General features: G+C 66.5%; 49 protein-coding genes and 2 pseudogenes (2 of these 51 running past the window's edge). 26 read left to right on the top strand and 25 right to left on the bottom strand.

What is annotated here, in order from left to right; all coding sequences use genetic code 11:
* The 4 genes from GORHZ_RS15395 to clpB form a co-directional block, all read right to left on the bottom strand.
* A protein-coding gene (locus GORHZ_RS15395; RefSeq protein WP_051998934.1) for an HNH endonuclease signature motif containing protein crosses the window boundary here: on the bottom strand, positions 1-1171 show its 5' portion. The gene continues 74 nt to the left of window position 1, outside the view; only the first 1171 of its 1245 coding nucleotides appear in the window; its start codon is at positions 1169-1171; the stop codon falls past the left edge of the window.
* A 253-nt stretch (positions 1172-1424) separates the two neighbouring features.
* Entirely contained in the window at positions 1425-1832 is a 408-nt protein-coding gene (locus GORHZ_RS15400) for a PPOX class F420-dependent oxidoreductase (protein WP_006334458.1), read from the bottom strand.
* Between the two features lie 95 nt (positions 1833-1927).
* Positions 1928-2521: a DNA-3-methyladenine glycosylase I gene (locus GORHZ_RS15405; RefSeq protein WP_006334459.1), complete on the bottom strand. Its 594-nt coding sequence runs from the start codon at positions 2519-2521 to the stop codon at positions 1928-1930.
* A 95-nt stretch (positions 2522-2616) separates the two neighbouring features.
* Entirely contained in the window at positions 2617-5169 is a 2553-nt protein-coding gene (gene clpB / locus GORHZ_RS15410; RefSeq protein WP_006334460.1) for an ATP-dependent chaperone ClpB, read from the bottom strand.
* A 477-nt stretch (positions 5170-5646) separates the two neighbouring features.
* On the opposite strand from clpB, the gene GORHZ_RS15415 reads away from it, so the two are divergent.
* The 3 genes from GORHZ_RS15415 to GORHZ_RS15425 all read left to right on the top strand — a co-directional run bounded on the left by GORHZ_RS15415 (position 5647) and on the right by GORHZ_RS15425 (position 8905).
* Positions 5647-6684, top strand: coding sequence for a tocopherol cyclase family protein (locus GORHZ_RS15415; RefSeq protein WP_006334461.1), 1038 nt, complete (start codon positions 5647-5649; stop codon positions 6682-6684).
* Between the two features lie 392 nt (positions 6685-7076).
* A complete protein-coding gene (locus tag GORHZ_RS15420) occupies positions 7077-8333 on the top strand; it encodes a fatty acid desaturase family protein (protein ID WP_006334462.1) in 1257 nt (418 codons plus the stop codon).
* Between the two features lie 221 nt (positions 8334-8554).
* Complete coding sequence (locus tag GORHZ_RS15425) at positions 8555-8905, top strand: nucleotidyltransferase family protein (RefSeq protein ID WP_051998937.1); 351 nt, start codon at positions 8555-8557, stop codon at positions 8903-8905.
* Between the two features lie 233 nt (positions 8906-9138).
* Here the strand turns inward: GORHZ_RS15425 and GORHZ_RS15435 are convergent.
* Positions 9139-9641 (bottom strand): annotated as a pseudogene (locus GORHZ_RS15435) (methylated-DNA--[protein]-cysteine S-methyltransferase).
* Positions 9642-9728: 87 nt separating this feature from the next.
* On the opposite strand from GORHZ_RS15435, the gene GORHZ_RS15440 reads away from it, so the two are divergent.
* Positions 9729-10976, top strand: coding sequence for an oxygenase MpaB family protein (locus GORHZ_RS15440; protein WP_006334465.1), 1248 nt, complete (start codon positions 9729-9731; stop codon positions 10974-10976).
* A gap of 40 nt (positions 10977-11016) precedes the next feature.
* Here the strand turns inward: GORHZ_RS15440 and GORHZ_RS30890 are convergent, their stop codons facing one another.
* From GORHZ_RS30890 to pruA, 5 genes are all read right to left on the bottom strand, one after another.
* Positions 11017-11256, bottom strand: coding sequence for a hypothetical protein (locus GORHZ_RS30890; protein WP_157205202.1), 240 nt, complete (start codon positions 11254-11256; stop codon positions 11017-11019).
* A gap of 153 nt (positions 11257-11409) precedes the next feature.
* Positions 11410-11532: a hypothetical protein gene (locus tag GORHZ_RS31975; protein ID WP_280986195.1), complete on the bottom strand. Its 123-nt coding sequence runs from the start codon at positions 11530-11532 to the stop codon at positions 11410-11412.
* Complete coding sequence (locus GORHZ_RS15445; protein WP_006334466.1) at positions 11532-11741, bottom strand: hypothetical protein; 210 nt, start codon at positions 11739-11741, stop codon at positions 11532-11534. The genes GORHZ_RS31975 and GORHZ_RS15445 overlap by 1 nt, the downstream gene beginning before the upstream one ends.
* 80 nt (positions 11742-11821) lie before the next feature.
* Complete coding sequence (locus tag GORHZ_RS15450) at positions 11822-12586, bottom strand: enoyl-CoA hydratase (RefSeq protein ID WP_006334467.1); 765 nt, start codon at positions 12584-12586, stop codon at positions 11822-11824.
* A gap of 224 nt (positions 12587-12810) precedes the next feature.
* The gene (gene pruA / locus GORHZ_RS15455) at positions 12811-14454 is read right to left on the bottom strand and encodes an L-glutamate gamma-semialdehyde dehydrogenase (protein WP_006334468.1); all 1644 of its coding nucleotides are present in this window, start codon (positions 14452-14454) and stop codon (positions 12811-12813) included.
* 85 nt (positions 14455-14539) lie between these two features.
* Here pruA and GORHZ_RS15460 point away from each other — a divergent pair, with 85 nt between their 5' ends.
* Positions 14540-15208 (top strand): GntR family transcriptional regulator, encoded by a 669-nt coding sequence (locus GORHZ_RS15460; protein ID WP_006334469.1) that lies wholly within the window; start codon positions 14540-14542, stop codon positions 15206-15208.
* Here GORHZ_RS15460 and GORHZ_RS15465 read toward each other — a convergent pair.
* Entirely contained in the window at positions 15198-16106 is a 909-nt protein-coding gene (locus tag GORHZ_RS15465) for a LysR substrate-binding domain-containing protein (protein WP_006334470.1), read from the bottom strand. The two genes, GORHZ_RS15460 and GORHZ_RS15465, sit on opposite strands and share 11 nt — an antisense overlap.
* 127 nt (positions 16107-16233) lie before the next feature.
* Here GORHZ_RS15465 and GORHZ_RS29535 point away from each other — a divergent pair, with 127 nt between their 5' ends.
* The 3 genes from GORHZ_RS29535 to GORHZ_RS15480 are packed head-to-tail and all read left to right on the top strand — an operon-like array spanning position 16234 to position 19337.
* Entirely contained in the window at positions 16234-16839 is a 606-nt protein-coding gene (locus GORHZ_RS29535) for a HutD/Ves family protein (RefSeq protein WP_006334471.1), read from the top strand.
* On the top strand, positions 16839-18098 hold the full coding sequence (locus GORHZ_RS15475) for an allantoate amidohydrolase (RefSeq protein ID WP_006334472.1): 1260 nt from the start codon (positions 16839-16841) through the stop codon (positions 18096-18098). Before GORHZ_RS29535 ends, GORHZ_RS15475 begins: the two co-directional genes overlap by 1 nt.
* 45 nt (positions 18099-18143) lie before the next feature.
* Positions 18144-19337, top strand: coding sequence for an NAD(P)/FAD-dependent oxidoreductase (locus GORHZ_RS15480; protein ID WP_006334473.1), 1194 nt, complete (start codon positions 18144-18146; stop codon positions 19335-19337).
* A 45-nt stretch (positions 19338-19382) separates the two neighbouring features.
* Here GORHZ_RS15480 and GORHZ_RS15485 read toward each other — a convergent pair whose 3' ends face one another.
* From GORHZ_RS15485 to GORHZ_RS15505, 5 genes are all read right to left on the bottom strand, one after another.
* On the bottom strand, positions 19383-20162 hold the full coding sequence (locus GORHZ_RS15485; RefSeq protein ID WP_006334474.1) for an IclR family transcriptional regulator: 780 nt from the start codon (positions 20160-20162) through the stop codon (positions 19383-19385).
* Positions 20163-20219: 57 nt separating this feature from the next.
* Entirely contained in the window at positions 20220-24884 is a 4665-nt protein-coding gene (locus GORHZ_RS15490; protein WP_051998939.1) for an NAD-glutamate dehydrogenase domain-containing protein, read from the bottom strand.
* A gap of 68 nt (positions 24885-24952) precedes the next feature.
* Positions 24953-25864, bottom strand: a complete 912-nt coding sequence (locus GORHZ_RS15495; RefSeq protein WP_006334476.1) for a proline dehydrogenase family protein — start codon at positions 25862-25864, stop codon at positions 24953-24955.
* A gap of 38 nt (positions 25865-25902) precedes the next feature.
* Positions 25903-27072 carry an FAD-binding oxidoreductase gene (locus tag GORHZ_RS15500; RefSeq protein WP_006334477.1) on the bottom strand — a complete coding sequence of 390 codons (1170 nt, stop codon included), beginning with the start codon at positions 27070-27072 and terminating at the stop codon, positions 25903-25905.
* A gap of 37 nt (positions 27073-27109) precedes the next feature.
* The gene (locus GORHZ_RS15505; RefSeq protein WP_006334478.1) at positions 27110-28375 is read right to left on the bottom strand and encodes an aromatic ring-hydroxylating oxygenase subunit alpha; all 1266 of its coding nucleotides are present in this window, start codon (positions 28373-28375) and stop codon (positions 27110-27112) included.
* 344 nt (positions 28376-28719) lie between these two features.
* Between GORHZ_RS15505 and GORHZ_RS15510 the strand changes: the two genes are divergently transcribed.
* Both GORHZ_RS15510 and GORHZ_RS15515 read left to right on the top strand, forming a co-directional pair.
* On the top strand, positions 28720-30471 hold the full coding sequence (locus GORHZ_RS15510; RefSeq protein WP_006334479.1) for a BCCT family transporter: 1752 nt from the start codon (positions 28720-28722) through the stop codon (positions 30469-30471).
* A gap of 94 nt (positions 30472-30565) precedes the next feature.
* Positions 30566-31672, top strand: a complete 1107-nt coding sequence (locus tag GORHZ_RS15515; protein WP_006334480.1) for a mandelate racemase/muconate lactonizing enzyme family protein — start codon at positions 30566-30568, stop codon at positions 31670-31672.
* A 166-nt stretch (positions 31673-31838) separates the two neighbouring features.
* Here GORHZ_RS15515 and budC read toward each other — a convergent pair whose 3' ends face one another.
* The 3 genes from budC to GORHZ_RS31680 are packed head-to-tail and all read right to left on the bottom strand — an operon-like array spanning position 31839 to position 33699.
* Positions 31839-32630: a meso-2,3-butanediol dehydrogenase gene (budC, locus tag GORHZ_RS15520; protein WP_006334481.1), complete on the bottom strand. Its 792-nt coding sequence runs from the start codon at positions 32628-32630 to the stop codon at positions 31839-31841.
* 50 nt (positions 32631-32680) lie between these two features.
* Positions 32681-33355 carry an MDR family NADP-dependent oxidoreductase gene (locus GORHZ_RS15525; RefSeq protein WP_006334482.1) on the bottom strand — a complete coding sequence of 225 codons (675 nt, stop codon included), beginning with the start codon at positions 33353-33355 and terminating at the stop codon, positions 32681-32683.
* Positions 33274-33699, bottom strand: coding sequence for a putative NADP-dependent oxidoreductase (locus GORHZ_RS31680; protein ID WP_006334483.1), 426 nt, complete (start codon positions 33697-33699; stop codon positions 33274-33276). The genes GORHZ_RS15525 and GORHZ_RS31680 overlap by 82 nt, the downstream gene beginning before the upstream one ends.
* 124 nt (positions 33700-33823) lie before the next feature.
* On the opposite strand from GORHZ_RS31680, the gene GORHZ_RS15530 reads away from it, so the two are divergent.
* Positions 33824-34912: an AraC family transcriptional regulator gene (locus tag GORHZ_RS15530; RefSeq protein ID WP_006334484.1), complete on the top strand. Its 1089-nt coding sequence runs from the start codon at positions 33824-33826 to the stop codon at positions 34910-34912.
* 16 nt (positions 34913-34928) lie between these two features.
* On the opposite strand, the gene GORHZ_RS15535 is transcribed toward GORHZ_RS15530, so the two are convergent.
* Positions 34929-36536, bottom strand: coding sequence for an IclR family transcriptional regulator (locus tag GORHZ_RS15535; protein ID WP_006334485.1), 1608 nt, complete (start codon positions 36534-36536; stop codon positions 34929-34931).
* Positions 36537-36695: 159 nt separating this feature from the next.
* Here GORHZ_RS15535 and GORHZ_RS15540 point away from each other — a divergent pair, with 159 nt between their 5' ends.
* The 3 genes from GORHZ_RS15540 to GORHZ_RS31685 all read left to right on the top strand — a co-directional run bounded on the left by GORHZ_RS15540 (position 36696) and on the right by GORHZ_RS31685 (position 41046).
* Positions 36696-37766 carry a maleylacetate reductase gene (locus GORHZ_RS15540; RefSeq protein ID WP_006334486.1) on the top strand — a complete coding sequence of 357 codons (1071 nt, stop codon included), beginning with the start codon at positions 36696-36698 and terminating at the stop codon, positions 37764-37766.
* Between the two features lie 37 nt (positions 37767-37803).
* Complete coding sequence (locus GORHZ_RS15545) at positions 37804-38703, top strand: hydroxyquinol 1,2-dioxygenase (RefSeq protein WP_006334487.1); 900 nt, start codon at positions 37804-37806, stop codon at positions 38701-38703.
* A 267-nt stretch (positions 38704-38970) separates the two neighbouring features.
* On the top strand, positions 38971-41046 hold the full coding sequence (locus tag GORHZ_RS31685; RefSeq protein WP_006334488.1) for an MFS transporter: 2076 nt from the start codon (positions 38971-38973) through the stop codon (positions 41044-41046).
* Here GORHZ_RS31685 and GORHZ_RS31390 read toward each other — a convergent pair.
* A pseudogene (locus GORHZ_RS31390) lies at positions 41041-41562 on the bottom strand (TetR/AcrR family transcriptional regulator); the annotation flags it as partial. The gene GORHZ_RS31685 and the pseudogene GORHZ_RS31390 overlap by 6 nt on opposite strands.
* Positions 41563-41605: 43 nt before the next feature.
* Here GORHZ_RS31390 and GORHZ_RS15555 point away from each other — a divergent pair.
* Both GORHZ_RS15555 and GORHZ_RS15560 read left to right on the top strand, forming a co-directional pair.
* Positions 41606-42625: an ABC-2 transporter permease gene (locus GORHZ_RS15555; RefSeq protein WP_006334489.1), complete on the top strand. Its 1020-nt coding sequence runs from the start codon at positions 41606-41608 to the stop codon at positions 42623-42625.
* Positions 42626-42730: 105 nt separating this feature from the next.
* Positions 42731-44440, top strand: coding sequence for an HAD family hydrolase (locus GORHZ_RS15560; RefSeq protein WP_006334490.1), 1710 nt, complete (start codon positions 42731-42733; stop codon positions 44438-44440).
* A 78-nt stretch (positions 44441-44518) separates the two neighbouring features.
* On the opposite strand, the gene GORHZ_RS15565 is transcribed toward GORHZ_RS15560, so the two are convergent.
* Together GORHZ_RS15565 and GORHZ_RS15570 are read right to left on the bottom strand one after the other, a co-directional pair.
* On the bottom strand, positions 44519-44971 hold the full coding sequence (locus GORHZ_RS15565; RefSeq protein WP_006334491.1) for a PaaI family thioesterase: 453 nt from the start codon (positions 44969-44971) through the stop codon (positions 44519-44521).
* A 137-nt stretch (positions 44972-45108) separates the two neighbouring features.
* On the bottom strand, positions 45109-45435 hold the full coding sequence (locus GORHZ_RS15570) for a metal-sensitive transcriptional regulator (protein ID WP_006334492.1): 327 nt from the start codon (positions 45433-45435) through the stop codon (positions 45109-45111).
* A gap of 122 nt (positions 45436-45557) precedes the next feature.
* On the opposite strand from GORHZ_RS15570, the gene GORHZ_RS15575 reads away from it, so the two are divergent.
* The 10 genes from GORHZ_RS15575 to GORHZ_RS15620 all read left to right on the top strand — a co-directional run bounded on the left by GORHZ_RS15575 (position 45558) and on the right by GORHZ_RS15620 (position 56432).
* A complete protein-coding gene (locus GORHZ_RS15575; RefSeq protein ID WP_006334493.1) occupies positions 45558-45770 on the top strand; it encodes a heavy-metal-associated domain-containing protein in 213 nt (70 codons plus the stop codon).
* Between the two features lie 81 nt (positions 45771-45851).
* On the top strand, positions 45852-48125 hold the full coding sequence (locus GORHZ_RS15580) for a heavy metal translocating P-type ATPase (RefSeq protein ID WP_040532185.1): 2274 nt from the start codon (positions 45852-45854) through the stop codon (positions 48123-48125).
* Between the two features lie 143 nt (positions 48126-48268).
* Positions 48269-48619, top strand: coding sequence for an NADH-quinone oxidoreductase subunit A (locus GORHZ_RS15585; protein WP_006334495.1), 351 nt, complete (start codon positions 48269-48271; stop codon positions 48617-48619).
* Entirely contained in the window at positions 48610-49884 is a 1275-nt protein-coding gene (locus GORHZ_RS15590; RefSeq protein WP_006334496.1) for a hypothetical protein, read from the top strand. Before GORHZ_RS15585 ends, GORHZ_RS15590 begins: the two co-directional genes overlap by 10 nt.
* Positions 49877-50809 (top strand): complex I subunit 1 family protein, encoded by a 933-nt coding sequence (locus tag GORHZ_RS15595; RefSeq protein ID WP_006334497.1) that lies wholly within the window; start codon positions 49877-49879, stop codon positions 50807-50809. The genes GORHZ_RS15590 and GORHZ_RS15595 overlap by 8 nt, the downstream gene beginning before the upstream one ends.
* A gap of 2 nt (positions 50810-50811) precedes the next feature.
* Positions 50812-51372 carry an NADH-quinone oxidoreductase subunit J gene (locus tag GORHZ_RS15600; RefSeq protein WP_040532234.1) on the top strand — a complete coding sequence of 187 codons (561 nt, stop codon included), beginning with the start codon at positions 50812-50814 and terminating at the stop codon, positions 51370-51372.
* Positions 51369-51674 (top strand): NADH-quinone oxidoreductase subunit NuoK, encoded by a 306-nt coding sequence (gene nuoK, locus GORHZ_RS15605; protein ID WP_006334499.1) that lies wholly within the window; start codon positions 51369-51371, stop codon positions 51672-51674. Before GORHZ_RS15600 ends, nuoK begins: the two co-directional genes overlap by 4 nt.
* The gene (locus tag GORHZ_RS15610; protein WP_006334500.1) at positions 51671-53500 is read left to right on the top strand and encodes an NADH-quinone oxidoreductase subunit 5 family protein; all 1830 of its coding nucleotides are present in this window, start codon (positions 51671-51673) and stop codon (positions 53498-53500) included. The genes nuoK and GORHZ_RS15610 overlap by 4 nt, the downstream gene beginning before the upstream one ends.
* Positions 53501-53503: 3 nt before the next feature.
* Positions 53504-54988 carry a complex I subunit 4 family protein gene (locus GORHZ_RS15615; RefSeq protein WP_006334501.1) on the top strand — a complete coding sequence of 495 codons (1485 nt, stop codon included), beginning with the start codon at positions 53504-53506 and terminating at the stop codon, positions 54986-54988.
* Positions 54989-54992: 4 nt separating this feature from the next.
* Positions 54993-56432 (top strand): NADH-quinone oxidoreductase subunit N, encoded by a 1440-nt coding sequence (locus GORHZ_RS15620; protein ID WP_245551437.1) that lies wholly within the window; start codon positions 54993-54995, stop codon positions 56430-56432.
* A 59-nt stretch (positions 56433-56491) separates the two neighbouring features.
* On the opposite strand, the gene GORHZ_RS15625 is transcribed toward GORHZ_RS15620, so the two are convergent.
* Positions 56492-57001, bottom strand: coding sequence for a VOC family protein (locus tag GORHZ_RS15625; protein ID WP_006334503.1), 510 nt, complete (start codon positions 56999-57001; stop codon positions 56492-56494).
* 66 nt (positions 57002-57067) lie between these two features.
* On the bottom strand, positions 57068-57671 hold the 3' portion of the coding sequence (locus GORHZ_RS15630; RefSeq protein ID WP_006334504.1) for a Glu/Leu/Phe/Val family dehydrogenase. Its footprint extends 464 nt past the window's final position; the window shows 604 of its 1068 coding nt (coding positions 465-1068); the start codon falls outside the window, past its right edge; its stop codon occupies positions 57068-57070.

A 57671-nucleotide genomic window follows, 5' to 3' on the forward strand; every position in this document is an offset into this window, starting at 1 on the left:
CGACGGGTGGGAGCAGCCAGGGATGCCGGTCGGAGCCCATGACGATGTCCCAGCCGGAGGCGTGGATCTGGGCGTGACACGAGGTGCACAGCAGGCAGCCGTTGTCCAGGTCGGTCGGACCCCCGTCAGCCCAATGGTGGATGTGGTGGCAGACGGTATAGCCAGCTGCCGCACCGCATTTCACGCAGCACTGGTCGCGGACGATCAACGCCTTACGTTGATGATGGGTGAACAGGCGCTGCGGGTGTCCCATGTCCAACGGCACCTTCTCGCCGTCGACGATGATCGCGGTCACCGTGGCATCACAGGACAGCGTTTTCGCCAGGGTCTGCGAGATCGGGCCCAGCCACTGCAACGCCGCCGCATCCGGGGTGTCGACCGGGACGGTCAGATTCAACTGCGTTTTCGGGGCCGCCACCAGATCGGTCACCCCGGACTCGGCGGCGCGGGCGGCGGCATCCAGGATCATCTCCAACGCATCCGCACGGCGCTGCCCCGCGGATCGGGCATCCTCGGACCCGTCGGGTTCGGGACGTTTACCGGCCAGGGATTCGATCGCCGACACCAGTTTCTCCCCGATCACGATGTCCAGGTTCGCGTGTACCTCCAACCGGCCGTCATCGGTGGGCGTGGTGGACCACTCGTTGATCGTCCGGTCCTCACCGGCCGGCACACCACCCTGCTCGTCGGCGATCTGGTTGCCGATGCTGCGGGCGGTGTCGAGCACCTCGCGTGGGGTGGCCCCGGCGAACGCTTGGGCGATCAGGGCGAGTTGGTGTTCGATGCGCGACACCTCGCTCAACGGTTCCGGCGACCTCTTCTCGATGTGCCCCATGCCGCGGACCAGGGCGTCGACGTGTTCACCAGAGAAAACCCCGTCCCCGCTGTAGGCGGCGACCCGTTCCAGGGTCGACAGCGCGGCCGCGATCCGTAGCCACCGGTCCGCCACCGTGGGTGCGGCACCCATCTCGATCAACAGCGCCCGGGTTTTGCCGCCGGTCTGCCGGGCCACCCCCAACCGATCCAGCGCGCCGGCGTGCACGGCGAGTTGGTGGTCGACCACGTTCCGCAGGTCCATCAGGATCTTGGTGGTGTCGAACACCTCACGACCGGAGGCGTCGGCGGTGATTGTCAGGTCACGGACGGCGGGGAGCAGATTATCGATCGGCATGCCCCCATGGTAGTCGAACACCTGTGCGAATTGTCGCGCTCTGGTGGGTTATCCACAGGCCAGGATGAAACCCGTAACGGCCTGCCTCTCATAGGATTTGGTTTGCGAAGAGTGGGCCCCGAGGAAGAAGGCGTTGCGTGTGGACGGGATACTGCAGACGGCCTGCGAATCAATCGTGGCCGGGTGGGCGACGCCGAGTTCAGCGCCGACGAAAGCCGGGTGAACCGCCGCTCCCACACCTGCGGGGCCCGATTCAGTCGCTTCCGGACGCGGGTCGGATAGCGAGGCCCACGGTCCCGCTCTTGCCTCGCCGCAGCTGACTTCCCTTGACCGTGAGCCAGCCCAGGATCCCGTACTTGTCGGTGATGAGGCCCCGAACCCGTTCCGTCCCTACCGAATCAAGAATCTCGGCGGTGCCGTTCACCGGGCTCCCGATGACCTTGTGCCCTCGGGCATCACACGCTTGGACGGCGACATGCGGATCACGCTGGATTCGCTTGACCTTCCACGAATCGGCGGTGGTCCACATGAACAGCACATCGCCATCCGACGCCGCCCACAACGGCGACGACACCGCGGTGCCGTCTTTGCGATAGCTGGTCAATTGCACGTATTTCGCGCGTGCAGCATCTCCGAAAGGTTCATTCGACGCACTGGCCATGCCCTCAGGCTACGCGCGCGAATGGGACTCCCCTCGTGGACGGTCACCGTGTCGTCACCAACACCGCCACGTGATCCTCCACTGCGCCAGCGTGCTCACCGCGATACAGCCCGTCGTGCCTGCGCGACCCGGTCCCGGACGACACAGTCGCGGGCGTGGTCGTTGACGATGCCGCTGGCCTGCATCAAGGCGAACATCGTCGTCGGTCCGACGAACTTCCAGCCGCGCTTCTTGAGGTCCTTGGACAGGCGGACCGACTCGGATGAGGTCGTCTGCGACTGGGGGTCCACCTCCACGTCCGGCTCATACATCCAGAAGAACGCATGCAGCGAACCTTCGCGGTCGATCAGTTCCTCCGCGCGGCGGGCGTTGTTGATGACGGCCTCGATCTTGCCGCGGTGGCGGATGATGCCCGCGTCGGAGAGCAATCGTTCGACGTCGACGTCGGTGAAACGGGCAACCTTCTCAATCTGGAATCCGGCAAAGGCCTCGCGGAAGTTCTCACGCTTGTTCAGGATAGTGCGCCAACTCAGGCCGGACTGGAATCCCTCGAGGCTGACACGTTCGAAGAACGCCGTGTCATCGGAGAGCGGGAATCCCCACTCCTCGTCGTGGTAGGTCGTCTCGGGTTCGGCGGCGGCCCACGCGCAGCGGGTCAGACCGTCGGCTCCAGTGATCACGGTGGCCATGAGCTGGAACCTACCCGTCCCCTCCGACAGTCGGTCAGAGTCCGTGCACGACGAGGCACCTCCCCAACCCGGGAAGGTGCCTCGTCGCCATCAGATCAGCCGACCACCAACGACTCTCCGTCGATGCCGACGTTCACCGGCACGACGTCACCGTCGTGGACATTGCCGGCCAACAGCGCCTTCGCGAGCTGATCGCCGATCGCCTGCTGCACCAGCCGCCGCAGCGGACGAGCGCCGTAGAGCGGATCGAAGCCACGCTCGGCGAGCCATTCCTTGGCCTTCGGCGACACCTCGAGGTCGAGGCGACGCTGCGCGAGCCGGTTGCCCAGCTGACTCAACTGGATGTCGACGATGGACACCAGTTCCTCCGGGCTCAGCGCATCGAAGACGATGACGTCGTCGAGTCGGTTGATGAACTCCGGCTTGAACCGACTGCGGACCGCCATCATCACCTGATCCTTGTCACCACCCGCGCCCAGGTTGGACGTGAGGATGAGGATGGTGTTGCGGAAGTCGACCGTGCGGCCCTGGCCATCGGTGAGACGTCCTTCGTCGAGCACCTGCAGCAGCACGTCGAACACGTCCGGGTGGGCCTTCTCTATCTCGTCGAACAGCACCACCGTGTACGGACGGCGCCGCACCGCCTCGGTCAGCTGACCGCCCGCCTCGTACCCGACGTAGCCGGGAGGCGCACCGACAAGTCGTGCGACGCTGTGCTTCTCGCCGTACTCACTCATGTCGATACGCACCATCGCGCGCTCGTCGTCGAACAAGAACTCCGCCAGCGCCTTGGCCAGCTCGGTCTTGCCGACACCGGTCGGGCCGAGGAACATGAACGAGCCCAGCGGACGGTTCGGGTCCGCGACACCGGCACGCGAACGACGCACCGCGTCGGACACCGCCTGCACCGCCGTCTTCTGGCCGATGACCCGGTGTCCGAGTTCATCTTCCATGCGCAGCAGCTTGGCGGTCTCACCCTCCAGCATGCGGCCGGCGGGAATGCCGGTCCACGCCGACACGACCTGTGCCACATCGTCGGGGCCGACCTCCTCCTGCAGCATCACGTCCTGACCGGGATCGGTGCCGGTTTTCTCGATCGCCGCCTCGAGTTCCTTCTCCAGGCCCGGGATCTTGCCGTACCGCAATTCGGCGGCACGCCCGAGATCGCCGCTCCGCTCGACCCGTTCCGCTTCTCCGCGAAGCTTTTCCAGCTCCTCCTTGAGGTCGCGGACCGCATCGATGGCGGTCTTCTCCGACTGCCACCGCGCCGACAGCTCGCTGAGCTTCTCCTTCTGGTCGGCCAGTTCGCTGCGCAGCTTGTCCAGCCGTTCCTTCGACGCCGCGTCGGTCTCCTTCTGCAGGGCGACCTCCTCGACCTCGAGACGACGGACGATGCGTTCGACCTCGTCGATCTCCTCGGGCCGCGAGTCGATCTCCATGCGCAATCGCGACGCCGCCTCGTCGACCAGGTCGATGGCCTTGTCCGGCAAGAACCGCGCGGTGATGTAGCGATCGGAAAGCGTTGCCGCCGAGACCAATGCCGAGTCGGTGATGCGGACGCCGTGGTGCACCTCGTAGCGTTCCTTGAGGCCACGCAGGATACCGATGGTGTCCTCGACCGACGGTTCACCGACGTACACCTGCTGGAAACGGCGCTCCAGCGCGGCGTCCTTCTCGATGTGCTGCCGGTACTCGTCGAGCGTGGTCGCGCCGACCAGCCGCAGCTCACCACGGGCGAGCATCGGCTTGATCATATTGCCGGCATCCATCGCGGAATCACCGGCCGCGCCGGCGCCGACGATGGTGTGCAGCTCGTCGATGAAGGTGATGATCTGTCCCGCCGAGCCTTTGATCTCGTCGAGGACGGCCTTGAGCCGCTCCTCGAACTCGCCGCGGTACTTGGCGCCGGCCACCATCGATCCCAGATCGAGGGAGATGACCGTCTTGTTCCGCAGCGACTCCGGTACGTCACCGGCGATGATGCGCTGGGCGAGGCCCTCGACGATCGCGGTCTTACCGACGCCGGGTTCGCCGATCAGCACCGGGTTGTTCTTGGTGCGCCGCGACAGCACCTGCACGACACGACGAATCTCGGCGTCACGGCCGATGACCGGGTCGAGCTTGCCCTCACGAGCGGCCGCCGTCAGGTCGGTCGAGTACTTCTCGAGCGCCTGATAGGTCTGTTCCGGGTCGGGCGTGGTGACGCGGGCGTTGCCGCGCACCGTCACGAACGCCTCTCGCAGCGCCTGCGGGGTCGCACCTGCGTTGGCCAGCAGCTTGGCGACATCGGAGTCACCGGTCGCCAGGCCGACGAGCACGTGCTCGGTCGACACGTATTCGTCGTCGAGCTCACCGGCGAGCTGCTGAGCAGCGGAAATAGCGCTGATCGACTCGCGGGACAGTTGGGGCTGCGCGCTGGCGCTGGACACCGTCGGTGCGCGATCCACGAGTGCCTGCGCCTGCGTCCGAACACTCGACGGGTCCACCCCGACCGCCTTGAGCAGCGGCGCGGCGATGCCGTCGGACTGATCGAGCAGAGCTACCAGGATGTGAGCCGGACGCACGTCGGGGTTCCCAGCACTGGCCGCCGCCTGCACAGCGGCGCTCAACGCCTGCTGCGTCTTGGTGGTCGGGTTGAAGCTGTCCACGGGCGTGTACCTTTCTCTCTTTAGTCCAACAGACTCAAGTATGAGTCATTCGAGAGGTCCAACACCAGCAAGGTTGAGTCTATTTCGCTCAAGTCTCTCACTGGTTGTGACACAGGCCACATTCTAGGGGGTGCTGCGCGCGGTCGGTTTCTGCAGTCGCGGTCAGATTCGCATGCCCCGGCGGGCACGTATCTCGTAACTGCCGAACTGCATCGCCACGCCTTCGGAGAAGCCGCGGAATCACCAGCGGGAGGGCATGACGTGCTGCGCCTTCGTCACCAGCTCGCGATAGCCTGGCTCGAGGAGCGCGGCGGTAGGAGTAGCCCATGAAGAACACTGGCCGGTACCCAATGCCTGCTGGCCGATCTCCTACTTCGGCCCGGGTGATTTCCTCGGCGGTGCGATCGGCCGACAAGGCCACGACGACGGCGTGGCCACACTTGACCACTCCAACGACGCCGGGTTGGGGCTAGAGATATGTCCCGTCTGAGCTCTCGCTATCGCGCCACCGGCGCCGACCGTCCATTCGGCAATCTCCTGCCGGCGCACGGCGTGGCCATGGAGGGCTACTTTTGGCGGTTCACCCAACCCGACCAGGGGCGCACGTTGATCGCGTTGTGCGGGGTGAACACCTCGCCGAACGGCGAGCGCTGGGCCACGCTGGGCCTGGCCGCCCACCCGAATCGAGTTCTACACACGTGCGCGCAGCCCGGTGCGCTGGACAATCCCCATGCCCTCGAGATCAGCGCGAATTCGGTCTTTCGCGCCGATGTGGACGAAGTCCACCTGGACCTGGGCCCGGATGCGCGACTCGACATCCGCGTCAACAATCCGGTGTCGTGGCCGCGACGCTATTACGGCGCCTCTGGTCTTTTCCACTTCGTGCCGGCGCTCAACCAGTACTGGCATCCGTGGCTGCTCGGCGGCCAAGCGAGCGGCACTGCGACCGTCGGCGATGAGACTTGGGACCTCGACGGCGCACAGGTATACGCCGAAAAGAATTGGGGTCGTGAAGGATTCCCGGAGAGCTGGTGGTGGGGGCAGGCTCAGGGATTCGCGGAACCCGGCGCCTGCGTGGCTTTCGCGGGTGGAATCGTCCGTGCCGGACTGCTGAAGACCGAGGTAACCGTCATCGTGGTCCTGCTGCCGGGTGGACGTCTGGTGAGGGTCGGCGACCCGCTGATCTCACCCGTCCGGGCACGGGTGACCGACGAATCGTGGTCGTTGCACTGCGCCGGACGCCGGTACAGCGTACGAGTCGAAGGATTCGGCCGACTGGGCGATGCACACGTCCTACCGGTGCCGATCCCCAGCCAACGGCGCAACGTCCCGGGCGCGATCGAGCATCTCGGCGCCCGCATGACTGTCGAGGTTCGGCGACGCGGCGGCGAGGTGATATGGACCGGCGAATCCGCTCTCGCAGCACTTGAACACGGTGGCATAGCGCGTGCCCGAGCAGAGGTACTGCGCCGCGGCGGCGGTCCGGACGATACCGACGCTCCCCCGCTCCCGTAATGTATTCGCAGGTCAGAGCCATATTGCGAGCGAATCCGGACTTTCCGCCAAATCCCGGTCCCGGAGCCGCGCGCAGTGAGACTACTGACTCGCGAGCACCGTTTCTGAACTGCCGGACTGGAACACCACATCAGTCACATTATCTGGACTATGGTGATCTAGATCACTCATCGTGACCCAGGGCTGATGTTCCATCGCTGTCGTTTTCGCCACGCTGCGAGCATGTTCGCGTATGCAAGTCCAGTTACGACGGAGGTCACTACGAGATCGACCCCGAGGCCGACGAACCGCGTTCCAAACAACGCGATCAACGGTTGACGACCTACTATTGCGTAACCTACGGTTGCGTAGGTTACGGCGAAGATCGACGCGTCACGAAGGGCGGCTCTCGCATGGCGATCACTGACATTCCGGTATACGCGCACCTCACAGAGGCAGACGTCGAAGCGCTGGGCGCTGAGCTCGACGCCATCCGGCGTGACATCGAATCCGCTCGCGGCGAGTCGGACGTGCGCTACCTGCGGCGGACGATCGCAGCCCAGCGGAGTCTGGAGGTTGCCGGTCGCGCGATGTTGCTCGGCGCACACAAGCGCGGATTCTGGTGGGGCTCGGCCGTGTGCCTGGGACTGGCCAAGATCATCGAGAACATGGAGCTCGGGCACAACATCATGCACGGGCAGTGGGATTGGATGAACGATCCCGAGGTGCACTCGACCACGTGGGAGTGGGACAACGCCGGCACGTCGCGACTGTGGAAGCACACGCACAACTTCGTGCACCACAAGTACACCAACGTCCTCGGGATGGACGACGACGTGGGTTTCAACCTGCTGCGCGTGACCCGGGATCAGCCGTGGACACCGTTCAACGCCGGCAACCTGGTCTACAACACGCTGCTGACACTGCTGTTCGAGTACGGCGTGGCCGTCCAGCATCTGGAGATCGGTCGCGCGGTGCTCAAGTGGAACCGGCCCTGGTTCGACCGGGAGACGTTCAAGGCCGACGCCTCCGACGTGGCCCGCAAGATCGGCCGTCAGGTAGCCAAGGACTACGTCGCCGCGCCGCTCGTCGGAATCCCGTTCGGCGGGAAGCAGGGCTGGCGTAAGGCACTGACGGCCACGGTGACGGCCAATCTGATCCGCAACGTCTGGACGAACGCGGTCATCTTCTGCGGCCACTTCCCCGACGGCGCCGAGAAGTTCACCAAGCAGGACGTGGACGGCGAGACACAGGGCGAGTGGTACCTGCGGCAAATGCTGGGCAGCGCGAATCTGTCCGGCGGTCCGGTGATCGACTTCCTGTCCGGCAACCTCAGCTACCAGATCGAACACCACATGTTTCCTGATCTGCCGTCGAATCGGTTGGCGGAGATCAGTATTCGAGTGCGCGAGTTGTGCGACAAATACGACCTGCCGTACACCATCGGCCCGCTGTACGTGCAATACGCCAAGTCGTGGCGGACGATCGCCAAACTGTCGCTGCCGAACAAATACCTGCATGACACCCCCGACGACGCACCGGAAACCGCGAGCGAGGCGATGTTCGCCGGCACCGAGTTCGCCGAACCACACATCGACGAACGTACCGGCCGCCGTATCGGCCTGAAGGCCGCCCGACGCGCGATACATGCTCGGCGGGGTCGCCGCTAGCCGCCGATCGAGGCAGGTTCCTGAAGACGAGGCAGCCCAACGCTTGTCGTGATCGAGCCGAAGACCGAGTGGCGGAGCGCCGACCCTGCCGAGTGACGCTTGCAGAATGCCGGCAGAGAGGGTCGGTCAAGGATGTAGGTGACTTGCGGATACTCGGCTCGCTCATCTGATACCCGCGTTTGACGCGGACCAACTTCTGTCCAGCCACTACGATTGACGGTGTGGACGAAGCCCAGATGACGGTCACCGCCGACACGACACGTCTACGAGGCGCGCTCGCGACTCACGCTGACGAGGTCGCGGAAGCACTGTCGGCGGCCGGAGTCGTGCATGCCCATCTATTCGGCTCGGTGGCACGCGGTGACGCATCCGCGGACAGCGACATAGACATCTACGTCGTATTCTCGGACACGACTCCCGGACGTATCCTCATGACAACCGGGGGGCTCACGGAGCGGCTCCGTCGAATCACCAATGTCCGCGTTGATGTTGTCGACGAGACTCTCGGCGATCCCCGTGTACTGGAGACCGCCCGAAAGGACCTGATTCCCCTTGAGTCGATCCTTACGTGATCGGTGCGCCGACATCCTCGTCGCGATCCACGACCTTCGACGATTTGCCGTTGTCCGCAACCGCGCTGATCCAGCGATGCTGGAGCGCGATACGTGACTGTTTCCTGGATGTCTGTGATCGCCGACTCGAGCGCAGGAAGATCCTGATCGACCGTCTCCAGCGCGACGTCAGAACTCCATCGGCGGTACTGATGAGCGGCAATGACTCTCTTTGGTAAGCGGAGCAGCCGAATTCAGAACAGCCTCGCCTCGTGGGCCTCTGCGGGCTCCTCGAGCTCCAGCAGGTGCCGTTTGCGTTCCGGCCCACCACCGAACCCGGTGAGCGAACCGTCGGCGCCGATGACGCGATGGCACGGGATGATCACGCCGATCGGATTCTGTCCGAGGCGCGACCCACTCGTCGTGCGAGACCGGGGTTGCCCAGCATTGTCGCGAGTTGCCCATAGCTGATGGTCTGCCCGAACGGGATCTCTCGAAGGGCTGCCCACACACGTTCCTGGAACCCGTCACCATCGGTTCGTAGCTGGAGATCGAAGGCCTCGCGCGTACCGTCGAGATACTCGCGCAGTTGGTTCGCCGCTCGGCCGAGCACGTGGTCGACCGCGGGATCAACGAGATCGCCCATCGTCGAGGTATCGGTGGGTGGGAAACGACAGCCGACCAGGTCATCGCCGTCGGTGACGAGTGTCAGATCTCCGAGAGCGGTGGTGATTATTGCGTGGCGTCGGGTGTGCATCGCGGACTCCTTGCAGGCTGGAGCCAGCGTACGTCGGCATACTGACAGCCCGTTGTCCGGCGTGAGACGAATCGATAAACTCGTCTCATGTCAACGTTGCCCGAGGCGCCCTATCCGCCGACGCTCGGACCACCGCGTCGTCATCGGGCCGCCGACAAACGCGGACGCCGGATCGGCCGGTTGCTGCGGATCTACTGGCGACTGTCGGAGCCGACGAAGGACGACTTCGCACTCCTCGGGCGCCGACTGATGATGCGCGACGAGCCCGCAGCGGCCCTGGTCCGGGCGATGCGCCTCCCCAAGGACGATCCGGAGCATGTCTCGATGGCTCAGTTCCATGTCGCGCTGGAGTCGGGAACAACCGACCAGAGTCCACCCGCGCTTCGCGCGTTCTTCGCGACCGTCGAGGAAACACCATCGTGGGTCGATCGCGAGTTGTGCGAGCACGGTGCCACGGTATTCCGGCGGTTCGGCCAGAACGCCAACGACGTCCTTTTGCAGCTGTCGCTCATCGGCGGCTACCGATTCGGCGGACCCGTCGACCTCCTCGCCGAGACCGGCGGACTGTCGGGCAACACCACCATGCGGCGACTCGGCGAGACCCAGACATGGGCGATCGCGGTCGGGCGGCCGGGCGGGATGCTACGGGACGGCGAGGGATGGAAGCTGACCGTCCATGTCCGTCTGATGCATGCGCTCGTCAACGAAGCTTTCGAACGCAACGGCCGGTGGGACAGCTCCGAATGGGGTCTGCCGATCAATCAGACCGATCTCGCTTCGACCCTCAATCTCTTCAGCGGCGCACTGATGATGGGGGTTCGGGCACTCGGTGTGCCGATATCCAAGGATGATTCGCGGGCCTTGATGCACCTCTGGAAATATGCCGGCTGGCTCATCGGCGTCGACGAGGACTGGTTGTTCGACGACGAACGCGACCAACATCAACTGAGCTACGCAATCCTGTTGTCGCAGAGCGACGTCACCGATGCGGGTGCGCAGCTGGCCGGAGCTCTCGTCGACGTGCAGAGCGACTTGCACTACAAGTTCGCACATGACGCGTCGGCACGCTACACACGCGAACGGCTGCTCAGCATGCTGGAGGGATTCCTCGGACCGCACGGCATGCGGGATCTGCTGTTGCCGCGACGTCTTCCATGGGCATTCGGGATCGCGTGGGCGCGGAACACGATCAGCTATCGGCTCATCGGACCGACGTGGGCCGGAGAACGCTACCTCGAATGGCGTGGCCGAGTCGCTCGCGACCGCGCGATCTTCCGACACTTCGGCAAGAGCGCCGCGGGAATCGGCGCGTTGCCGGTCGGAAGGCACGGATGAGGAGGGCTTCCAGGCGTCGCGGTGACGACAGTCCCTCCGGTCACCCGAACAGTTCACCCAACCGTCCCAGTCCTGCGTCGTAGAGGGCTTCAACCGCCGCCACCACATCGGGCGCCGCCCGTAAGGTCGCGTTCCACACGAGCAGTGCGCCGGGACCATCGAGTACCGGGCGACGATGCGTTCTCGTGCGTGTCCACCGTCGTCGAAGGTCGCCGTGCGGATGTCGCCGTCGAGCGTGGTCGCCGACAGTAATGGTGACGACGCAGGCGTTGCCGTCCATGCCGGCTCCCTGATCCGGCCCGGCGGCCGAAAAATGCCCCGAGAAGCACCCTCGCCCCGAACTGCATGTCGTCGCTGCGATTGGGGAGTCTCTGGGAGCTTTCGGGCGCAGGCCGGTGACGGCTCGCGGCCGGCCGATCCGAGGACGACGCGATCATCCACGAGCTATCCCGCTCTGCGCGTAGTCGATCGTCACCACCCGTGACGGGGGTGAGTCCGCGCTGTCCGGCGCGGTCACCGTGCCCCCGGTTCCGGAGAACGCGATCAACCCGATCATCAGCACCTGGGTACCGCCGACTGCACGACGTCAAAGACCAGGTCCCACCGTCGTTGCGCGCGCAGCGACGGCCGCCACCTCAGACTGGGCGCCTGTTGCGTGAGGTACCGCAACCGTGCGACGACGCCCGGGGCGTTGATCGCCACCGGAACTGTGGGTGTCGGGACGGCCATGTCGTGCTCCTCGTGTTCGACGCGTTTCTCTGCCACCCCGAGGTTCCCCGGGCGGCCTTGTCAAACACTTGCGACTCACTTGGACGCTCACCGCCCCCTTGGTCGCCGAGTACCCGTCAGAGTTGCGTGCGGTTCCGCAGCATGACGTGCTGTCGATTCGCCTCCAGCGCCTCCCAGTCCGGTGCGGTGGCGGCGGCCAGCTCGCCTTCGACAGCGAGCGCCGATCCGGTCGTGGCATCCCAGCCGGCGTCGTAGATCCGTTTCACCGAGCGGAGTATCTCCCCGTCGGCATCGGCGATCCATTGCGCGACGTCCATGGCGCGATCCAGCAGTCCGTCGTGCGCGACCACCTCGGTCACCAGACCGATGCGCAACGCGAGATCTGCGTCCACGACCTCACCCGTGAACGACATCCGGCGCGCCCAGCCGGGCCCGATACGGTCCGGTAGCCGGACGGTCATCCCGCCGCCGGGCAACACGCCCACCCGGGCGTGGGTGTCGGCGAACACGGCGCGTTCACTGGCGATCAGGAAGTCGCAACCGAGCGCGATCTCGAGTCCGCCGGTGAACGCCGCACCGTTGACGGCGCCGACAACCGGGGTGGCCAGCTCGCCGACGAGGCGGATGCAGTTCGCCTCGTGGACGGCCTCGAGATAGGCGGGGCCATCTGCAGCCAGACTCTTGAGGTCAAGGCCGGCGCAGAATGCCGGGTCGGCGCCGGTGATGACGATGACTCGAACTCCGGCATCCGCATCGAGTTGGCGCAGTGCGGAACTCAGTCCGCGGGCGAGGTCCAGACTCAACGCGTTGCGCGCCTCGGGCCGGTTGAGGGTCATCAGTGCGACGGCCCCTCGCACATCCACAAGAAGCGGTTCGGTCATCGGACGACACCTTCGGTCGCGGCGGCTCACGGAATCGTGGCGAGCATAGCCGCATTCCCGCCGAGTTTCGGCGATTCAGGCGTTGGACTCAGCCACGGCCGGGACGATAACGCGTCCAAGAGGTGGCGATCGTCCTCGACCATCACCGGACCGGGGACGGTTCACGATCGACCGTTCCCGGGTCCGGAGGCTCCCGCCCGAAAACTATCCGCGAGGCACCTGACTCACCCCATGTACGGATAGGTCCAATCGAGGTCGGGAGTCATGTTCTCCTTGATGAACCGCCCGCTGACCCAACGCTGCAACGCGAGAACCGAACCGGTCTTGTCGTTGGTGCCCGATCCGCGGCTGCCGCCGAAGGACTGCTGGCCCATGGTCGCGCCGGTCGGCTTGTCATTGATGTAGGTCATCCCCGCGTTGTCGCGCAGCACATCCAGCGCGGTGTTGATCGCGATCCGGTCCGAGGCAAAGACCGAACAGGTCAGTGCGTACTGGCTGGTCGTGTCCAACAGGCGCAGCGTCTGATCCCAGTCTTCGTCCTCGTAGATGTAGACGCTCAAGAGCGGTCCGAAGAACTCTTCCGACATGACGAACGACCGCGGGTCGGTGGTCTCCACGATGGTGGGCTCGACGAACCAGCCCTTATCGGTCGACACGCTGCCGCCGACGAGGATCTCGTGATCGGAGGACTGCTTGACGCGGTCGAACGCGGCGCCCAGGCGGTCGGCCGCCTTGTCGTCGATGACAGCGCCCACGTACGTCTCGTGCCGGGTGACGTCACCGACGACCAGCCCGGCCGTCGTCTCGATCAGAGGCTCGCGCAGTTCCCGCCACAGGCTACGCGGGATGTAGGCGCGCGAGGCGGCCGAACACTTCTGCCCCTGGTACTCGAACGCCCCGCGGACCAGCGCCACCAGCAACGCCTGTGGGTCAGCCGACGGATGGGCGATGACGGCGTTCTTACCGCCGGTCTCGCCCACCAGGCGCGGGTAGCTGCGGTAGATGTCCAGGTTCGTGGCGATGCCGCGCCAAATGTCGCGGAACACCGCGGTGGAACCGGTGAAGCTGATGCCGGCCAGGTGCTCGCTGGCCTGAGCGACCTCGGTGACCAGCTTGCCGTCACCGTGCACGAGGTTGATCACGCCCGCAGGCACGCCGGCCTCCTCGAAGATCCGCATGACCACGTCGCTGGAGAGCGCGGACTTCTCCGACGGTTTCCACACGACGACGTTGCCCATGAGCGCCGGGGTCGAGGGCAGGTTGCCCGCGATGGCGGTGAAGTTGAAGGGCGTCAGCGCGAGGACGAATCCCTCGAGAGGACGGTGGTCCATGACGTTGTGCACACCGGTGACCGAGAACGGCTGCCCCGTGTAGATCTGCTCGGCGAGCTTGACGTTGTACCGGAAGAAATCGACCAACTCGTTGACGTCGATCTCGGCCTGGTGGAAGGTCTTCGACTGACCCAGCATCGTGGTCGCCATCAGCTCGTCGCGGTACTTGCTGTTCACCAGCTCGGCGGCACGCAGGAAGATCGCCACCCGATCCTGCCAGTCCATGCGCGACCAGTCGTGCCGGGCGGCGAGAGCGGCATCGATCGCGGCGTTGACGGCCTCGGCGGAGGCCACCGGAATGCGTCCGAGTTGAAGCGCATGCTCGTGCGGCGCCACGACCGGATCCGAGTCGCCGATCGGCCGACGTACACCGTTGATCACGTTGGGCAGGTCACGAACACCCGCCGCCTTCACGGCGTCGATGGCGGCGAGCACGCTGCGTGCCTCGACCGATCCGGGCGCGTAGCCGCGAGCCTGCTCGTTGACAGGTTCGGGTACGCGAGGGTTACCCGCAATCCGGGCGCTGGCGATGGTCATGAAGAGCTCCTCACGGCGTGGGAATCGTGTGCTACTAACTGAAATTTTAGTGCGATGTCAGATAGATGTTAGGTATCATCGCAGCATGAGTCAACCGCTGGAGAAGACCGAGGCGCCAGAGCAGCCCCGGCGACTCGTCGACGTCGCCTACGAGCAGCTACGCGACGAGTTGATCTCGTTGAGCATCGAACCCGGTGCGCCCCTCAACGAAAAGGAACTCTCCGAGCGCCTGGGTACCGGACTCACCCCGGTGCGCGATGCCATCAAGCGACTCGCGCTCGAGCGCCTGGTCGTCACGTTTCCGCGGCGGGGAACGTTCGCGACGGACATCGCGGTCGGCGACGAGGCGTGGCTGACGGAGGTTCGGGTGGAGCTCGAGGGCCTTGCGGCTGCGCAGGCCGCGGTCAGGGCGACGCAGGAAGAACGCGACGCGCTGATCGAGATCGTGCAACTTCATCCCGACGGTCACCATCGATCGTCGGGGTACCTCGACGTCGACACGACCATCCATCGGATGATCTATGCCGCCGCGCACAATCCGTTCCTCGCGGACACGCTCAACCAGTACGCGAATCTGTCGATGCGCATCTGGAATTACGGCCTGCGACGGATGGTCGGCACCGCACCCGACACCTGCGATCAGGCCGAGGTGGTCGCGGCCATCGCCCGCGGCGACGCCGACGCCGCACGCGCAGCCGCACGCGCGCATCTGTACGACTTCTCGGCCAGCGTGCGGCGCATGCTCAATCCGTGAAGTCCGCGGCGGAGCCGACATCGACCGCCGCATATAGACATTCGACAAACGCCTCCGCCGCCGGATTCGTCGTCGCCTCGGCGCGACGCGCGATCATCAGCTCGGTCGTCGGCGCTCCGGCGATCGACCTGGTGACCACCTCGGGCATGCGCAACCGCGAAACCGACTCCGGCAGAATCGAAATCCCGACGTCCGCAGATACCAGTCCGACGACGGTCTCGTGGTGGACGGCCTCCTGAACGACATGCGGTCGCGCGCCCACGGACGCGAACATCGACCAGACCTGGGCCGTGTAGCCGGGCATGAGGTCGTTGGGGAACAAAATCAGCCGCTCGCCGACGAGTTCACCGATCTCGACCACCTCCCGCTTCGCGAGTGGATGTTCGGTCGGCAACACGGCCACCATGGGCTCCTCCGCCAGTGTCTGAACGCTCAACCCCGGCTCACCGGCGCTCGAGCGGATCAGGCCAACCTCCAGAGAGCCGGCGGTCAGCGCATCAATCTGCTCCGCGGTGGTCAGCGGGAACAGATCGACGCGAACATCGGGGTGGGTGTCGCGAAACGCCCGGAGCGCGGGCGGGAGCACGGTGGCACTGGCCGAACTGACAAAGCCGACGCGGACGCGACCGCGTTTTCCTGCGGCGTGATCGCGAACCTCGTCGACGGCCTCGTCGAGCGCCGCGAGGAGTTCGGTGACCCTGCCGGCGAAGATCTCGCCCGCCGAGGTCAATGACACCCGCCGTGTGGTCCGCTCGAACAGCGGAGTACCGACTTCTCGTTCGAGATCCTTGATGTGCGTGGTGAGCGGCGGCTGGGAGATGTGTAGCCGTGCGGCCGCCCGACCGAAGTGCAGTTCCTCGGCGAGCACGCGGAAGTAACGCAGATGACGAAGCTCCATCCAATAATTCTGATTACCGGAACAATATCCGTCAAATAGATATTGGAGTTTTGTCAATGGCTGCGGTCTACTGAACGGCACAGGGCAAACCGTCCTGATCACCTGACAGCACGAGGGAGCATCGCTGATGTCGCTGGACTGCACGCACTCCACCGGAGTAGCCGACGCGAAACTCACTCATGCCCAGGTGATCTGGATGTCCGAGTTGGCCGCGCGAGCGTGGCGCAACGGTCTTGGCACCATGCGGCGCATCGCCACCGCCGGCGCTCCGGACGATCCGGACTGGACGCTGAGCATCGCGACGATCGCAGCGCCGTGCGAGTTCTCGATGTTCGCCGGTCTCGATCGTGTCGCCATGGTCGTCGGCGATGACCCGATCATGTTGACGATCAACGGGTCCGCTTCTCATCTGACTCATCTCGATCGGATCCGGTTCGCGGGCGAGGACCTCGTCCGTGCACAGCCGACCCGCGGGCAGACACAGTTGCTCAACCTGATGGTCCGACGCACCTCGGTGCACGGCGAGATATACGTGCGCCGGATCTCCGGAACCTCCGTCCTCCATCCGGGCGACGCAGAGGTCTGGGTGGTGCTGTCCGGCTCGGTCACCACCGACTTCGGCGTATTGAGTCGCTGGGACACACTGCGCCTGAACTCCCTGCCACACAACGTCTCCGGTGCCGCTTCCCTGGCCGGCATCCGTATCAGTCCCGCTCTCGAGGAGAATCAGTAATGACCGGCACCACCACCACCGCGCAGTCGGTGAGCACCTTGATGGCGGAGATCGCTGCGATCGGCACCGACGCGGCTCGGGGCGGCTACAGCCGACCGGTGTACTCCCCCGCCGAACTCGAACTCCGCGAATGGTTCATCGCCGCCGCCCGGCGGCGTTCCCTCGAGATCGAGACGGACCGCAACGGGATCATCTGGGCCTGGTGGAATCCCGCGGAACTTCCCCTCACCGACGCGGTCGTGACGGGTAGCCACCTCGACTCGGTACCGGGCGGCGGGGCTTTCGACGGGCCGCTCGGCGTCGCGTCGGCGCTGAGCGCAATCGACATCCTTGCGGCACAGGACCTCGCCCCCACTCGTCCGCTCGCACTCGCGGTGTTCCCCGAGGAGGAGGGCTCCCGCTACGGTCTGGCCTGCCTGGGATCGCAGCTGCTGACCGGGGCGGTGACCCCCGAGCGGGCCGCGGCGCTTGTCGATGCCGACGGGACGTCGTTCGCCGAACTCGCGGCGCGCAACGGACTCGACCCGCGCCATCTCGGACGCGACGACGAACGCCTCTCGCGTCTGGGCTGTTTCGTCGAACTCCACGTCGAGCAGGGTCGCGGCCTCGTCGACCTCGACACACCCGTCGCGATCGGGTCGTCGATCCTCGGCCACGGCCGGTGGCGGCTGTCGTTTCTGGGTCAGGGCAACCATGCCGGCACCACGTTGATGACCGATCGTCGCGATCCGATGCTCGCCGCCGCGGCCACCGTGCTCGAGGTCCGCCGCCTCGGCCGGACCGTCGACGGTGCGCGGGCGACCGTCGGCAAACTCGACCCGGTCCCCGGCGGCAGCAACGTGATCGCGTCGCGCGTCGACGTGTGGCTCGACGTCCGCCACGACGACGATGCGGTGGTTGCCGCACTCGTTACCGACATCGCCGCCGCAGCACGCGAACGCGCAGCCGCAGAGGGGTGTTCGGTGACTCTCACCGAAGCGTCGATGAGCCCGCGGGTGGACTTCGATCCCGTTCTGCGAGGACGACTGTCGACGATCCTGCCCGACGCACCGATCCTTTCCACCGGCGCCGGCCACGATGCCGGGGTGCTCAAGGAGGAGATCCCGACCGCGATGCTCTTCGTCCGCAACCCGACCGGGGTCTCGCACTCACCCGAGGAGTATGTCGAAGATCCCGACGCCGATGCGGGCGGCCACGCGCTGGCGACCGTGCTCGCCGACCTGATCACCCAACCAGCCTCACCCGACTCGATCCCCTGACCCGATTCTCCTGACCCCGATCCCCCAACCCGAAAGCGAATCGACATGACCACAACCACCACCCGCTATCTCATCGTCGGCGGCGGCCTCGAAGGCCTCGCGATCGCCTGGTCGCTGGCCGACCTGGGCGAGACCGACGTCACCGTCGTCGAGCGCGACACTCTCTGCTCGGGTATGACCGGCAAGTCGAGTGGTGTCGTCCGATGCCATTACGGCAATCCGTCGCTGGCCGCGATGTCCTGGTACGGCGTCGACATCTTCACCCGCGCCACCGAGATCTTCGGCGACGACATGGCTTTCCAGCAGTGCGGCTACGTCGTCGGTGTCGGTGAGAACAACCTCGAACCGCTGAAGGCGAACGTCGCGATGATGCAGAATCTCGGCATCGACGTCGATTTCATCGGCCACGACAAGATGAGCGAACTGTGGCCCGGCCTGCACCTCGACGACTTCGCCGCCTTCGCCTACGAGCCGCTCGGCGGACGCGGCGAGGCGTACATGGCCGGCATGGCGTTCGCCGCCTCGGCCCGCAAGCTCGGAGTGAAGATCCGGCAGTCCACCCCGGTCACCCGGCTGCTGACGGACAACACCGGGCGGGTGATCGGCGCGGAACTGGCAAACGGTGACGCGATTCATGCCGAGACGGTGATCGTTGCCGCCGGCCCGTGGACGCCCGCGCTCACCGCCCCGGTCGGCGTCCCCGTCGACGTCAAGGCCCAGCGCGCGCAGCTCGTACTGGTGGATCAGGGCGAGCCGACTCCCGCGGTCCCCGTGCTGTCAGATCTGGCCGGCCTGTCCTACATCTGTCGCGAACCGAATGGTGAACTGCTCGTGGGTAATTCGGACCACGCAGCCCCACAGTACATCGATCCCGACAACTACGTGAACCGGGCCGACGAGTCGACCGTCGACAAGATCATCATGAAGATGGGGCACCGCCTCCCCGATATGCCCGATCCCCGGATCACCAGTTCGTATGTCGGCGCATACGACGTGACCCCGGACTACAACCCGATCATCGGTCCGGCACCGGTCGACGGTCTGTTCCTCGCCACCGGCTTCTCCGGTCACGGGTTCAAGATCTCGCCCGCCGTCGGCAAGATGGTCGCGGACATGTTGTTGGTCGGGTCGACGACCCTCAAGGACGTCGATCCCAACGACTTCCGTTACTCGCGATTCGCCGAGGACGACCTGCTGCTCAGCCTCAACCCCTACAAGGGTGCCGGCGAGATGCGCTGATCGCCAGATGCCCGCCGTGAGACCCGCGCCGTAACGGCGCGGGTCTCATGTTGCCTTGGGGTATCCATTACGTTCGGAAATCGTGGCGGCGGCAGCTTTCACGTGTTCAGCGATCGCGTGCGGGTCGGTGATGCGGAAGGTCGGACCGGAGATGGTCACTGCGGCCACCACAGAACCGTCGAGGGTGCGGATGGGCGCGGCTATCGCGCTGAGACCGAGCTCGTGCTCGTCACGCGTCAAAGCCCAACCGCGATCGTTGACCAGCTTGAGCTGCGCTTCCAGTTCGGCGCGGTCGGTGATGGTGTAGTCGGTGAACCGCTCCAGCGGCCCGGCCAGCACTTCGTCGCGCTCCTCGGCGGACATGAATGCAAGAAAGACCCGGCCGGCGGACGTGGCGTGGATGGGCGTGCGTTGGCCGACCCAGTTGACCGTGGTGATCGTCGACGAGCCGATGACCTGGTCGATACTGACAACGGCGTCGCCGTCACGGATGGCGATGTTCACCGTCTCGCCGACCTCGGCTGCCAGTGTCTGACACACCGGGCGGCTGATGACGGACAGGTCGTACCTGCGCGTCGCCCCCGCCGCCAGCTGGACGACCCCGTAACCGAGGTGGTAACGCCCGCGGTTCTCCTCCTGCTCGACGAGGCCCCGGGCCTCGAGCGTGGCCAGCAGCCGGAACGCCGTCGACTTGTGCAGGCCCACATCGCCCGCGAGTTCGGTGACGGTGCTCGGGCCGCGCTGGGCCAGGACCTGAAGGATCGTTATCGCCCGGTCGACCGACTGAACAGACGTATCAGACCCCTGGCGTCCCGTTGGTGGCATGGGAAAACGATACCGAGCGCCTCGGTTCCGTTCGAGTCATGGTTGTTCCCGATCCACTCAGCGCACGAGTCCGGCCAGTTGACGACAGGTCACCGTCAACGTCGTGACGTCGAACCGGTCGAGTGTGGACAGATGTTGCATCATCGTCGAGAACCGTTGCAGACGAGGTTTGTTCGTCGATGTCCAGTTCTCGATGCAGTCCTGCACGCCGCCCGCGGATGCCGCAACCTCATCACACACCTGTGCGGTGAGCTGAGCAAGAGTGCGGTAGAGGTCGTCTCGAAGAGCTAGACGGGCGAGGTTGTCCCACCGGTCGGTGTGCGGCAACTCATCCACGGCCGCCAGCAGGCGGCTCACGCCAAGGATGTCGCCGAGCGCATGGTAGGCGGCTGCCACCCGCACGACGTCGGTCTCGGGGTCGAGCCGCTCGGCGATGTCGATGACGTCGAGCAGCGCGAAGGAATGCAGCAACGAAACAGCCGTCCACGCCGTGGAATCGTCGATGCCGTGGTGTCCGAGGAGCCGTGCCGCAGCCGTGACACGGCCGAGTTCATCACCGGTCAGAACGTCGGGCAGGGACTGTCTGAGGCTGTCGACCTGCTGCCGGTAGCGGCGTATCTCGGCACCGATGGCGACCGGCTGCGGCCGGGCCGTGAGCACCCGCCGTGCGGTGCGGTCGATCAGTTCGCGCGTGTCCAGGATGATCGAGTCCACCTCCGCGACCGGCAGAGGACTCTCCCACAGACGCTGCCACAGGGCGGGTAGGTCGTGGATCCCGATGGCGACCCGGTAGGCGCGCACCGCATCCTCGACCGTCGTCCCCAACTCGTGCTCGAGGCGATACGCGAAACCGATCCCGGCACCGTCGACCATCTCGTTGACCAGCATGGTGGCGATGATCTCGCGTCGTAGCGGATGCTCGACGATGGCATCGGCGAAGCACTCGACCAGGGCCGCCGGAAAGTACTCGAGGAGGTGATCCCGACACCACACCGAGTCCGGGAACGATGACTCGAGCAGTCGCGCCTTGAGGTCGAGCTTTGTGTGTGCCAAGAGTGTCGCGAGCTCGGGCCCGCACAGGCCTTCCTCCTGAGCACGCAGGGAGTCGAATTCGGCGGCGGTCGGCAGTGCGGCCAGTGCCCGGTCGAGCCCGGTCCTCGCCTCCAGATCCGCGACCATCTGTTCGTGGATAGTGACCATGCGGTGTGCGCGGGCACGGGCCAGTCCGAGAACGTGGTTCTGCCGACGGTTCTCGGCGAGGACGCGGTCGGCGACATCGTCGGTCATCGTCGACAGCAACGAGTTGCGTTCGGCGACGTCGATCCGGCAGGTGCGCACCAGGTCGTCGAGCAGTACCTTCAGGTTGACCTCGTGATCCGAGCAGTCCACGCCGGCGGAGTTGTCGATCGCGTCGGTGTTGAGCCGCCCACCGCGGCGGGCGAATTCGATGCGCGCACGTTGGGTCAAGCCGAGGTTGCCGCCTTCACCGATGACGCGCACCCGTAGCTCGCTCGCGTCGACCCGCACCGCGTCGTTGAACTTGTCCCCGGCATCGGCGTGGGTTTCGGCACTCGCCTTGACGTAGGTCCCGACTCCGCCGTTCCAGAGCAGGTCCACCGGAGCGCACAGAATGGCGCGGATCAGGTCGTTGGGCGACAACGACGTCACTTCGGCCCCCAGACCCAGCGCACCGCGGACCTGCGGGCTGATCGGTATGCGTTTGGCCGAGCGCGACCACACCCCGCCACCGGCGCTCAGTGCCGAGCGGTCGTAGTCGTCCCAGGACGACCGGGGCTGCCGGAACAACCGGTCCCTGGCGTCATGTGCCCGTGCCGGATCCGGTGTGGGGTCGAGGAAGACGTGCCGATGATCAAAGGCGGCGATCAACTCGATGGTGTCGCTCAACAGCATGCCGTTGCCGAACACGTCTCCGCTCATGTCGCCGATGCCCACGACGGTCACGGTGTCCCGCTCGGGATCGACATCCAGTTCGCCGAGGTGCCTCTTGACCGACTCCCACGCCCCGCGGGCGGTGATGCCCATGGCCTTGTGGTCATAGCCCACCGATCCTCCCGACGCAAACGCGTCGCCCAGCCAGAAGCCGTAGGAGCGCGCGACATCGTTGGCGGTATCGGAGAATGCGGCGGTGCCCTTGTCCGCGGCGACCACCAGGTAGGGGTCGTCGGTGTCGTGCCGGACGACGCGATCCGGTGGGACAAGGTGCATTTCGCCGGCGGCGGTGGTCTCGCGGTTGTCGGTGATGTCGAGCAGACCACCGATGTACCCGCGGTAGCAGTCGCGTACGTGATCGAGATCGTGTGCATTCTGCCGCACGACGAACCCACCCTTGGCGCCCACCGGTACGATCACCGAGTTCTTGACCGCCTGGGCCTTGACCAGGCCGAGGATCTCGGTTCGGTAGTCAAACAGCCGATCCGAATGACGCAGCCCGCCTCGTGCCACGTGTCCGAAGCGGAGGTGCACACCCTCGAAGCCGGGTGCGTACACATAGATCTCGAACTGCGGGACCGGCGCGGGGACGCGAGGCACGCCGCTCGGATCGATCTTGAACGACACGACGCCGCGATCGCGGAACCAGTTCGTGCGCAAGGTGGCATCTATCATCGCGCGAAAGCATCGCAGGATGCGGTCGTCGTCGAGTCCGCTGACTCGTTCGATGACCTCGTCGAGCGTCTCGGCGACAGACCGCAGCCGCAACTGTCGGTCGGCGAGATCCGGCTCGAAGCGCGCGCGGAACAGGTCGACGAGGAGCCTGGCGGCCTCGTGCTGCGCCACGAGGGTGTCGGCCATGTCGTTCAGATCGAACACGCTGCCGATCTGTCGCGCGTATCTGGCATACGCGCGCAGGACGACGACCTCACGCCAGCGCAGTCCGGCGGCCACGGTCAGACGCGAGAAGCGATCGGATTCGGCGCGGCCGCGCCACGCGGCTCGGAATGCCTCGACCAGGTCGTCCCTTCGCCGCTCCTCGACCTCTCCGAGCAACCCGGTGAGATCGATGCCAAGATCGTGCACCCAGACGCACGTTCCGTCGGATCGGGTGAACATGGCCGGGTGTTCGTCGAGGACATCGGCGCCGAGGTGCTGCAGGGCGGGTAACAGCCGGCTCAGCGGCGCAGCGGTCGTCAGGTAGATCGTCGCGCGCATGGCCGGGGTGACGCCGGTCGAATAGAGACGCATGTCCACGTCGTCGATCGCCAGATCCATGATCCGCCGCAGATCCTCAACGACCTGATCGACCCGGTCGATGCCCGCACGCGCACGGTAGGTCTCGGGCGTTCCTGCGAGCATCCCATCGAGTTCTTCCGGCTTCCATCGGGATTCGGTCTTCGCGAGCGCTGCTTTGACGTGGTCGTCCCAGGTGCGAAGCAGACCGGTCAGTTCGCCGCGCAGCCGATCGAGGTGCTCCGGGGTCGGCACAGGGTTGCTCGTCGCATGCAGGTCAACGTGGACGACGGTGCGATCCGAGCGGATCCCGTAGACACCGGATGTCACGACGGCACCACCGTGACCACGAGCAACTGATTCGACGAATGCATCGCGCTTGGTCGACGAGTACCGGGAGGTGGGCATCGTCACCAGATAGCTGGTGAGCCGGCCGTCCAGCGATGGCCGGACGTATACACCGACCTGGGTCGACCGCCCGTTGACCAGCGTGTCCGTGCTGATCGCCGCCATCAGCGAACCGTCGTCGGCCAGTAGTTCTTCGCGGGGCAGAGCGGTTGCGGTGTCGGTCACGATGCGCCCGGTGTGCGAGGTCGCCGAGCATCCGTGCGCGGCGAGTGCCGCGTCGAGATGTGCGGACAGCACCGGAATGTCGGCGATGTCCTGTGCGTGCGCGGCGACGGTCAGCGAGCCCACGAACTCGTGGATGAGCGTCTCGCCGGATTCGGTTTTTTCCGGGACCGCGACCAGCAGTCCCGGCTGCCCACCCAGGACGATCGGACCGACGGTCCGACCGATTGTCGTGGACGTGACGGTCGGCAGCATGCCGATGATCTCCGCCCCCAGGGACAGGACGGGGCGGTCTGTCCCCGCCCACCGCTTCCGATAACCACAGGGCGAGAAGTTACCTCCGGCAAGCCAACCGAGCATGCCACCGTGTTCGGGGTCGTTGCGGGAGGCGACTTCGGCAAACGTCGATCCGATCCGCACGGAGACCGAGCCGACCGCCCGGGCCTCGGCAACAGCCGACTCGACCGCGGATTGGATGACGAATGTGTCGGCCGAGGCGCCCGAGAGGAACTCCACCGATATCCACGCTTCCGGGACAACGGCACCGGTCACCTCCGCGTCTCCGTGCTGTGGGTCCCGGAACCCGAGCAGGACCCCGGAGGGATCACGCTCGACGTGCAGGACCGGGTGGATCACCCGCGCAGTCCGGCCACCCGCCCGGTCGATCGCGGTGAGGACCGCGCTGACCAGATCGGGTAGGTCGTCGGTGATGATGTCCACACCGCGTTCGCCGATGTCGATCAGCTCCGCACCAGGGGGGCGGTTGAGGCCGCGGGTGATCTGCGCGGCAGCCCTGTCGAGGGCATCTGATGCGCCATCACGACCCTCCCCGGGCCCGTCCATCGGGCCCGGGGACTGGACGCGGTATGCCGCGGCCAGTGCGGCGGTGAGGTCGGACCGGTTCTGTCCGGCGATGCTCGTCGTGACGGCGCCGTCGGTGTCGTCGCTGATCTCAGGGGTTCTCAACGTGGTCTCCGCCGTGGGTGGTGATGTGGTGGGTGGTGATGTGGTGGGTGGTGATGGCGTGGTGATGATCAGTCGCTGATGACCGACCGCAGGAAGAGCATCAGATTCGCCGGCCGCTCGGCCATGCGGCGCATCAGGTACGGGTACCACTGGCTGCCGAACGGAACATAGATCCGCACCCGGTATCCGTCGGCCGCCAGCTGCTCCTGCAGTTCCCGACGCACCCCGTAGAGCATCTGGAACTCGAAGTCGCGCTTGTCGATTCCGAGGCGCTCGGCGGCCGCCTTCACGATGTCGATGCAGGTGTCGTCGTGGGTTCCGAATGCCGGGTCGGGCAGGTTCTTCAGGGCCCATTCGGAGAGATAGTGGTATTCCGCGGTCACCTCGGCCGGGTCGACGATCGCCTTGTCGATCGTCTCCAGGAAGGCGCCCTTGACCAGCCGGATACGCGGCTTGATGTCGGTGAAGGAAGCCAGGTCGTCGGGAGTCCGGCGCATCGCTGCCTGGATCGCGACACGCGTATTCGGATGGCCCGGCAACAGCGAGCGGTATGCCTCGAGCGTCTGCGGTCCGACGGAGCTGTGCTCCATGTCGACCTCGACGGTGATCCCGGCCTCCGCGCCGACGTCGAGCAGTTGCTTCAAGTGGCCCTCACAGACGATCGGGTCGAGCCCGATACCGAGCTGGGACAGCTTGACCGACACCGTTGAACCCGGGGACTGGGTGGCCAGTGCATGGATGGTGTCGACATAGGCCGCGGTCGCCGCCGCCGACTCACTGAGGTCGCTGACGGTTTCGCCCAGCAGATCCAGACTGACGTCGATGCCCTTGGCGTTGAGTTCACGGGTCGCGGCAACGGCCTCGTCGAGGGTGGTGCCGGCGACGTACCGGGCAACCAACGGCTTGGTCAGCCTGTTACGGCTGATCGTCCGCTCGAGACGCTTGCTGTCCGCGGCGAGGAGGAGGGTCTTCTTGATCATGGTGTTCCTTCGGTTCAGATTGGTTTGTGTTTGAGTTGTTACAGGTCGATGGCCAGGTCGCCCAGGGGTTTCGAGCAGCAGACCAGGATCTTGTTGCGCGCGATCTCCTTCGGACGGATACCGCCGTTGTGCTGCATGTCGACCTCGCCGCTGAGCAACGTTGTCTTGCACGTGCCGCACATCCCCTGGCCGCATGACGACGGCATCCGCACACCTGCCGCCAGCGCTGCGTCGAGCACGGTCTCGTCCTCGCCGCAGCGGATCGTCTGGCCGCTGGAAGCGAGTTCAACGGTGTAGGTGGTCACCGATGCGTCGTCGTCGGCGGCGGCCGCGGTGTCGTCCGGTGTCAGCGACTCGACAACCGTACGATCGGCCACGGGCAGGGTGTCGAACGAGAAACTCTCCTCGTGATACCGGCGCATGTCGAACCCGAGGTCGTCGAGGATCCGCCGGGCCGCGGACATATAAGCCGCAGGGCCGCAGGTGAAGGCGACGCGTTCGGCGAAGTCGGGTGCCATCGTCTCCAACATCGCGGCCGTCAGCCGGCCCCGCAGTCCCGTCCAGCGCTCGGCGGGATAGTCGCTCTCGCACACATGGACAACACGGAGACTCGGCATCACCGCGGCCATCGCGTCGAGTTCCCGGCGGAACAGGATGTCGGCGGGGGTGCGCGAGCTGTGGATGAACACGATGTCGGCGTCCGAGCCCAGATCGAACAGGGTGCGGGTCATCGACATCACCGGGGTGATCCCACTGCCCGCGGACAGGAACAGGTATTTGGCTGCGGACTCTTCGGGCAGGGTGAACGTCCCCAGCGGGGCCTGAACAGAGACCTCAGCGCCGGGAACCATGTTGTCGTGCAACCAGTTCGACACCTGACCACCGACCACACGCTTCACGGTGATGCCCAGTAGGTGTGGGCGGCTCGGGGGCGACGAGATCGTGTAGCACCTGCTGACCGTCGTACCGTCGATGTTCAGCTGCAGGGTGACGAATTGCCCCGGTTCGAAGTGGAAGGTTCGGCCGACAGGCGGTTCGAAGAAGAACGACTTCACGTCGTGGGTGATCTCCTGAACCGTCCGGCAGACCAGGCGCACCTCGTCGTCGTCTCCCCAGAGGTCGGTGGTGACATCGAGACTCGGCGTCGAGATCGGGCGGATGGGTGGAACGGCGAGCGAGCGCGCCGCATACTGAGTCGCCGTCGTCATGGCGAGACCTTTCGAAGATGAAACGGGTTGGCGGGAGTCAGGACTCGAAATGAGCGCGGAGACGCTGGATGTACCAGTTGACGAAGGCCTCGACATCTCCCTCGACCATGGAGTACGGGCCGGGTATGTAGCCCGGATCGGACACGCCCTTCTGCGCTCCCGCAACCAGGTCGCGGTCTTGGAGGTTCGTCGCGTTCCACACCGACGTCAGGTTCTCGAGGTTGTAGTCGACCCCTTCCCGGGCGTCCTCGTGCACCAGCCAGGTGGTTCGGACGAGACTGCGTCCAGGGGCGAGGGGAAGGACACGGAACACCACGGCGTGATCGCTCAGCAGGTGGAACCAGGAGTTCGGCTGCATGTGGATCGACAGGTCGCCGAACCGCGCGTCGGGGATGTTGCCCATCAGCTTGTGGCACACCGGCTCACCGTTCGGGCCGAATGACGAGCCGGATCCGTCGAGCGGTAGGTGCGAGACCTGGAATCCGGTTACCCGCGTGTCGAGTTCCCGTCGTTCATCGCGAGGGAAGTTGCTGCGCGAACATGCCTTGGTCAGGTGTTCCTGTGCTGTCTGGTACCGCTCGAAGACGGGTCGCATCCGCGGGGTGATGTCGTTGGCGGAGTATCCGAACAGCGGGAAGTACGCCGTGATGAGCTCGGGATGCGCGCCGTCGCAATGCTGGCACTCCCGGTTGTTCTCCATCACGAGCTTCCAGTTGCCCTCCTCGATCAGGTCGGACTGATGGGCGACCTTCGTATGGACCAGATCGAATGGGGCGATATAGGGCTCGAGGACGGCCGCCACCTCGTCGAAGTCGGGCGGGGTCTCGTCGGCGAGACAGACGAAGATCAATCCGGCGACGCTGCGCACATGCACCGGGCGTAGGCCCAGTGCCGACCGGTCGAACCCGGGCGGCTGCGACTCGGCGTATACCAGCGTGCCGTCGACGCGATAGGTCCACTGATGGTAGGGGCACACCAGATTGCCCACCGAACCGCATCCGTTCTCCAGGAGGCGGGAACCGCGATGCCGGCACACGTTACGGAAGGCACGTACCTGCTCATCGTCGTCGCGGACGATGATCACCGAATACGGGCCGATGTCGATGGTCACGTAGTCACCCGGGTCGGGAATCTCCGCCTCGGTTGCGCTGAACAGCCAGTGCTTGGCGAACACGGCGGCGAGATCGAGGTCGAAGACCTCCTGACTCGTATAGAACTCCGCCTCCAGGCTGTAGCCGACCGCACGACGGTCGATGAGTGCTTCGACGTCGCCCGCGGGCGACAGGGTGTCCAGGTTATTCATGGCAACTCCGGGAAAAGGCGGGCTCCTGGCTCGTGGCCTTGCCCGGTTTCATCCGGGACATTTGTGCCGTATTACGAAACATGAGCGATGTACGAAACAATGATCGCCTGGGAGGGACCTCGTGTCAACCCCGGCGTATGACCGTCGGGCAACCTTCCCCCAGTAGCCGCGCTTCGGGCAAAGACCCAGCTAACACCGCACCAGACCGCTCGAGAGTCGACACATACACAAATTGATATCGCATCTGAAACATCGAATTTACGTGCGATTTTGGCCTTGACATCACCGCATCAACATTGTTTCGTAATACGGGTTAGTTCCTCAATACAGAACGGAGGTTCGTTATGGGACCCACCGAACACGAGCGCCAATCAGCCGAACACAGCGTCCCCGCGTCCGACGCCCACCGAACCACTGACGAGAGCAGCGACGCCGGATTCCCCGTCGACAAGGTCGTCTTCGGCGGCGGGATGGCTCTGACCCTCGCCTTTGCGGGCTGGGGTGTCATCGCGCCCGAATCACTGGCCTCGACCGCGTCGATGCTCCTCGACTCGGTCATCAGCTCGGTTGGGTGGGTATACGTCCTGGCCACCACGGGGTTCGTCGCTCTGATGCTGTGGCTCGGGCTATCGCGTGTCGGCCGGATCCGGCTCGGACGCGACGACGAACGGCCGGAGTTCAGCACCGTTTCCTGGATCTCGATGATGTTCGCGACCGGCATGGGGATCGGACTGATCTTCTGGGGGGTCGCGGAGCCGGTTTCCCATCTCATGACACCTCCGATGGGTCGCGCCCAGGGCGGAACAACCGAGGCTGCGGAGCTCGGGATGCAGTACACGTTCTTCCACTGGGGTCTGCAGCCGTGGGCGCTGTACGGCGTGGTGGGCCTGGCCCTCGCGTACGTCACGTTCCGTAAGGGCCTACCGAATCTGCTGAGCTCGATCGTGTTGCCGCGCAAGGATCCATCCCATCCCGCGCGACGGGCCGTCGACATCTTCGGCCTGTTCATCACGACCTTCGGGGCAGCGACATCACTGGGACTGGGCGCCCTGCAGATCAACAGCGGCCTGGCCAGGGTTTTCGGCGCCCCCATCTCCAACACCATCTCGATCGTCGCGATCGTCATCCTCACCGCGCTGTTCGTGATCTCCGCCGTCTCCGGCACCGAGCGCGGTATCAAGTGGATGTCCAACACCAACAGCGTGCTGGCGCTCTCTCTGCTCATCTTCGTCTTCGCCTTCGGCCCGACGATCTTCCTTGTCAACATGTTCGTCACGTCCACCGGCGACTACCTGTTCGGACTGATTCCGATGTCGTTCGAGACGGGAGCCTTCGGGGGCGGGGACTGGCTGTCGGGTTGGACGATCTTCTACTGGGCGTGGTGGATGTCCTGGGCGCCCTTCGTCGGCACATTCATGGCCCGCATCTCACGGGGTCGCACGATCCGGGAGTTCGTCATCTGCGTCCTGATCGTGCCCACCTTCGTCAGCATGATCTGGTTCGCTGTCATGGGCGGCACCGGCATCCGGTTCCAACTCGAGGGGACCGCGGACATGGCCGGCTCATTGTCCAGCGGCGTCGAGAACACCCTGTTCACACTCCTCGACGCACTCCCGGTGCCGGCGATCGTCGCGGTCGTGGTGATGCTTCTGATCATGACGTTCTACGTCACCGGCGCAGACTCCGCGTCACTCGTGCTCGGCATGCTCTCGCAGCGCGGTACGTTGCACCCGAAGACCTGGCTGGTCGTCACCTGGGGCTCGATGATCGGCGTCGTCGCCATCGCACTGCTGCTGGCCGGCGGGCTGGACGCGATACAGACGACTGTCATCGTTTTCGGTGTTCCCTTTGTCGTGGTGATGGTCATCGCCTCCGTCAGCCTCGTGCGTCAACTGCGAGCCGAGCGGCCCGGCGAGGATCTACCGACAGATCGGGTGCAGCGCTCTGATGTACACAAGGTCCTGGATCCGGCAGCGACGCAGGATCTTCCACTGGTGGAACGGATGCCGGTGAGGGCACCGGCGATCGACCCTGCCGCCGAGATGATCGGCGACAGACCGAACTCGCCGACCGGGTCGGGTATCGTTCGCCGCTGAGGCGACCGCGTGTGCGGGGTGCGTCGGCGGACGCACCCCGCACAGCGTTTGCATTGACCCAGCCATCACCGATCACCGAACCCAAGGTGCACAGATGAAGATCTCGGAATTTCACGTCTACCAGGTCGACTTGCCCGTCCGTGGCGGACCCTATCGGATGTCGAACTCGGAATTGTTCAGCGTCCGATCGACACTGGTGAAGCTGGTGGCCGACAATGGGCTCGCCGGGTGGGGCGAGACGTGTCCGGTCGGACCGACGTATGCCGAATCACATCCCGCGGGTGCACGGGCCGCGCTCGGCTTACTCGGGGAAGGATTGATCGGGAGCTCCGTACAGCCCATCCCGCTTCATCGGCGGATGGACTCGATGCTGTACGGACACCGATACGCGAAGGCGGCCGTCGACATTGCGGCACATGACCTGCTGGGCAGGCATTTCGGAGTCAGCGTGGCCGATCTACTGGGTGGCGCACTGTCGGATCACGTCCCGTCGTACTACTCGTTGATCGTCGACGATCCGGACGAGACGGCTCGTGTTGCCGCGGAGAAGGCCGCGGAGGGCTTTCCGCGGCTGCAGATCAAGATCGGTGGCCGCGCGGTAGAAGAGGACATCGCGGCGGTGCGCCTGGTGTGGGAGGCGGTGCGCGGCACCGGAGTCCGACTGGCGGTGGACGCCAATCGCGGATTGAACACTCGTGACGCCATCCGACTGAGCCGGCAGTGCCAGGATGTACCGTTCGTCCTGGAGCAGCCGTGCAACACCATCGACGACCTACGGGTGATCCGCCCGATCGTCGGGCACGGCATCTACATGGACGAAAACAGCGTCGACCTGAACACCGCCGTCGTCGCGGCAGGCACCGGCCTCGTCGACGGCTTCGGCATGAAGCTGACCAGGATCGGCGGGCTGCACCCGATGCGCGCCTTCCGCGACGTGTGCGCGGCCCGTCTGTTGCCGCATACCTGCGACGATTCTTGGGGCGGCGACATCATCGCGGCAGCATGCACACACATCGGCGCCACGGTGTCTCCGCGCCAACTGGACGGGGTGTGGATCGCTGCGCCTTACATCGACGGGCACTACGACCCCACCAACGGCATTCATATCATTGCCGGACATATCAAGGTGCCCACCGGCGCCGGGCTTGGCGTGACGCCCGACGAGGCCGTGATCGGCGCCCCGGTCGCGTCGGTCGGCTGACAGTCACGGGCCACCGCATTCCGCAGGTTCGAGTGGACGAGCTCCTGCAACATCACGTCGACGAGTTCGACTCCGGGCCGGCCACTTCCGTGGTCAGCCCGGAGTCGAGTACTGGTCAAGCCGGCCGGAGCCCGTCCGGCTCGAAGAAGCAGCTCAGCGGAGCAGCTCAGCCTTTGACGACGGTGTCGCCGAAGTGCTTGGGGAATCGCGGCTGACCGTTCCAGGCGGTCACGCCGCCGTCGACCGCGATCTCCTGGCCGGTGACGTAGGACGCCAGGTCCGAGGCCAGGAACAGCATGACCTTGGCGATCTCCATCGGCGAGCCCACCCGGGACATCGGAATGTTATCCATGTAGCTCTGGAATGCATCCGGATGCCCGCGCAGCGGGCCGGTCAGCTGCGTCTCGATCAGACCGGGGGAAATGCAGTTGACGCGAATGTTGTCCAGCGCATAGTCCAGTGCCAGGTTGCGGGTGTAGTTGATCACGCCGCCCTTGGCCGCCGCATAGGCGTTGAAGCCGTAGTCGGCGCGGGTGCCGGACACCGAGGCGGTGTTGATGATGCTGCCGCCATGGCTCATCAGGTGTGGCACGGCGTGACGGCAGGTGTGGAACAGGGCGTTGAGGTTGACGTCGATGATCTTGTGCCAGTCGGCCGGATCGATCAGGTGGGTGCGGCCGTAGATGCCGAAGCCGGCGTTGTTGACCAGAATGTCCAGGCCACCGAGGAAGCCCACGGCCTGCTCGATCATCGGTCCGATCTGCTCCGGCGCGGAGAGGTCGACCTCGACGAACGCAGCCTTGGCGCCCAGTTCGTCGGCCAGTTGCTTGCCTCGATCGGCATTCATGTCGGCGATGACGACGCTGGCGCCGTGTTCGAGGAACAACCGTACGGTCTGTTCGCCGATGCCGTTGGCGCCTCCGGTGACGATGGCCTTCTTGTTCTCCAGCATGCCCATGAGAGTTCCTTTTCTTGTTGTGGGAGTTCGATTTTCGAGGTTGACGGTGGTCAGTCGGCGATCTTGACGAGCTGCTTGCCGATGTTCTCGCCGGTGAAGAGGCGTCGCAGGGCGCTCGGCGCGTTCTCGAGACCCTCGACGATGTCGATCTGGTTCTTGATCTTTCCCTCGGCGGCCCAGGTGGCGAGGTCGGCGATCGCCTGCTCCGCCCGATCGAGGCGATCGAAGACCAGGAAGCCGCGCATGGTGCCGCGCTGCAGGGTGAGGTTGAAGACGTTGCGCACCGGGACCAGTCCCTGGGATTCGCTGTAGCCGGAGATGGAGCCACAGAGCGCGATCCGCGCCCCGACCGCGACGCGGCCGAGTACCGCGTCGAGGATTTCGCCGCCGACGTTGTCGAAGTACACGTCGATGCCCTCCGGGCACGTCTCGCCGAGGCGCGCGTCCACGTCCTCGTTCTTGTAGTCGATGGCATCGTCGACGTTGAGCTCGTTGCGCAGCATGTCGCACTTGCGGGGTCCGCCCGCGATGCCCACGACGCGAGCACCCTTGATCTTCGCGATCTGGCAGACGACCGAGCCGACGGCCCCCGCCGCACCGGAAACGACCACCGTATCGCCGGCCTTGACCTCCGCCACGTCGATCAGGCCGATGTAGGCGGTGAGCCCGGTGATCCCGAACAGCGACATCGCGGTCGGAGCGTCGACGCCGGCGGGGATCGCCACCGGCGGGATGAGGCCGCCGAAGGGGACCCGTCGCTGACCGCGTAGTCCTGCCAGCCGAAGGCGCCGGTTACGACGTCGCCGACCTGGAAGTCGGGGTGGCGGGACTCGACGACCTCGCCGGCGGATGCGCCGACCATCATCTCGCCGATCTCGACGGCAGGGATGTAGCTGTCGAACTCCATGTAAGTGCGCTGTGCGGGGTCGCAGCTGAGCCACCGGTTGCGAACGAGGAACTCACCCTCGGCAATCGAGGGCACTGGCTCGACCGTCAGATCGAAATCCTGGGGGCCCACGATTCCCGTCGGGCGCTTGGCAAGCAACCACTTGCGGTTCTTGTTGGTCATGATTTGCTGTCATCTTCCTGTAATCACTGTGATTCACCACTGAACAATGTCAGTTATGTGAGTCTGCGCTCGCAGAGGCCAGGAAGTATTGACAGTAGAGACCACGCATTTGACAGTAGAGAGCATGTCTGTGATCCGGGGCACATCGTTGCGCGGCTATCCGGAGCTGGTGTCAGAGCTGGGCGGCGACCCGGATGTACTCCTCGCGTCCGTCGGCATCCGGGCGGCCGATGTCGGCAACTTCGACGCGTTCATCACCTATCTGGCGCATATCGACGCTGTCGAGTCGGCGGCCAGGGCCACGCAGACACCCGACTTCGGACGCCGGCTCGCCGAGCGCCAGGGCATCGAGATGTTCGGACCGGTCGGTGTTGCGGCACGCACGGCGAAGTCCGTGGCGGGAGCGATCGACATCTTCGAGAACTATCTCGGCACCTACAGCCCGTCCAATTCGGTGGTGATAGACGCGGGCGACGAAACGTCGTTCTTGGAGTTCAAGATCCTGATTCCCCACCCGCCCGCATGCCCGCAGACCTTCGAACTGGGGCTGGGCGTGATGCTGCGGGTATTGCGCTTCCTGCTCGGGTCAGGCTATGCACCGACGACGGTCCACATTCCGCACGCCCCACTGGTATCGCCGGAGGAGTATCTGCAGTACTTCTCCTGCACACCGAAGTTCTCTGCGACGCGAGCCGGTATGACCGTGCTGGCCTCCGAACTGCGGCGACCGATGGTGCGCGACGAGATGGCCCATCGGGTCGTGCTCGACTATCTCGACACCGTCATCGATCGGCACCGGCCGACGATGTCGTCATCGATACGTGAGCTCGTCCGGCAACTTCTGCCAACGGGTTCGGCCACGGTCCCGATCGTCGCCGAGCAATTTCGCGTGCACCCGAATACGTTGCGGCGCCGACTCGTCGCCGAGGGGACGAGCTTCAACGCCGTGGTCGACGATGTGCGACGCGAGATGGCCGTGCGTTATCTGCGGGACACGGACATTGCCTTGAGCCACCTTGCCCGCGAACTCGGCTACTCCGAGCAAAGCGTCCTGTCCCGGTCGTGTCAGCGCTGGTTCGGCTCGAGCCCGGCCCCGCTGCGGGTGAAGTGGCGACAGTCGCCACCACCGAACGCGAGCCGATCTGTCGCGGCGGGCAGTCCCACCGCCACAGATCGGCGCGGGAATCAGCCGAACTGTTCAACAATCATCTAGCGGACACTTTGTCCATTCAAGGACCTCTGGTAGCGGCAGGGTCATGACGATGCTCACCCAGAGCCGGATAGACCCAACCGAGGTACCGCGAGAGTTCGCGGGCACCCCACCGCACCAACTCGGCCACCGACCGGCCCTCGTCCGGCGCAGCCAGGATGCCGTCCCGGAGACCGCTGACCGACAGCGACGCCGCGACGCGTCCGTAGTGATCGAAAATGGGCGCACCGATGGCCGCGATACCCGGGGTCACCGTGTTGTCGCTGATCGCCAGCCCGGCTTCCCGGATCGCTTCAAGCTGGGCGTACAGCTCTGAGCGCGATACGGCATCGCGCCGAAGATCCTCGCTCGACGATGCGATCGACGCGTACTCATCCCAGGCCCCTTTCTCCTCGAAGGCGAGCAGCGCGCGTGGTGCGGCCCCGACATGCAGGGGTAGCGAACGCCCCAACTGCAGAACCGTGCTGTTCACCCGCACCCCGTCGATGCGCTCGATGCAGACCGCGCGCGGGCCGTTGCGCACGCACAGGAAGGTCGTCTCCCCGGTGGCGGCATGAATCTCCTCGAGAATCGGACGGGCCGCCTTGCGGATGTCGAGTCCTCGCAGCAGCTCCGACGCCAGGGTGAGAAGCTTGCCCCCCACTCGATAAGCACCCCGTGGCGTGATCTGCTCGACCCAGCCGAGCTCGACCAGGGACGCGAGCATCCGATACACCGAGCTGGCCGGTTCGCTGGTGAGTTCGGTCAGTCGAGCAGATGTCGCAACACGTTCTGCGGCAAGGGCTTCCATGAGCGCCCCGGCCTTGAGGATCAGTGCGGGCGAGCGTGTTCCGCTCCGCTCACCCGCCGAGTCGGCTCCCCCCCGGCTGAGCGGACCCGGCGGCACTGGGCGCTTCATCGAATCGGCGATCGCACGCGCAGCGATCTCGAGGACCTGCGCCGCCGAGTCCGCCTGGGGCACGACGCTGGCCCGCAGACCGGCGACCGAGACCACACCGACGAGCACGTCGTCACGGCGCACGGGTACCGCCACCGACGCGATGCCGTCGACGATCTCGCTGTCGGCGACGCTGAAACCGCGCGTCACCGTGGACTCCAGCAGAGCGCGCAGCTCAGCGATGCCCGTGGGCGTCCCCGATGCCAGCGGTTCGAAGTCGGCCGAGGCCAGCAGCTCGGCCTGGGCTTCGGGCGGCGCGAAGGCCAGGGCCACGTGCGATGCGGCGCCCGCATGCAGCGGGAGCACACGGCCGGGCTCGAGGTCCCGCAGGTCCACGACCGCCCCCGCCTCCTGATCCAGACACAACAACCCGCCGGCGCCCGGCACGGCGAAGTAGGCGTTCATGCCGACCTGCTCGCGCACCCAGCGCAACTGTTTGTGCAGTTCACGCCGATCAACGAAAGCCTCGACGACCGCATCGCCCCAGCGCAGCAGCCCCGGACCCAATTCGAGTTGGCCGGTGGCGCCACCGCGCACGATCTCCAACTGGTCGAGTGCCGCGGCGATCCGGTAGACGCTCGGCCTGGGCTCGTCCACGGCTTTCGCCAATTCGGCCGGGGTCGAGGGACCTGATCGTGCCAGTTCGTCGATGATCTGGCCCGCCTTGGTGAGCAGTTGTATGGAGTTCACCGCGCCTCATCCCTTGGTTCTCGGGCCTGGCCTGTGGCAGGCGCTCCCGAACAATCGACGTTGGCCATATCCCTTTCTACCAGAGTCATGGTACTGTACGAACACCTCGTCCATTGTATGAGAGTGAATCTTCCAAACGATCGCAGGAGGGTCACGTCGATGACCTACGACTTCGTCTATCAATCTCTGCCGATGAGAGTCCGCTTTGGTGCCGGTTCCCGCAGCCGGCTGGCCGAGGAACTCGACCACCTCGGCCTTCATCGCGTGCTGGTGCTGTGCTCACCCGGACACGACCATGTCGCCCAGCAGGTCGCCGACCTGCTCGGCGACCGCAGCGTCGGAATCTACCCGCACGCCGTGATGCACGTTCCGGCCCACGTCGCCGAGAAGGCCAGCGCCACAGCCGCCGACCTCGGTGCCGACGGCTGCGTCACCGTCGGCGGGGGTTCGGCGATCGGCCTCGGCAAGGCGATCGCCCTCAAACATCGGCTGCCCATCGTCGCCGTACCGACCACTTACGCAGGCTCCGAGATGACACCCGTGTGGGGCCTGACCACCAACGGCCGCAAAGAGACCGGGCGCGATCAGGCGGTCTTGCCCCGCAGCGTCGTCTATGACCCCGAACTGACCACGACCCTCCCGGTTGCGATGTCGGTGACCAGCGCGTTCAATGCCATGGCACATGCGGTCGAAGGGCTCTATGCACCCGATACGAGCCCCATCGTGTCGCTGCTGGCCGAAGAGGGCGTCCGCGCACTGGCCGCCTCTCTGCCCGGTGTGGTTGCCGATCCGACCAGCCTGGATGCTCGCAGCGAAGCCCTCTACGGCGCCTGGCTGTGCGGGGCCACCCTCGGCGCCACCACCATGTCACTGCACCACAAGCTATGCCATGCGCTCGGCGGCACGCTGAATCTGCCACACGCCCAAACCCATACGGTTGTCCTTCCGCACGCGCTGGCCTTCAACGAGCCCGCGGCCCCGACTGCGGTTGCCGCGCTGAGCCGCGCGCTGCCCGGCGACGGAGCGCCGTCCCTCCGAATCTGGCGGATGTCGCGCGACCTCGGAGCGCCGGCGTCGCTGGCCGAACTCGGCATGACCGAGGACGACATCGACCGCATCGCCGACGAGGTCACCGCCCGTCCCTACGGAAACCCGCGCCCGGTCACGCCCGACGCGGTCCGTGCCCTGCTGCGCGCGGCGTGGTCCGGAGACCGTCCCAGCCAACACTGAACCCATCCATCAGCACACAACCACGATCGGGAACACCATGACCACCACCGACGTCCACACCGCCGACTCCGCGCAGGATGCAATCGAAGAACGCTTGATCCGCAACGTCATTCAGTCCTTCGACAACTGCGAGAATCCGCGTCTGAAGTATCTGATGCAGGCGCTCGTACGACACACCCACGCCTTCATCCGGGAAGTCCGGCTGACCGAATCCGAGTGGAACACGGCCATCTCGTTCCTCACCCAGGTAGGCCACATCACCGATGACCGCCGCCAAGAGTTCATTCTGCTGTCCGATGTGCTCGGTGCATCCATGCAGACCATCAACGTCAACAACGAGGCCTACGGCGACGCCACCGAGGCAACCGTGTTCGGACCCTTCTTCGTCGACGACGCACCACGCATCGACAACGGCGGCGACATCGCCGGTGGGGCCCCGGGGCAACCGTGTTGGGTCGAGGGCACCGTCCGCGACACCGACGGTGCGCCCATCCCGAACGCCCGGATCGAGGTGTGGGAAGCCGACGAGGACGGCTTCTACGACGTCCAGTACGGCGACGACCGGGTCACCGGGCGAGCACATCTGTTCAGCGATGCCGAAGGCGGATTCCGCTTCTGGGGACTGACTCCCACCCCCTACCCCATCCCCCACGACGGCCCGGTGGGCAGGATGCTCGAGGCAACCGGACGCTCGCCGATGCGGGCCTCGCATCTGCACTTCATGGTGTCGGCACCGGGACAGCGCACACTGGTCACCCACATCTTCGTCCGCGGCGACGAACTGCTCGCCTCCGACACCGTCTTCGGGGTCAAGGAATCACTCGTCAAAGACTTCGTGGCACAGGAACCGGGCACACCCGCTCCGGACGGCCGCGAACTGAACGGGGCGAGCTGGGCCCGCGCACGCTTCGACATCGTGCTCGCCCCTGACCACTGACACCCGATTCCTGGAGTCGCGGTCAAGCCCGACGAAGCCATGACGGACGTCAATTCCAGACTGTGACCGGGCGGCAGCACCTATGCCCCTGAGAGACCGACCACATCTCGGCGCGACGGGAACAAAGCCGATTCCGACGGCGGTTGCGCCTGTCGTGTCGATCCCTCCCCTGAGTGCCGTGTCCCGGAGCGCCGCGTCCCTATGTGCTCTGACATGTGCCGGTGCGGCGAACCGTTCCCCGTTCTTCGTGCCGGTCGGGCGCTGCTGATGCGCCAGGGACCTCTCGCCGGGCGCTACCCGGCCCTCGCGGTCATGGTGACGTTTGCGCTGATCCCGTTCCTGGCGCTGTCTGCAGCCATCGAACCGCTCGTGCCCACCATCACCGAGCAGCTCGACATGTCCGCGCAGGCAATGAGTCTCGCGCTGGGGCTCGCGAATGCCGCCTACGCGGCGGGCACGGTGCTCGCGGTGCAACTCGCACAGCACCTGCCCCAACGGAGGATGTTGGTGGCCTACGCCGTCGTGCTGGTGACCGGTGCGGTGTTGGCCGCCGGCGCGCTCAACGCGACCATGTTCACCTGCGGCCTCGTCCTGCTCGGGCTGGCCACGAGCATGTTGCTCATCGCCGCGGCACCGCCGCTGACCATCGGTTTCCCGAAGGCTCGACTGCGGCAGACGGCGATGATCATGAACATGTGCGTCTTCGGCGCCGTCGCCCTCGGCCCGTTCCTCGGCGGTGTGCAGTCCGCCGCGCACGAATGGCGACCGCTTTTCTGGGTGATCGTCGGCGTGGCACTGCTGGCGCTGCTGATGGCCGTGCTGACCTTCGACGACGCTCCGCCCGCCGACCGGGATGCGCCGCGCGACCTGCGGGCGATCGGCATGGCCGCAACAGGCTGTGTCCTGGCCTTCGTCGGCGCGTCCCAACTCGCCTCGCACGCCCTGACCGACACCGAGGTCCTCGTGCCCATGCTCGCGGGACTCGCGCTGATCATCGGGTTGATCGTCTACCAGTTCCGCGCGTCGCGGCCGCTGCTGACCATCCGCTCGGTGTTCACCAGCTCGATCCCCGTCGCCGGCCTGGGGGTCGCCCTCTTCGCGGCGGCCGGTTCGGTGGCCGCGACGACACTGACGGCCAACGCCCTCATGGAGCAGCTCAGCCCGCTGCGGGTGGGACTGCTGTATCTGCCCGAACTCGGCGGGGCGATCCTCATGGCGGTGCTGTTCGGCACCGTCATCACCCGCCGCGCCATGCACTTCCTGCCGTTGATCGGCATGACGCTGTTGGCGATCGGCATCCTGGTGTTCCAGCTCGCGTTGCCGGCGAATCAGCCGCTGGTCATGCTGGGCGCGGCGCTCACCGGTCTCGCCCTCGGCGCGACCGTGGCGCCGGCGCTCTTCGTCGTCGGCTTCTCGTTGCGGTCCAACAGCTTGCAGCGGGTGTTCGCGATCATCGAGCTGTTGCGCGCCGTCGCCGCGTTCATGGTGGCGCCGGTTCTCACCCACTTCGCCCTGACCGTGGCCGCCGACCGCTCGGTGGGAACCGGCTACGCATTGTGGATCGGCTTCGGTCTGGCCGTGGCCGGGGCACTATTCGGGGTGGCGGTCTACGCGGCCAGTGGCGCACGCCCCGCCACCCCCGACCTCGATCACTTCCTGGACGGCGAAGAACCGGCATGGTTCTCGCCACCGTTGTTCGCCCGCCTGCGCAGGGTGTCGGCCCCGACGCTCGGCTCGGCCACCACCTCGACGCATTCGGTACTGACGCAACCGGCTCTGCGCGCACCGATGGAGGCGCGGTCACCGGTCTGCTTCGCCTACGACGGGAGTGACCTCGCCGATTCGGCCATCACCCGGGCCGCCGAGTACTTCGACTACGGGCGGGACGCCGTCGTGGTGTGCGTGTGGCAGCCCGCCGACGTCGGGTTCACCACCGGCGAGCGGCACCTGGATCCCAACAACGCCTCGTCCGTGTGCGGCGTCGCCGAGCAGACCGCGCAGCGCGGAGCAGATCTGGCCGAGAAGGCCGGATTCCGCGCTCGAGGGATCGCCGTGGAGGCCGCGCCGACCTGGCGGGGCATCCTTCGCGCCGCAGCCGAACACGATGCGAGCATGATCATCATCGCCCCGCACCGTCGCACCGGGATACTTGGTCACTTGCAGGGCAGCGTGGCCGAGGCCGTTGCCGCCAACGCCTCGATCCCCGTGCTGATGATGCCGTCATGTGGTCCCTCGGGTCCGAAACCGGCCGGCGTCGACGTACAACGGCAGGACGCAGTCATCGACGAGTTCGTCGATGTCGCGGTCACCCAAGGTGCCGCGCAGCAGAATCTCGTGCCGTAGCAAGTCCAACGGCAAGGCGGCCACCCGTGCCGGAATCGGTGAATCACCGAGTTCTCCGCGCTCTCGCGCCCGCTCGATGAGTAGGCCGGTGGCCTCGCCGCTGCGCGCGAAGATGAGTTCACGCAGTTGACTGGCTGCCTCCTGGTCGACGTCGGCGAGCACGCCGAGCATGATCTGTCGTCGGTTGTGATGTTCGAGTTGCTCGCGGCCGTGGCGCATCATCATCACCAGATCCCCTCGCAATGAACCGGTGTCGGGCACCGACAGGTCGACCACCTGGGCGTGCTCCCAGGCAGCCAGGACCATCTGTGCTTTTGTCGACCACCGGCGATAGAGGACCGGTTTGCTGGTGGCCGCCGCGGCCGCCACCCCCTCGAATGTCAGTCCGGCGTAGCCGTGCCGCCACAGTTCCTCGATCACCGCGGCGTAGATCGCGTTCTCCAGGTCGGCACCTCTTCGTCGTGTCGCCCGCACGACCACCTCCTTGGGATACGTTGCGTTTCTTAACACTCTCACCTACCGTATTAGAAACTATCCGTATCTTATAGGAGGTTGTCCGATGGCGATGACACCCAACCCCCAGTCATCCACCTCGGCGCCGCCGGCGAAGCTGGTGATCGGCCTGATCGCGGGCGTCGCGATCCTGTTGGCCCTGATGGTCACCGCCTTCGCGCTGCCGGCCGCGCGCTCCGCGCCCCACCAGGTGCCGATCGGTGTGGTGGCCACGGCCGCGACGACCCAGCAGCTCACCGATCAACTCGACGGGTTCGACGTCACCGCCTATCCGACCGAGTCCGCGGCCCGCGCGGCGATCGACCATCGTGAGATCTACGGCGCGATCATCGTCGACGGCCGGGATGTCACCGCCCTCGTCGCCTCGGCGGCCAGCCCCGCGGTCGCCGCACTCCTCACACCCATCGCCCAGCGAGTCGCCTCGTCAACCGGCGGAACCGCGCACATCGAGGACATCCGCGCTTTCCCCGCCGACGACCCGCGTGGTGCCGGCCTGGCTGCCGGTGCCCTGCCACTGGCCCTGGGCGGATGGATCGCCGCGATGGTCATCATGTTGCTCATCCACACCCCGGGTGCCCGGCTCCTCGCGGTCGCCGGGGTCGCCGTCGTCGGCGGTCTGGTCCTGGTTGCCACCCTGCGCTTCGTCATCGGCACCTTCGACGAGCACTTCTGGACGATCAGCCTGGTCGCCATGCTCGGCATCTTCGCCACCGCCATGATGGTCCTCGGCCTGCGTGAACTGTTCGGCGGCCCGGGCCTCGCGCTCGCCGCGGTGCTGCTCATCTTCCTCGGCAACCCGCTGTCCGGACTCGCCAGCGCACCCGAGATGCTGCCCACGCCGTGGGGTGCGATCGGACAGCTCCTCCCGCCGGGAGCCACCGGAGCACTTCTGCGCGACGTCGCCTTCTTCAACGGGCACGGCGCAGCCGGACCCGTCCTCGTCCTCATCGTGTGGCTGGCCATCGGCCTGTCGCTTTATGTCATCGGAGTCCGCCGCAACCGCAATCAGCACCAGGCCGACGACGACTCCATCACCGTCGGCCGACACACCGTGCCCAACGGGTGACTTCGGTCCCGACCTTCGATGAAATTCGGCCCTCCCGCACGGGCCGTCGGGTGTGCAATGGTGATAATGATCGGGGGTTGACCGTGCGCGCGGAAGGGGTCCCCGATGATCAAGGTGGTGGTGACCGACCTCGACGGCACCCTCACCCGCGGTGACGAACTCTCCGCGGAAGCGCTCGGCGCTCTCGATGCTGTTCGACGCGACGGCATGCTCGTCGTGCTTGCCACCGGGCGCATCCAGTCCGAACTCGAGGCGGCCTTCCCGCAGATCTCGCGACACGTCGATGCGATGGTGCTGGAGAACGGCGCGGTCGGCGTCGTCGGCAACACGACGATCGAACTCGCGTCGCCGGTAGACGAGGATGTGGTGCGCGAGATGGCCGCACGCGGAATCCCGTTTCGTCGCGGTCAGGGATTGTTGGCGACCACCACCGAGCATTCCGACGCGATCACGTCGGTCATCGCCGAGGTCGGATCGGACTGCCAGGTCGTGCACAACCTCTCCGAACTGATGGTCGTCCCGGCCGGCACCACCAAGGGCACCGGTGTGGTCGCCCTGCTGCGGCGGCTTGACCTGTCGCGTCACAACGCGGTCGCGATCGGCAACGCGGAGAACGACATCGCGCTGCTGAGCGTGGCCGAGATCGGCGCGGCGGTCGCCGATGCGGTGCCGTCGCTCAAGCGGCATGCCGATGCGGTGCTCAGCCATCCCAATGGTCCCGGTGTCGCCGAGCTCCTGGCGAAGCCCTACGTCACCGGGCTACAGCGCTGGTGTCCGTCCCGGCACTGGATCCGAATCGGAAACTACGACGGTCCTGAACAGGTGCCCGCGACGGTTCCTGGCAGTCAGGCACGCATCCTGGTCACCGGGCCGAGTGGCTCGGGCAAAAGCTATGTCGTCGGCCTGATGGCCGAGCAGTGGATCCTCGCGGGCTACAGCGTCCTGGTGGTCGACGCCGAGGGCGATCACGCCGGACTGAGCCGGCTGGCCCGCGTCCGGGCCGTGGACGCGGCCCACCACCTGCCGGCACCGACCGAGGTGGCGGGGATGCTCGAACACAACACCAGCGTCGTCGTCGATCTGTCGGCTCTCAACGAGTCCTCCCGGGCGAGCTACATGTCGCGGCTGCGGTTGTGTGCGGAGGCCCGGCGCGAGGAACGCGGGTACCCGCACTGGATCGTCCTCGATGAGGCCCATCTCCTGCGCCACGAGGCCAGCCTCGGCTGGGCGCACCGCGGCGGCTACGTGCTGTCGACGTTCGTTCCCGCCGAACTACCCGACGACGAACTCGAACAGTGTGACGTGACCGTCGTTCTGCCCGACGTCGACGTCGGGGGCCATATCTCGGAGCAGCCGCGGCGGTTCGCGACGCTCGAACTCGAGGGTGGACCGGCGCGGCCGTTCACCATGGGTGAGCGGATCACGGCCCACGTACGGCATCGGCACAAGTACGCAGACAAGACCCTCCCGGAGTCTCGGCGCTTCTACTTCCACGCCGAAGCTCCCGATGCGGAGACCGCCGGGACGGTCCGCGAGTTCAGTCATCAGCTGGCGTGGCTGCCCCCGGACATCGTCGAGTTCCATGCCGAACGCGGAGACTTCTCGCGGTGGTTCCGTGACACCTTGGCCGATTCCGACGCGGCCGACGAGATCGCAGACGCCGAAGAGCATCTCGCGGCTCAGCGTGCGGCCACGATCGAGCGGGTGCGGCGACGCATCATCGAAACGGTCGATCGACGCTACGCCCTCGACGCCGGCAGAGCGCGCGCGTCTGCCGATGAGGGCGAGGTCCACGGAGCCGTCGGCAGCCGGTGAACGGTCGACTCACGCCGTCCGCGGCGCGAGTTGACTGACTCCCCCACTCGGACGCGCAGCGCGGTCGGCGCAGATCGGTCAGCGGGGTCGCCACCGTTTCCAGACCGCACGCCCGGTGGCGCGGGTCTTGCCGTCGAAGAGCAACTGCGCCTCGCACACGATTTCCGGCTCGGTGGCCTCGACGATGACCGCGCGCAGCTCAACCGGGCTGTCGAGCGGACTGGGGCGTAGGTACCGGACATCGATGCCCGCGGTGAGATAGGCCAACTCCGCACCGGGCAGCGGGCCCCAGCCCTGGATCGACGCCTCGTTCATGACGCCGGCAGCCGAGTGGCAATCGAGCAGGGTGGCGATGATACCGCCGTTGAGAAACCCGATACCGTTGTCGTGCTCGGGCCACGGCATGAACGTCGCGGTGACACACCCGTCACCGACATAGCTCTTGAGTCGCAGTCCGCGCTCGTTCGCCGGCCCGCAGCCGAAGCACGTCATCATCGGGAAGATTCGGTCCTGGATCGCGATCTGGTCCACAGATGAACACTAGCGAGCATCAAGATCCAGCGCCCCTCCCTTGCCCGCAGACGTAGCGGGAATCGGCGCCCAGAGCCGATTCCCGCTACGTCTGCGGGAGCGGTGGGGGCCGGCGTGCGCCTTTGCGGTGTGGCCGGTCAGGACTTCACGAGCCGCGCGATGGCGTCGGCAGCCTCCTTGAGTTTCAGCTCGGCCTCGGGGCCACCCTGCTTGGCGGCGTCGACGACACAATGCCGCATGTGATCATCGAGCAAGCCCAGCGCGACACCCTCGAGCGCCTTGGTGAGCGCCGAGATCTGGGTGAGGATGTCGATGCAGTAGACCTCTTCGTCGACCATCCGGTGGATCCCGCGGGCCTGTCCTTCGATGCGTTTGAGCCGTGCGAGGTAACGGTCCTTGTCGGCGATGTAGCCATGGTGTGCGTGGGTGTCGGCCTCGGATGCCGGCGTGCTGTTGGCGGCCATGACGTGGTGCTCCTCGCTGTGACGGGTAGGGACGGCATCCTTGCGGTATACCCTATGGGGGTATACGTTAGCAGATACCGATACCCGCTAAGGGTATCGGAACGTGAAGCGAAGGAGTGACCATGACGACGACCGAATACCAGGTGACGGGCATGACCTGCGGTCACTGCGAGATGTCGGTGCGCGAAGAGGTCGGTGAGGTACCCGGCGTCGAGGACGTCCAGGTCAGCGCCGAGACGGGCAAGCTCGTGATCACCAGTTCGGATGCGATCGACGACGACACCGTGCTCGCCGCCGTGGAAGAGGCCGGTTACTCGGCAGCGCGAGTCGGATGAGGCAGGCCGGGTGATGCGCCCGGTCACCACACCCCAGCCGTAGCCGGGTCTCACCGCCCGCCAGCAAGAAGAGGAGATCTGATGAGTACGTCGGTGCCTGCAGCTCAGCAGCCGAGCTTCGAACTGGAGATCGGCGGTATGACCTGCGCGTCCTGCGCCAACCGGATCGAGCGCAAACTCAACAAACTCGACGGTGTCGTCGCCACGGTGAACTACGCCACCGAGAAGGCCAAGGTCACCACACCTGCGGGCTATGACCCGGCGCGCCTGATCGACGAGATCGAGAAGACCGGTTACACCGCGGCGCTGCCCGCGGTCGCCGAGCCCAGCAGCGCCCGACCGACCGGCGACGCCGACGAATCCGATCCGGAACTGCAATCGCTGCGCATCCGGCTGATCGGTGCGGTCGTGTTGTCGGTGCCGGTCATCGCGATGGCGATGATCCCCGCCCTGCAGTTCGAATACTGGCAGTGGGCGTCGTTGACGCTGGCGTCGCCCGTCGTCGTCTGGGCGGCGTGGCCTTTCCACAAGGCAGCCTGGGCCAATCTGCGTCACGGCACCGCGACGATGGACACGCTGATCTCGATGGGCACGCTCAGCGCCTATCTGTGGTCCTTGTATGCCTTGTTCTTCGGCACGGCCGGCATGCCCGGGATGACACACACCTTCGAGCTGACCCTCGAGCAGTCCGACGGTGCATCCAACATCTACCTCGAGGTCGCTTCCGGGGTGACGACGTTCATCCTCGCGGGCCGCTACTTCGAGAAGCGGTCCAAGCGCCGGGCAGGTGCGGCGCTGCGGGCCCTGCTGGAACTCGGCGCCAAGGACGTGTCGGTGCTGCGTGACGGGGTCGAGTCCAAGATCGCCGTGGACGATCTGGCGGTCGGTGACGAGTTCGTGGTACGCCCCGGCGAGAAGATCGCCACCGACGGTGTCGTCGTGGCCGGCACGACGGCGGTCGATGCGTCCATGCTCACCGGCGAGTCCGTGCCCGTGGAAGTAGGTGTCGGCGATGCGGTGACCGGCGCCACGGTGAACGCCGGCGGACGGCTCGTGGTGCGGGCCGTCCGCGTCGGCGCCGACACCCAGCTGGCGCAGATGGCCAAGCTCGTCGAGGATGCGCAGAGCGGGAAGGCCCACGTTCAGCGTCTTGCCGACCGGATCTCCGGGGTGTTCGTACCGATCGTCATCGGGATCGCCGCGATCACCCTGGCCGCGTGGCTGATCGCCGGCTATTCGGCGTCGGCGGCGTTCACCGCCGCAGTCGCCGTGCTGGTGATCGCCTGCCCGTGCGCGCTGGGCCTGGCCACTCCGACCGCTCTGCTCGTCGGCACCGGGCGGGGCGCGCAGATGGGTGTGCTGATCAAAGGACCAGAGGTGCTGGAATCGACCCGCAAGGTCGACACCGTCGTGCTCGACAAGACCGGCACCGTCACCACCGGCAAGATGACCCTCGTCGACGTGATCACCGAATCCGGCACCGATCGCGCCGAGCTACTGCGGCTGGCCGGCGCGCTGGAGAACTCGTCGGAGCACCCGATCGCCCAGGCCATCGCCAAAGGTGCGGCCGCCGAGGTCGGTGCTTTGCCCACCCCTGAGGACTTCGCGAACGTCGAAGGCCGGGGTGTGCAGGGCATCGTGGACGGCTCGGCAGTGCTCGTCGGCCGCGAATCGCTGCTGGCCGATTGGTCACAGCACCTGGGCGACGAGGTCGCGGCGGCCAAGGCTCACGCCGAGAGCGAGGGTAAGACCGTGGTCGCCGTCGGGTGGGACGGGCACGCCCGCGGGGTGCTCGTGGTCGCCGACACTGTCAAGCCGACCAGCGCGGCGGCCATCATGCAACTCAAGGGCCTGGGCCTGACTCCCGTCCTGCTCACCGGCGACAACGCCGCGGTGGCCGAGCAGATCGCCGCCGAGGTCGGTATCGACACCGTGTTCGCCGAGGTGTTGCCGGCCGACAAGGTCGATGTCATCGCCCGACTGCAGGCCGACGGGAAGACGGTGGCGATGGTCGGCGACGGCGTCAACGACGCTCCCGCCCTCGCCCGCGCGGACCTCGGGCTGGCGATGGGCACCGGCACCGACGTCGCGATCGAGGCCTCCGACATCACCTTGGTACGCGGTGACCTGCGCAGCGCGGTCGATGCGATCCGGTTGTCCCGCAAGACGCTCGGCACGATCAAGTCGAACCTGTTCTGGGCGTTCGCCTACAACGTGGCCGCCATCCCGATCGCCGCGCTGGGCATGCTCAACCCGATGCTCGCCGGTGCCGCGATGGCGTTCTCGAGCGTCTTCGTCGTCACCAACAGCCTTCGCCTGCGGCGCTTCCGGAGTTCGATTCCCGCCGGCGGGTGACGCCGAGACCTGTAACTGTTTCTTCACCAACGGATTTCCGATGGATTGATCGACGCGGCCTTGTCGCGTGCCACGCTGGTCGTTACGGTCGGCCTCAGGTGCGGTCCGACTCGACAGTTCGACCACCACGAGAGGAAGTCGAAGTGAGCGGATACGTTTCGGTCGCGGTGGTTCTCGTTGTGGGCGGAGTCGGTTGGAGTGTGCTCACTCTCGTGGCCCGTCGGATGCGGGTCGCGGCCCCGGCGCATGAGGTGCTGCCGTTCGGGTCGGGCTGGGATCTGCAGGAACACGCGCTGTCGCGGTATCACACGCGGTGGTATCCGATGACGCTCGTCTTCCTGGCGTTCGACGTCGAGATGCTCTTCATGTATCCGTGGGCGACGGTCGCCGGGTCGATCGGTGCCAAGGCCATCACCGAGATGTTCGTGTTCCTGGGGATCTTGATGGTCGCCGTGCTGTGGGCGTGGCGGGAGGGGGTGTTCCGGTGGCAGTGACCCGAGAGATGCTCACCGATGTGCGCACGCTCATCCTCGAGGCGCCCGGTGATGCCTTGTTGCGGATCGCGACCGAGGCGAGTCTCGTCCGCGGCGGCGGTGAGCCGGCCTCCTCCCCGGCCGCGGCCAACGCACTCGTCCTGTGCGGTGAGATACCCGATCGATTCGACGAACTCGTGGAACGACTGTGGCAGCAGATGCCGTATCCGAAGACGCGGGTGACCATTTCCGATCCACCGGAGATTGCCGACCGACTGTCGGAGGTCGCGAGAAGCATCCGTGACCTCCCGGCGCAACGGGCGGCCGCACTACGTGACGGACGAGCGTCGATGGCGGGCCAGAACGCGATGTCGGCCGGCGACATGGGCGGGCACGACGGTCACGACATGAGCGAGCACGAGATGGGTGGGCACGACGGTCACGACATGAGCGAGCACGAGATGGGTGGGCACGACGGTCACGACATGAGCGAGCACGACATGAGCGACCACGACAGTCACGACATGAGCGAGCACGAGATGTCCGACCACGACATGTCACACCACGACCATATGAGCATGTCGGGCCCGGGCGGGTATCCCCTCGCGATGGGTGACGACGATCGCGACGGCCTCGAGATGGACGTGCTCAACCGCACGCTGGGTCCCTTCCTGCCCGACTGGGATCCACGCCTGCTCGTCCATGTCGTCCTCGCCGGCGATCTGGTGCGATCGGCCGAGGCGGAGATCGTTTCGCCGATCGTTTCGCCGCGAGCCGGCGCACCCGGCCCCGACGACGAGGACTCCGCCGTGCTGCGACTCGACTCCGCCGCACGTCTGCTGCATGTGGCCGGGTGGGGACCGGTCGCCGATCGGATGACCCGCGCCCGGGACGCCGCGTTCGACGGACGCCGCGACGACGCGCTGCGCGATGCGCTACGCTGCCGCACGCGCATCGCCCGATCACCGTTGCTCCGCTGGGTTTTCCGCGGTCTCCGGATCCGCGACATCGCGCTGGGCGACCTGCTGCTGCGCGCCGTCGACGACGCCGTCCGTCTGCTGCGCGACGAACCGGCATCGACATCTCCGCCGACGTTGACCGCCGAGCAGATCGGCGACCTCGTCACCGGCCGTGACCTCGGGACCGCACGGCTGCTGCTCGCGGCCGTGCACCCGGCGATGCCCGATGTGGGTGCGGCGGGTTCCGGCCACCCGACGACGTCCGGACACGAAACGTCGGCGGGCCACCACGCGCACCCCGGGCACGAGGGGATGCACCATGGCTGACGCCGCACCCCTGATGATCGCGGCCGCCATCCCGCTTGCGGTCCCGGCGCTCGGGCTCGCCGCCGCCGGCTTCGACGCGACCCTCACCGCTCGTGCACGCGGCGCTCCCATCGTCGACGGGGCATTGCGGCCCGTACGCAACATCGGCCGGTTGTTGCGCCAGCAGCGCCGCACGATTCTCGGCGCCGACACCCTACTGTGGCGCATCGGCGGCCTCGGCCTCTGTGTCGCAGCGTTTCTCGCCGTGCTCGTGGTGCCGTTCGGCTCGACCGCCGCCGCCGACCTGCCGATCGGCGTGGTGTGGTTCAACATGACCGATGTCGCCCTGTGGGGGTTGTGGTGGATGCTCGGCTGGGGGCCCAACGGGGTCTTCGCGCTCGTCGGCGGCTACCGATTCCTCGCGCAGGCGCTCGCCTACGAGTTGCCACTGATGTTCGCGCTGACCACGCCGGCGGTCGCCGCCGGCAGCCTGCGTCTCGGCGATGTCGTCGACGCCCAGCACGACGTCTGGTTTGTCGCGACGATGCCCGCCGCGGCGCTCGTGTATCTGATCAGCGTGGCGGCCTTCTCGGTGTGGAGGCCGTTCGCCCCGGCAGCCGGACGCGACCTCGCCGGTGGCGTGCTCGGCGAACTCTCCGGCCTCGACCGGCTGCTGGTCCTCGCCGGCCGGTGGTGCCTGCTCGTCGCGGGTGCCGTCTTCGCGGTGCCCATGTTCCTCGGCGGCGGCGCAGGACCACTGCTGCCCGCTGCGGTGTGGGTGTTGCTCAAGGCGGTCCTGGTCGTGGCGGTCCTGATCGGCGTGGGACGCGCCGTACCGGCGATCCCGCCGCAACGTCTGGCCGAGGTCGGCTGGCTGATCCTCGTGCCGCTCACCCTGATTCAGCTCCTGATCACCTCGATACTCGCCGCCACCGGAAAGGGGTGACCGTGATCGAATCCGTGCTCTTCTGGATCAGTGCGCTGGTCGCGATCGTGTTCGGGGCACTGGTGTTCCGGGTCGACTCGATGGCGCGCGCCACCTACGCGTTGGCACTGTCGTTCATCGCGGTCGGCGTCGCGGTGCTGACCCTGCGTCAGGACTTCATCGGCGTCATCACCATCCTGATGATGATCATGGAGATGGCGATCATGGCCGTGTTCATGGTCTCCTACATGGGCATGAACCCGGCCCTGATGCCCATGGACATGACCCACGCGAAGCGTCCGGCCGCCGTCGTTGCCGGCACCGTGTTCGTGCTTCTGGGCGCGGCAGTGCTGCTCATCCCGTGGCCGGTCGTCGATTCCCGGACACCCGAGAACCTCACCGAACAACTCGGCGAGGCGCTGATGGGGTCGAAGATGCTCGTCATGCTGACGGTGAGCCCGATCCTGTTCGCGACCATCGTCGCCGCGGTGGTGATCGCGTTGCCGCGCGGCCGCTACGACCGATACGGCGAGAAGCTGCGCGACGCCCCCACCGACCCCGAGCCGGGAGGGGTGGGCCGATGACGCTCCAGTTGACGTTGCTCGTCGCCGTCGCGCTGTTCTCGATCGGCCTCTACGGCGCGATCTCCCAACAGGTCGTGGTCATGGTGATGATGGGTATCGAACTCATGATCAACGGGGTGATCCTCGCCGCGGCCGCACTGTGGTGGTTCCTGTCCCCCACAGTGATCGACGGTCAGGTACTGCTGCTGGTGATCATCGCGGCGATGACCGTCGAGATGGCGATGGGCTTCGGCGTCGCCACCCTCATCCATCGCGCCCGGAAGTCCGACATGACCGACGACGCGACGGAGTTGCACGGATGACCGCCGCGCTGATCGTCGCAATCGGGTTGCCCGCCGTCGTGGGCGCCCTGCTGCTCGTCGCCCGCCCCCGCATCGAACCCGCCGCGGCCGCAATCGGTGTCGGCACCGGCGCGGTCACCGTGGTAGCCGCGATCGTCGCGGCCGTCGGACACGCCGAGCTGTCGGTGCCGTTCCTGCGTGCCGACGGGGCCGGCGACGTGGTGCTGAGAGTGGACGACCTCGCGGCGCCGATGCTGCCCACCGTGGCAGCGATCGCGCTCGCCGCGCTCGTCTTCGCGACCGGTGACCGCACCCGTCCGGCAGCCCGCTTCCACGGTCTGATGTTGTTGTTCGTCACCGCGGTCGTCGTCACGGTCACCTCCACCGATCTCGCGGTGCTGCTGTTCGCCTGGGAGATCATGGGTGTGACGTCGTATGCGCTCATCGGATTCCGCTGGCGGGACAGCTACCGCGTGGAGAGCGGACTCGTCGCGTTCGTCGTCACCCGCAGCGGCGACCTCGGTCTCTACCTCGCCGCCGGGATTGCCGTCGCCGCCGGCGTCGGATGGGATTTCGCGGCGTTGCCCGATGCCGGCGGCCCGTGGCTGACGGTCATCGCCGCGGGTGTGCTCGCCGCAGGCCTGGGCAAAGCGGCGCAGCTGCCGTTCTCGTTCTGGATCTCGCGGGCCATGTCGGGTCCGAGCGCGGTCAGTGCGCTGCTGCACTCGGCGGCGATGGTCGCGATGGGCGGATATCTGCTGTTGCGGATGGAACCCGTACTGGCCGCCACGGATTGGGCACCATCGGTCACCGCCTGGGTGGGGGCGGTGACGGCGATCGTGCTCGGGGTGGTCGCGCTCGGGCAGACCGACGTCAAACAGCTGCTGGCCGCATCCACGTCGGCGCAGCTGGGGTTCGTCGTGCTCGCCGCCGGTGCCGGGTCGGCGACCGGCGGCACACTGCAGCTGATCGCACACGCCGCGACCAAGGCGCTGCTGTTCTTCGCCGCCGGGGCGTGGCTGAGCGCGGTCGGCACCAAGAAGCTCGACGAGCTGCGCGGTGTCGGACGGCGGTGGCCGGTGGTCGGATTCGCCGCCACCGCCGGCGCGCTCACCCTCGCCGGTATCCCGCCGCTGTCGCTGTGGGCAGCCAAGGACACCGTGCTGGCCGCCGCCCTCGAGCAGAGCCCAGTGCTCTACGTCGCCGGTCTCGTCGGCGCGGTACTCGCGGCCGCATACTCGGGCCGGTTGATCGCCGTGCTGTGGCAGCACGACCCGCCGGAGCCGGTGACCGATCCCGAGGAGGCACCGACGGGACGGATCGATGTGCGCGCGGTGGTGCCGATGGTGGTGCTCGCGGTGGCCGCGGTCTTCCTCGGCGTGCTCGCGCTACCCGGGGTCCGGTCCACGTTGGGGCTCTCCGGTGACGTGTCGCCCACCGGCGCGGAACTGGCCGTGTCGGGGGTGCTCGCGGTGCTCGTCGCGGTGGTCGCGATCCTGCGCCCGCCCGCCCCCTGGCCCGTCGCGCACCGATGGTTCGCGATGGAGCAGATCGCCCGCCGCGGCATCGCCGTCCCGACGATGGTCCTCGCGGCGAAGGTGGCGACCGTCGACGACCTGCTCGCCCGCGGCGTCGACGGTAGTGCGACCGCTCTGCGTCGTCTCACCGAGATCACCGCGCGTGCCGACGACATCGGAGTCGCCGGGTCGGTCCGCGGCATCGCCGATGGCGCCGGCCGGCTCGGCGCCCTCGCCCGCCGCAGCCAGACCGGACGTCTGCACCAGTACTACCTGGCCGCCGTCGCGCTGCTTGCCCTGGCAGTCGCGCTGATCCTGATTCCGAGCTGAAACATGCTGAGCATCATCATCTTTCTGCCCCTGGCCATCGCCGCGCTACTCGCGGCGACACCCCGCATTCCCCCGCGTGCCGCGACCGTGATCTGGTTGGCCACCACCGTGGTCGAGCTCGCACTCACCGTCGTCGTGTGGCTCTCCGGACCGGTACCGGCCGGCGAACTCGGCTGGGAGGAACAACTCGACTGGATGCCCGGCGTCGGCGCGAGCTATCACCTCGGCGTCGACGGGTTCTCCATCCCGCTGCTGCTGCTCACCGCGGTCGTGTTCGTGGCCGTCGCGGCGTGGTCGCTGCCCGACCGCGACCGGCCCCGCGCGCAGGCGGCACTGTTCCTGTTTCTGCAGACCACCGTCGTCGGCACGTTCGCCGCCCAGGACCTCATCCTGTTCTTCGTCTTCTTCGACCTGTCGATCGTCGGCATGTACTTCGTGATCGCCGGTTGGGGCCACGGCGACCGACGACGCTCCGCGTTGCGGTTCTTCCTCTACACCTTCCTCGGGTCGCTGGCACTGCTGATCGGCTTCATCGGCCTGTATCTGGGCGCCGACCCGCACAGCTTCGACATCGTCGCGTTGCTGCGCAGCGGAACCCACACCGCGGCACCGGGTGTCGCGCTCGCGGTGCTGGTGGCGATCGCGATCGGTCTGGCGGTGAAGACGCCGACGGTGCCGTTCCACTCCTGGCTGCCGCCGGCGCACACCGATGCCCCGACGATCGGTTCGGTCGTCCTCGCGGCGCTGCTGCTGAAACTGGGCACCTACGGCTTCGTGCGGGTGGCGATGCCCCTGCTGCCCGGGGCGTGGCGCGATGCGGCGCCGGTCATCGTCATCGTCGGCATCGCGTCGGTGCTGATCGGTGCGCTGCTGGCGATGGCCCAGTCAAACGTCAAGCGTCTCATCGCGTTCACCTCGATCAACCACATGGGTTACATCGTGCTCGCGTTGGGTGCGGCCGGCCTGGCCGGCGCCGACGCCACCGCGCAGCGGCTGGCGATCACCGGGGCGACCGTGCAGATGGTGTCGCACGGCCTGATCACCGGTGCGCTGTTCTTCCTCGCCGGCATCCTGCGTGACCGCGCCGACAGCTACGAGCTCGACGATTTCGGCGGTCTGGCCGCGACGGCGCCACGGTTCGCCGCCCTTTTCGGGGTGGCCGCGTTCGCGTCGCTGGGTATCCCCGGGTTCAGCGGATTCATCGCCGAGTTCCAGATCTTCGCCGGATCGATCGGCGCAGCACCGATCACCGCAATCGCGCTGCTCGGCATCCTGATCACCGCGGCTCTGCTCCTGCACGTCCTGCAACGCCTGCTCACCGGTCCCACCACCACGCGCGCACAGGGTTTCACCGATTTGAGCGGGCGGGAAACCGCGGTCATCGGCGGGTTGCTGGGCCTGTCGCTGCTGATCGGTGTGATCCCGGGACCGTTGTTGTCCATGATCGAGCCGGCCGCCACGCATCTCGGCGCGATCCTGGGTGGGTGAGGGCATGACCGGTGAGCTCGCCATGACCGGCGGCGTGTCCATGGGCTACGGCGCGCTGGTGCCAGAAGCGTTTCTGATGGGCGGGGCGATCCTCACGCTGCTGGTGGGTAGCTACCTCCCGCTGCGCAGGCAGCCGATCGTCACCGTCGTCGCGGTCGCGGCAGCCATCGGTTCGGCCGTCGCCGCCGTCGTCGCGGTGGTAGCAGATCCGATGGCACGCACCGTGTTCGACGGCACCTACGCGCTCGATGCCGCAAGCACGGTGATCCGGGTCGCGGCACCTTTGGCGACGACCGTCGTGCTGCTGCTGGCCCGCGCGGACCTGAACGGCTCACCGCGCGAGAGCGAGACGGTGACGCTGCTACTGCTGGCGACGTTGGGCACGGTGGTGCTGGCCGGTGCCCACGACGTGATGATCGTGATCACCGGCTATCTGCTGGCGACGGTGCCGCTCTACGCGCTGATCGGGTTGCGAACCGGACGCCTCGGGGCGGAGGCGTCCCTCAAGACATATCTGCTCGGCGCGCTTCTCGGGGTCACACTGATGTTCGGTGCCGCGGTGCTGGCCGCTGTGGGTGGTGGCACCGCGTACGCGCAGCTCACCGCTGGGCTCGGCGACGCCCCGAAGGCCGCGGTCGCGATCGGGTTCGTCGCGGTGCTCGCGGGTCTGCTGTTCAAGGTCGGAGCCGTGCCGGGCCACTTCTGGGTACCCGACGCCGCGCAGGGTGCGAGCGTGTCGGTGGCCGCATTCCTGACGACGGTGCCCAAACTCGGCGCGCTCGTGGCGGTGGCCCGGCTGGTGGCGCTGGTCGAACCCGTCCTGCGGGCCGATCTGGCGGTGGCCGCGTTCGCTGCGGCCACGATGGTGCTGGGCACCTTCGCGGCGTTCTGGCAGAACGACGTTCGGCGGCTGCTCGGCTGGTCGACGGTGTCGCAGGCCGGGTTCCTGCTCCTGCCCGCCGCGGCGATCGGCACCGCACCGAAAGCGCTTGCGCCGCTGTTGGTGTACGCGGTGTTCTACGCGATCACCAACCTCGCATTGTTCTCGACGGTGGCGGCGTTGCCGGACCGTCGAGAGATCCCGGACTGGCGCTCCGCCGGCGCCCGGCATCCGGTGCTGGTCGGCGTGGTGATCGCCGGGCTGCTCAGCATCGTCGGTACCCCACCGACGTTGGTGTTCGTCGGCAAGATCTCCGCGTTCACCGCCGCGGCGGCCGCCGGGCTCGTGTGGCTCGTGGTGGTCGCCGTGGTCGCGTCGGTCGCGTCGCTGTTCTACGCGCTGCGCTGGATCGCGCCGACCGTCCGGCGCGCCGACGCGGACAGCACCGACGACCGTGCCGTGCCGCTGCCGGCCGTTGTCGCGCTGACGCTCGGTGTGCTCGTCGTCGCGGGTGGTGTCGCGGCAATCCCGATTCTGGCGGCGGATCTGACGCTGGCCGCATGACCGGGTGATCGGTCTTCCGCCGAGGGCAAGTGTCCGTCGAGATCGGAGGACCTCGACCCTCACAGCACCTGGTTGCCGTACATCTCCCCCAGCGGGTCGGCGATCAACTCGAGGCGGGCACCGTTGGGATCGCGGAAGTACAGCGATACCTCACTGTGCTCGACGAGCTCGACGCCGGCCTCGATCAGCTTGTCGCGCAACCTCTCCCACTTCTCCGGGGCGACGCTGATCGCGATGTGATGGAGTCCGCCGAGGACCTCCTGATAGGAGCCGACATCCAGACCGGGGAAGTCGAAGAACGCCAACAGATTGCTGTTGCCGATGTCGAAGAAGAAGTGCGTCGACCCCGGATAGTCCCGGTTCTCGATCATCTCGGTCAGGGGGAACTCGAGCAGCCCCTGATAGAAGCGGACCGTCTGCTCGACGTCGCTGCTCACCAGCGCGGTGTGATGCAGCCCGCGGGCCGACGACGCGGGACGCTCGCCGGGCGCGAGGAGGTACTGATCGCGCAGCCGGTCGCGTTGTTCGGCGAACCGCCGCGACCGTTCGACCTCTGACGCCTCGCTCATGGGTTGTTCCTTCCGTGTGAGGTGGGCACCACCCATGATCACCACGGGACCGACCCCCGGACAACCCTAGGGCGCACGAAAGTACGGCCGGTACTTTCGATTGGCCTCGACGATCTCCTTCGCCATCGACAGCGCCACGCTGACCACGTCAGTACCGGCCGTCGTGGAGCGGTTCAGGACTTCGCGGGCGGTGTCGGCGATGGCATCGACGCGTTCCTCGAGGCCGCGCGCATCGTCGCGGAGTTCGGCCTCCACCGCGATGAGCCCACCGGCGTTGGCGACGAAGTCGGGGACGTGGACGATGCCGCGCTCGCGGAGATCCCGGGCGAGGCTCGCGGCGCTCAGCACGTTGTTCGCCGCGCCGACCAGCGCGGTCGTACGCAGCCGGGGCAGCGTCTGGTCGTCGACGACCCCGCCGCCCGCACATGGCGCCAGCACATCGACCTCCGCCGACAGGACATCGGCCAGGTCGACTCCGGTGATCCCGAACTCGTCGACGGCACGCTGCACCCGGGCCGGATCGATGTCTGCCCCGAGCACCTCGGCACCCTGACCGGTCAGCATCGCGGCGACGTGCAGCCCCACGTTGCCCAGGCCCTGGATCGCCACGCGGCTGCCGGAAATGGTCCTTCCGTCGCATGCCTCGAGGGCGACCTCGATACTGCGCACG

Source organism: Gordonia rhizosphera NBRC 16068, assembly GCF_000298195.1.
Classification (GTDB): domain Bacteria; phylum Actinomycetota; class Actinomycetes; order Mycobacteriales; family Mycobacteriaceae; genus Gordonia; species Gordonia rhizosphera.

What these genes read in the sequence shown, in the direction of transcription:
- GORHZ_RS15505 (WP_006334478.1), bottom strand. Translation starts at nt 28,375, where the DNA reads ATGAATAACCTGGACACCCTGTCGCCCGCGGGCGACGTCGAAGCACTC.
- GORHZ_RS31680 (WP_006334483.1), bottom strand. Translation starts at nt 33,699, where the DNA reads ATGACCAACAAGAACCGCAAGTGGTTGCTTGCCAAGCGCCCGACGGGA.
- GORHZ_RS15610 (WP_006334500.1), top strand. Translation starts at nt 51,671, where the DNA reads ATGACCGCCGCGCTGATCGTCGCAATCGGGTTGCCCGCCGTCGTGGGC.
- GORHZ_RS15400 (WP_006334458.1), bottom strand. Translation starts at nt 1,832, where the DNA reads ATGGCCAGTGCGTCGAATGAACCTTTCGGAGATGCTGCACGCGCGAAA.
- GORHZ_RS29535 (WP_006334471.1), top strand. Translation starts at nt 16,234, where the DNA reads ATGTCGCTGGACTGCACGCACTCCACCGGAGTAGCCGACGCGAAACTC.
- GORHZ_RS15405 (WP_006334459.1), bottom strand. Translation starts at nt 2,521, where the DNA reads ATGGCCACCGTGATCACTGGAGCCGACGGTCTGACCCGCTGCGCGTGG.
- GORHZ_RS15570 (WP_006334492.1), bottom strand. Translation starts at nt 45,435, where the DNA reads ATGGCCGCCAACAGCACGCCGGCATCCGAGGCCGACACCCACGCACAC.
- GORHZ_RS15560 (WP_006334490.1), top strand. Translation starts at nt 42,731, where the DNA reads ATGATCAAGGTGGTGGTGACCGACCTCGACGGCACCCTCACCCGCGGT.
- GORHZ_RS15615 (WP_006334501.1), top strand. Translation starts at nt 53,504, where the DNA reads ATGCTGAGCATCATCATCTTTCTGCCCCTGGCCATCGCCGCGCTACTC.
- GORHZ_RS15415 (WP_006334461.1), top strand. Translation starts at nt 5,647, where the DNA reads ATGTCCCGTCTGAGCTCTCGCTATCGCGCCACCGGCGCCGACCGTCCA.
- GORHZ_RS15465 (WP_006334470.1), bottom strand. Translation starts at nt 16,106, where the DNA reads ATGGAGCTTCGTCATCTGCGTTACTTCCGCGTGCTCGCCGAGGAACTG.
- GORHZ_RS15625 (WP_006334503.1), bottom strand. Translation starts at nt 57,001, where the DNA reads ATGAGCGAGGCGTCAGAGGTCGAACGGTCGCGGCGGTTCGCCGAACAA.
- budC (WP_006334481.1), bottom strand. Translation starts at nt 32,630, where the DNA reads ATGGGCATGCTGGAGAACAAGAAGGCCATCGTCACCGGAGGCGCCAAC.
- GORHZ_RS15515 (WP_006334480.1), top strand. Translation starts at nt 30,566, where the DNA reads ATGAAGATCTCGGAATTTCACGTCTACCAGGTCGACTTGCCCGTCCGT.
- pruA (WP_006334468.1), bottom strand. Translation starts at nt 14,454, where the DNA reads ATGACCATCGCCAGCGCCCGGATTGCGGGTAACCCTCGCGTACCCGAA.
- GORHZ_RS15620 (WP_245551437.1), top strand. Translation starts at nt 54,993, where the DNA reads ATGACCGGTGAGCTCGCCATGACCGGCGGCGTGTCCATGGGCTACGGC.
- GORHZ_RS15495 (WP_006334476.1), bottom strand. Translation starts at nt 25,864, where the DNA reads ATGATCAAGAAGACCCTCCTCCTCGCCGCGGACAGCAAGCGTCTCGAG.
- GORHZ_RS15480 (WP_006334473.1), top strand. Translation starts at nt 18,144, where the DNA reads ATGACCACAACCACCACCCGCTATCTCATCGTCGGCGGCGGCCTCGAA.
- GORHZ_RS15460 (WP_006334469.1), top strand. Translation starts at nt 14,540, where the DNA reads ATGAGTCAACCGCTGGAGAAGACCGAGGCGCCAGAGCAGCCCCGGCGA.
- GORHZ_RS15510 (WP_006334479.1), top strand. Translation starts at nt 28,720, where the DNA reads ATGGGACCCACCGAACACGAGCGCCAATCAGCCGAACACAGCGTCCCC.
- GORHZ_RS15540 (WP_006334486.1), top strand. Translation starts at nt 36,696, where the DNA reads ATGACCTACGACTTCGTCTATCAATCTCTGCCGATGAGAGTCCGCTTT.
- GORHZ_RS15530 (WP_006334484.1), top strand. Translation starts at nt 33,824, where the DNA reads ATGTCTGTGATCCGGGGCACATCGTTGCGCGGCTATCCGGAGCTGGTG.
- nuoK (WP_006334499.1), top strand. Translation starts at nt 51,369, where the DNA reads ATGACGCTCCAGTTGACGTTGCTCGTCGCCGTCGCGCTGTTCTCGATC.
- GORHZ_RS15440 (WP_006334465.1), top strand. Translation starts at nt 9,729, where the DNA reads ATGTCAACGTTGCCCGAGGCGCCCTATCCGCCGACGCTCGGACCACCG.
- GORHZ_RS15545 (WP_006334487.1), top strand. Translation starts at nt 37,804, where the DNA reads ATGACCACCACCGACGTCCACACCGCCGACTCCGCGCAGGATGCAATC.
- GORHZ_RS15580 (WP_040532185.1), top strand. Translation starts at nt 45,852, where the DNA reads ATGAGTACGTCGGTGCCTGCAGCTCAGCAGCCGAGCTTCGAACTGGAG.
- GORHZ_RS15450 (WP_006334467.1), bottom strand. Translation starts at nt 12,586, where the DNA reads ATGACCGAACCGCTTCTTGTGGATGTGCGAGGGGCCGTCGCACTGATG.
- GORHZ_RS15420 (WP_006334462.1), top strand. Translation starts at nt 7,077, where the DNA reads ATGGCGATCACTGACATTCCGGTATACGCGCACCTCACAGAGGCAGAC.
- GORHZ_RS15555 (WP_006334489.1), top strand. Translation starts at nt 41,606, where the DNA reads ATGGCGATGACACCCAACCCCCAGTCATCCACCTCGGCGCCGCCGGCG.
- GORHZ_RS30890 (WP_157205202.1), bottom strand. Translation starts at nt 11,256, where the DNA reads ATGGACGGCAACGCCTGCGTCGTCACCATTACTGTCGGCGACCACGCT.
- GORHZ_RS15595 (WP_006334497.1), top strand. Translation starts at nt 49,877, where the DNA reads ATGGCTGACGCCGCACCCCTGATGATCGCGGCCGCCATCCCGCTTGCG.
- GORHZ_RS15485 (WP_006334474.1), bottom strand. Translation starts at nt 20,162, where the DNA reads ATGCCACCAACGGGACGCCAGGGGTCTGATACGTCTGTTCAGTCGGTC.
- GORHZ_RS15575 (WP_006334493.1), top strand. Translation starts at nt 45,558, where the DNA reads ATGACGACGACCGAATACCAGGTGACGGGCATGACCTGCGGTCACTGC.
- GORHZ_RS31975 (WP_280986195.1), bottom strand. Translation starts at nt 11,532, where the DNA reads ATGATCGGGTTGATCGCGTTCTCCGGAACCGGGGGCACGGTGACCGCG.
- GORHZ_RS15500 (WP_006334477.1), bottom strand. Translation starts at nt 27,072, where the DNA reads ATGACGACGGCGACTCAGTATGCGGCGCGCTCGCTCGCCGTTCCACCC.
- GORHZ_RS31685 (WP_006334488.1), top strand. Translation starts at nt 38,971, where the DNA reads ATGCGCCAGGGACCTCTCGCCGGGCGCTACCCGGCCCTCGCGGTCATG.
- GORHZ_RS15475 (WP_006334472.1), top strand. Translation starts at nt 16,839, where the DNA reads ATGACCGGCACCACCACCACCGCGCAGTCGGTGAGCACCTTGATGGCG.